This window comes from Cetobacterium sp. (genome assembly GCF_051658645.1).
In the GTDB taxonomy this organism is placed as follows: domain Bacteria; phylum Fusobacteriota; class Fusobacteriia; order Fusobacteriales; family Fusobacteriaceae; genus Cetobacterium_A.
Window position 1 is genome coordinate 1 of sequence record NZ_JBOFMZ010000069.1, and the last position, 46,072, is coordinate 46,072.

The 46,072-nt window shown below is 27.4% G+C and carries 47 protein-coding genes, 1 tRNA gene and 1 riboswitch; of the genes, 17 read left to right on the forward strand and 31 right to left on the reverse strand.

What is annotated here, in order from left to right; all coding sequences use genetic code 11:
• Positions 1-157: 157 nt before the first annotated feature.
• Positions 158-736 carry a DsbA family oxidoreductase gene (locus ACRCZX_RS08790; RefSeq protein WP_438582557.1) on the forward strand — a complete coding sequence of 193 codons (579 nt, stop codon included), beginning with the start codon at positions 158-160 and terminating at the stop codon, positions 734-736.
• A gap of 50 nt (positions 737-786) precedes the next feature.
• Here the strand turns inward: ACRCZX_RS08790 and ilvA are convergent, their stop codons facing one another.
• The 11 genes from ilvA to hpt form a co-directional block, all read right to left on the reverse strand.
• Positions 787-1,995, reverse strand: a complete 1,209-nt coding sequence (gene ilvA, locus ACRCZX_RS08795) for a threonine ammonia-lyase (RefSeq protein ID WP_438582558.1) — start codon at positions 1,993-1,995, stop codon at positions 787-789.
• A gap of 81 nt (positions 1,996-2,076) precedes the next feature.
• A complete protein-coding gene (locus ACRCZX_RS08800; RefSeq protein ID WP_438582559.1) occupies positions 2,077-2,991 on the reverse strand; it encodes a DMT family transporter in 915 nt (304 codons plus the stop codon).
• Positions 2,992-2,999: 8 nt separating this feature from the next.
• Positions 3,000-7,280 (reverse strand): PolC-type DNA polymerase III, encoded by a 4,281-nt coding sequence (locus ACRCZX_RS08805; protein ID WP_438582601.1) that lies wholly within the window; start codon positions 7,278-7,280, stop codon positions 3,000-3,002.
• A gap of 48 nt (positions 7,281-7,328) precedes the next feature.
• The gene (locus ACRCZX_RS08810; protein WP_438582560.1) at positions 7,329-7,892 is read right to left on the reverse strand and encodes an RNA methyltransferase; all 564 of its coding nucleotides are present in this window, start codon (positions 7,890-7,892) and stop codon (positions 7,329-7,331) included.
• Positions 7,893-7,900: 8 nt separating this feature from the next.
• Positions 7,901-8,419: a gamma carbonic anhydrase family protein gene (locus ACRCZX_RS08815; protein WP_438582561.1), complete on the reverse strand. Its 519-nt coding sequence runs from the start codon at positions 8,417-8,419 to the stop codon at positions 7,901-7,903.
• The gene (gene trmD / locus ACRCZX_RS08820) at positions 8,420-9,136 is read right to left on the reverse strand and encodes a tRNA (guanosine(37)-N1)-methyltransferase TrmD (protein WP_438582562.1); all 717 of its coding nucleotides are present in this window, start codon (positions 9,134-9,136) and stop codon (positions 8,420-8,422) included. It lies immediately after the preceding gene.
• A 10-nt stretch (positions 9,137-9,146) separates the two neighbouring features.
• Positions 9,147-9,662 carry a ribosome maturation factor RimM gene (rimM, locus tag ACRCZX_RS08825; RefSeq protein WP_438582563.1) on the reverse strand — a complete coding sequence of 172 codons (516 nt, stop codon included), beginning with the start codon at positions 9,660-9,662 and terminating at the stop codon, positions 9,147-9,149.
• 24 nt (positions 9,663-9,686) lie between these two features.
• Positions 9,687-9,926: a KH domain-containing protein gene (locus ACRCZX_RS08830; RefSeq protein WP_438582564.1), complete on the reverse strand. Its 240-nt coding sequence runs from the start codon at positions 9,924-9,926 to the stop codon at positions 9,687-9,689.
• A gap of 32 nt (positions 9,927-9,958) precedes the next feature.
• Positions 9,959-10,198, reverse strand: a complete 240-nt coding sequence (locus ACRCZX_RS08835; RefSeq protein ID WP_438582565.1) for a DUF4911 domain-containing protein — start codon at positions 10,196-10,198, stop codon at positions 9,959-9,961.
• Positions 10,199-10,279: 81 nt separating this feature from the next.
• Positions 10,280-11,071, reverse strand: a complete 792-nt coding sequence (gene rsmA, locus ACRCZX_RS08840) for a 16S rRNA (adenine(1518)-N(6)/adenine(1519)-N(6))-dimethyltransferase RsmA (protein ID WP_438582566.1) — start codon at positions 11,069-11,071, stop codon at positions 10,280-10,282.
• A 20-nt stretch (positions 11,072-11,091) separates the two neighbouring features.
• A complete protein-coding gene (hpt, locus tag ACRCZX_RS08845) occupies positions 11,092-11,616 on the reverse strand; it encodes a hypoxanthine phosphoribosyltransferase (RefSeq protein ID WP_438582567.1) in 525 nt (174 codons plus the stop codon).
• Between the two features lie 161 nt (positions 11,617-11,777).
• Here hpt and ACRCZX_RS08850 point away from each other — a divergent pair, with 161 nt between their 5' ends.
• From ACRCZX_RS08850 to ACRCZX_RS08870, 5 genes are read left to right on the forward strand one after another with little or no spacing between them, the layout of a single operon-like run.
• On the forward strand, positions 11,778-12,479 hold the full coding sequence (locus ACRCZX_RS08850; protein ID WP_438582568.1) for a PASTA domain-containing protein: 702 nt from the start codon (positions 11,778-11,780) through the stop codon (positions 12,477-12,479).
• Positions 12,480-12,514: 35 nt separating this feature from the next.
• Positions 12,515-13,381, forward strand: a complete 867-nt coding sequence (rsgA, locus tag ACRCZX_RS08855) for a ribosome small subunit-dependent GTPase A (RefSeq protein ID WP_438582602.1) — start codon at positions 12,515-12,517, stop codon at positions 13,379-13,381.
• Positions 13,382-13,421: 40 nt separating this feature from the next.
• Positions 13,422-14,063, forward strand: coding sequence for a ribulose-phosphate 3-epimerase (rpe, locus tag ACRCZX_RS08860; RefSeq protein ID WP_438582603.1), 642 nt, complete (start codon positions 13,422-13,424; stop codon positions 14,061-14,063).
• 4 nt (positions 14,064-14,067) lie between these two features.
• Positions 14,068-14,742, forward strand: a complete 675-nt coding sequence (locus ACRCZX_RS08865; RefSeq protein WP_438582569.1) for a MarR family winged helix-turn-helix transcriptional regulator — start codon at positions 14,068-14,070, stop codon at positions 14,740-14,742.
• A complete protein-coding gene (locus ACRCZX_RS08870) occupies positions 14,742-16,370 on the forward strand; it encodes an Rqc2 family fibronectin-binding protein (protein WP_438582570.1) in 1,629 nt (542 codons plus the stop codon). Before ACRCZX_RS08865 ends, ACRCZX_RS08870 begins: the two co-directional genes overlap by 1 nt.
• A gap of 317 nt (positions 16,371-16,687) precedes the next feature.
• On the opposite strand, the gene ACRCZX_RS08875 is transcribed toward ACRCZX_RS08870, so the two are convergent.
• From ACRCZX_RS08875 to ACRCZX_RS08905, 7 genes are all read right to left on the reverse strand, one after another.
• Positions 16,688-16,763 (reverse strand) — tRNA-Met (locus ACRCZX_RS08875).
• A gap of 68 nt (positions 16,764-16,831) precedes the next feature.
• Positions 16,832-17,413: a CDP-alcohol phosphatidyltransferase family protein gene (locus ACRCZX_RS08880; RefSeq protein ID WP_438582571.1), complete on the reverse strand. Its 582-nt coding sequence runs from the start codon at positions 17,411-17,413 to the stop codon at positions 16,832-16,834.
• Positions 17,394-18,395 carry an ABC transporter ATP-binding protein gene (locus tag ACRCZX_RS08885; protein WP_438582572.1) on the reverse strand — a complete coding sequence of 334 codons (1,002 nt, stop codon included), beginning with the start codon at positions 18,393-18,395 and terminating at the stop codon, positions 17,394-17,396. Before ACRCZX_RS08885 ends, ACRCZX_RS08880 begins: the two co-directional genes overlap by 20 nt.
• Positions 18,370-19,149 carry an ABC transporter permease gene (locus tag ACRCZX_RS08890; RefSeq protein ID WP_438582573.1) on the reverse strand — a complete coding sequence of 260 codons (780 nt, stop codon included), beginning with the start codon at positions 19,147-19,149 and terminating at the stop codon, positions 18,370-18,372. Before ACRCZX_RS08890 ends, ACRCZX_RS08885 begins: the two co-directional genes overlap by 26 nt.
• Positions 19,143-20,024: an ABC transporter permease gene (locus ACRCZX_RS08895; protein ID WP_438582574.1), complete on the reverse strand. Its 882-nt coding sequence runs from the start codon at positions 20,022-20,024 to the stop codon at positions 19,143-19,145. The genes ACRCZX_RS08890 and ACRCZX_RS08895 overlap by 7 nt, the downstream gene beginning before the upstream one ends.
• Complete coding sequence (locus tag ACRCZX_RS08900; RefSeq protein WP_438582575.1) at positions 20,011-21,174, reverse strand: ABC transporter substrate-binding protein; 1,164 nt, start codon at positions 21,172-21,174, stop codon at positions 20,011-20,013. Before ACRCZX_RS08900 ends, ACRCZX_RS08895 begins: the two co-directional genes overlap by 14 nt.
• Before the next feature lie 17 nt (positions 21,175-21,191).
• Positions 21,192-21,857: a TVP38/TMEM64 family protein gene (locus tag ACRCZX_RS08905; RefSeq protein ID WP_438582576.1), complete on the reverse strand. Its 666-nt coding sequence runs from the start codon at positions 21,855-21,857 to the stop codon at positions 21,192-21,194.
• Between the two features lie 183 nt (positions 21,858-22,040).
• Between ACRCZX_RS08905 and ACRCZX_RS08910 the strand changes: the two genes are divergently transcribed.
• The gene (locus ACRCZX_RS08910) at positions 22,041-22,673 is read left to right on the forward strand and encodes a murein L,D-transpeptidase catalytic domain family protein (RefSeq protein ID WP_438582577.1); all 633 of its coding nucleotides are present in this window, start codon (positions 22,041-22,043) and stop codon (positions 22,671-22,673) included.
• Between the two features lie 29 nt (positions 22,674-22,702).
• On the opposite strand, the gene pepV is transcribed toward ACRCZX_RS08910, so the two are convergent.
• The 5 genes from pepV to ACRCZX_RS08935 are packed head-to-tail and all read right to left on the reverse strand — an operon-like array spanning position 22,703 to position 27,837.
• Positions 22,703-24,094 (reverse strand): dipeptidase PepV, encoded by a 1,392-nt coding sequence (pepV, locus tag ACRCZX_RS08915; RefSeq protein ID WP_438582578.1) that lies wholly within the window; start codon positions 24,092-24,094, stop codon positions 22,703-22,705.
• A gap of 16 nt (positions 24,095-24,110) precedes the next feature.
• Positions 24,111-24,965 (reverse strand): MlaA family lipoprotein, encoded by an 855-nt coding sequence (locus ACRCZX_RS08920; protein ID WP_438582579.1) that lies wholly within the window; start codon positions 24,963-24,965, stop codon positions 24,111-24,113.
• The gene (locus ACRCZX_RS08925; RefSeq protein ID WP_438582580.1) at positions 24,955-26,235 is read right to left on the reverse strand and encodes a serine/threonine protein kinase; all 1,281 of its coding nucleotides are present in this window, start codon (positions 26,233-26,235) and stop codon (positions 24,955-24,957) included. The genes ACRCZX_RS08920 and ACRCZX_RS08925 overlap by 11 nt, the downstream gene beginning before the upstream one ends.
• 17 nt (positions 26,236-26,252) lie before the next feature.
• A complete protein-coding gene (locus ACRCZX_RS08930; protein WP_438582581.1) occupies positions 26,253-27,047 on the reverse strand; it encodes a Cof-type HAD-IIB family hydrolase in 795 nt (264 codons plus the stop codon).
• A 25-nt stretch (positions 27,048-27,072) separates the two neighbouring features.
• Positions 27,073-27,837 carry a TrmH family RNA methyltransferase gene (locus tag ACRCZX_RS08935; protein ID WP_438582582.1) on the reverse strand — a complete coding sequence of 255 codons (765 nt, stop codon included), beginning with the start codon at positions 27,835-27,837 and terminating at the stop codon, positions 27,073-27,075.
• 163 nt (positions 27,838-28,000) lie between these two features.
• Between ACRCZX_RS08935 and ACRCZX_RS08940 the strand changes: the two genes are divergently transcribed.
• The 3 genes from ACRCZX_RS08940 (at position 28,001) to ACRCZX_RS08950 (ending at position 31,216) form a co-directional block, all read left to right on the forward strand.
• Positions 28,001-29,029, forward strand: coding sequence for an extracellular solute-binding protein (locus ACRCZX_RS08940; RefSeq protein WP_438582583.1), 1,029 nt, complete (start codon positions 28,001-28,003; stop codon positions 29,027-29,029).
• A 101-nt stretch (positions 29,030-29,130) separates the two neighbouring features.
• Positions 29,131-30,225: a DNA polymerase III subunit beta gene (locus tag ACRCZX_RS08945; protein ID WP_438582584.1), complete on the forward strand. Its 1,095-nt coding sequence runs from the start codon at positions 29,131-29,133 to the stop codon at positions 30,223-30,225.
• 25 nt (positions 30,226-30,250) lie between these two features.
• Positions 30,251-31,216, forward strand: coding sequence for a magnesium transporter CorA family protein (locus ACRCZX_RS08950; RefSeq protein ID WP_438582585.1), 966 nt, complete (start codon positions 30,251-30,253; stop codon positions 31,214-31,216).
• A 42-nt stretch (positions 31,217-31,258) separates the two neighbouring features.
• On the opposite strand, the gene ACRCZX_RS08955 is transcribed toward ACRCZX_RS08950, so the two are convergent.
• Positions 31,259-31,534 carry an HU family DNA-binding protein gene (locus ACRCZX_RS08955; RefSeq protein ID WP_438582586.1) on the reverse strand — a complete coding sequence of 92 codons (276 nt, stop codon included), beginning with the start codon at positions 31,532-31,534 and terminating at the stop codon, positions 31,259-31,261.
• A gap of 155 nt (positions 31,535-31,689) precedes the next feature.
• Here ACRCZX_RS08955 and ACRCZX_RS08960 point away from each other — a divergent pair, with 155 nt between their 5' ends.
• From ACRCZX_RS08960 to ACRCZX_RS08980, 5 genes are all read left to right on the forward strand, one after another.
• On the forward strand, positions 31,690-32,520 hold the full coding sequence (locus ACRCZX_RS08960; protein WP_438582587.1) for an N-acetylmuramoyl-L-alanine amidase: 831 nt from the start codon (positions 31,690-31,692) through the stop codon (positions 32,518-32,520).
• A gap of 60 nt (positions 32,521-32,580) precedes the next feature.
• A riboswitch (FMN riboswitch) is annotated at positions 32,581-32,708 on the forward strand.
• A gap of 91 nt (positions 32,709-32,799) precedes the next feature.
• Positions 32,800-33,273: a 6,7-dimethyl-8-ribityllumazine synthase gene (gene ribH / locus ACRCZX_RS08965; protein ID WP_438582588.1), complete on the forward strand. Its 474-nt coding sequence runs from the start codon at positions 32,800-32,802 to the stop codon at positions 33,271-33,273.
• Positions 33,274-33,290: 17 nt separating this feature from the next.
• Positions 33,291-34,373, forward strand: coding sequence for a bifunctional diaminohydroxyphosphoribosylaminopyrimidine deaminase/5-amino-6-(5-phosphoribosylamino)uracil reductase RibD (gene ribD, locus ACRCZX_RS08970; protein WP_438582589.1), 1,083 nt, complete (start codon positions 33,291-33,293; stop codon positions 34,371-34,373).
• A complete protein-coding gene (locus tag ACRCZX_RS08975; protein WP_438582590.1) occupies positions 34,358-35,014 on the forward strand; it encodes a riboflavin synthase in 657 nt (218 codons plus the stop codon). The genes ribD and ACRCZX_RS08975 overlap by 16 nt, the downstream gene beginning before the upstream one ends.
• 18 nt (positions 35,015-35,032) lie before the next feature.
• A complete protein-coding gene (locus ACRCZX_RS08980; protein WP_438582591.1) occupies positions 35,033-36,232 on the forward strand; it encodes a bifunctional 3,4-dihydroxy-2-butanone-4-phosphate synthase/GTP cyclohydrolase II in 1,200 nt (399 codons plus the stop codon).
• 28 nt (positions 36,233-36,260) lie between these two features.
• Here ACRCZX_RS08980 and ACRCZX_RS08985 read toward each other — a convergent pair whose 3' ends face one another.
• The 4 genes from ACRCZX_RS08985 to ACRCZX_RS09000 are packed head-to-tail and all read right to left on the reverse strand — an operon-like array spanning position 36,261 to position 39,159.
• Complete coding sequence (locus tag ACRCZX_RS08985; RefSeq protein WP_438582592.1) at positions 36,261-36,524, reverse strand: hypothetical protein; 264 nt, start codon at positions 36,522-36,524, stop codon at positions 36,261-36,263.
• Between the two features lie 5 nt (positions 36,525-36,529).
• Entirely contained in the window at positions 36,530-37,558 is a 1,029-nt protein-coding gene (locus ACRCZX_RS08990; RefSeq protein ID WP_438582593.1) for an alpha/beta hydrolase, read from the reverse strand.
• A 15-nt stretch (positions 37,559-37,573) separates the two neighbouring features.
• Positions 37,574-38,962, reverse strand: a complete 1,389-nt coding sequence (gene asnS, locus ACRCZX_RS08995; RefSeq protein ID WP_438582594.1) for an asparagine--tRNA ligase — start codon at positions 38,960-38,962, stop codon at positions 37,574-37,576.
• 11 nt (positions 38,963-38,973) lie between these two features.
• On the reverse strand, positions 38,974-39,159 hold the full coding sequence (locus tag ACRCZX_RS09000; protein WP_438582595.1) for a DUF896 domain-containing protein: 186 nt from the start codon (positions 39,157-39,159) through the stop codon (positions 38,974-38,976).
• Between the two features lie 176 nt (positions 39,160-39,335).
• Here ACRCZX_RS09000 and aroA point away from each other — a divergent pair, with 176 nt between their 5' ends.
• Entirely contained in the window at positions 39,336-40,619 is a 1,284-nt protein-coding gene (gene aroA / locus ACRCZX_RS09005; protein ID WP_438582596.1) for a 3-phosphoshikimate 1-carboxyvinyltransferase, read from the forward strand.
• A 2-nt stretch (positions 40,620-40,621) separates the two neighbouring features.
• Complete coding sequence (locus ACRCZX_RS09010; protein WP_438582597.1) at positions 40,622-42,904, forward strand: patatin-like phospholipase family protein; 2,283 nt, start codon at positions 40,622-40,624, stop codon at positions 42,902-42,904.
• Positions 42,905-42,918: 14 nt separating this feature from the next.
• Here the strand turns inward: ACRCZX_RS09010 and ACRCZX_RS09015 are convergent, their stop codons facing one another.
• The 3 genes from ACRCZX_RS09015 to ACRCZX_RS09025 form a co-directional block, all read right to left on the reverse strand.
• Complete coding sequence (locus tag ACRCZX_RS09015; RefSeq protein WP_438582598.1) at positions 42,919-43,764, reverse strand: YjjW family glycine radical enzyme activase; 846 nt, start codon at positions 43,762-43,764, stop codon at positions 42,919-42,921.
• Positions 43,765-43,768: 4 nt separating this feature from the next.
• Positions 43,769-45,256: a YjjI family glycine radical enzyme gene (locus ACRCZX_RS09020; RefSeq protein WP_438582599.1), complete on the reverse strand. Its 1,488-nt coding sequence runs from the start codon at positions 45,254-45,256 to the stop codon at positions 43,769-43,771.
• 62 nt (positions 45,257-45,318) lie between these two features.
• Complete coding sequence (locus tag ACRCZX_RS09025; RefSeq protein ID WP_438582600.1) at positions 45,319-45,912, reverse strand: sigma-70 family RNA polymerase sigma factor; 594 nt, start codon at positions 45,910-45,912, stop codon at positions 45,319-45,321.
• Positions 45,913-46,072: the final 160 nt, after the last annotated feature.

Sequence of the window (46,072 nt, forward strand, 5' to 3'; positions counted from 1 at the left end):
CAACGAGGACAAGAGATATTATTAATATACATAGTTAAAAACTGCTCCTTTCTTGGGGGGAATATTGGTTGTTTGAATAACTATTATACCTCAAAGGATTAGAGTAGTTTCAATAATTTTTAAGTTAACAGAAACAATATTTTAATTAGGAGGTTTTATGAAAATTAGAATTATTTTAGATTTTATATGCCCATATTGCTTTGTAGGAGAAAAACTTTTAGAAAAAGCTTTAAAAAATTCAAATTCAAAAGTTGAATTTGAATTTTTACCATACGAATTATGTCCAGAACCAAATCCTCAAACTATTGTCAATGAAAATAATAAAACTTATTTTTTAGAAACTGTTGGTAAATGGGCTGCTAATGAAGATATTCTTATTACTTTTCCAACTATCAATCCTAAACCACGAACAGCTCTTGCTTTTGAAGGCTTATATATTGCAGAAAAATATAATAAAGGTATTGAATATATTAGAGCTGTTTTAGATAACTATTGGATTATGAATAAAAATATTGGTGATATAGATGTTCTTGCTCAAATTGCACAATCTCTCTCTATTCCCTTTGAAGAGTTTCATGATTCTCTTTTATCGAGATCATTTAAAGAAAAACATATAAAATTAAATCTTGAAGTTTCAGAATATAATTTTGATGTAGTTCCAACATTTTATATAAATGAAAAACAACTAGATAACTTTCCTCGAACTTCAAAAGAATGGGAAGCAATTTTAAAATAAAATAGAGAAGCTATCATTTTTACATGATAGCTTCTCTATTTTTAATCTCATTAATATAACTTATAACCCATTGAAGTTAATTTTTCTTTTACTTTTTCTTGATGCTCTTTATCAAAGCACTCTAAAACAAAACTTGCTTCTTGAGATGTAATTCCTAATTTAGTACTATACATCGTTTGATTAAGACTTAAAATATTAGCATTCATTTCACAAATTGCTGCAACAACTTTTATCATTTCTCCAACTTTATCAGAAAGTTCTAATGAAAAAGCATATCTCCTTCCATCTAATAAAAGAGCTTTATTTAGAACTCTTTCCATTAAATTTATATCAATATTTCCTCCTGATATAATTGCACATATTTTTTTGTTTTTATAATTTATCTTACCTGCTAAAATAGCTGCTACAGGAGTTGCACCAGCACCTTCTGCTACAACTTTACTTTTTTCTATAAGAAATAATATTGCTTTTGCTATCTCATCTTCTGTTACTGTAACTATTTCATCAACACACTCTTGAACTACTTTAAATGTTTCACATCCAGCTTTTCTAACCGCTATTCCATCTGCTATAGTTGGTTTTGTAGATATTTCACAAACACCTTTTAAGGCGATCGCTTCTGTCATTGACGCAGCATGAGCTGCTTCAATACCTATAATTCTAACTTCTGGTTTTAATGATTTTATTGCTTTTGATATTCCACCAATAATCCCGCCACCACCAATAGGTACTAATACAATATCCACATCTGGAATATCTTCTAGAATTTCTAAGCCAATTGTACCTTGACCAGCCATTACAAATTTATCATCAAATGGATGTAAAAATGTAGCTCCTGTTTCTTTCTGAATCTCTAAAGCTTTTCTATAAGCGTCATCATACACTTCTCCTTCTAAAATAACTTCTGCTCCATAAGATTTTGTTGCAGCTATTTTAGATAAAGGAGCGGTTGATGGCATAACTATAGTTGCTTTAATACCTTGTGCTGCTGCTCCTAACGCTACTCCTTGAGCATGATTTCCCGCCGATGATGCTATAACTCCTGCTGCTCTTTCTTCTGGTGAAAGATTTGCAATTTTATTCAAAGCTCCCCTTAATTTAAAAGATCCTGTTTTTTGTAAATTTTCCAATTTAAAAAAAACTGTGTTTCCACCTAACTCTCCAAGAGTCGTACACTCTACTATAGGAGTTCTTTTTAATGAATCCTTGATAGTTTCATTTGCTTTTTGTATATCTTCTAAGGTTAAATCACAAATCATATTTATTACCCTCCAAATCATTATTATACAACTTTTGATAAGTTCATTATATATTTTTAGTACTTTTTTTTCAAGGTTTTTTTAACTTTTCTGAATCTTAGTTATTTTATATATTGTAATCAATAGTACTCCTGCACTAACAAATTGAATTGGTGATAAAATTTTCTTATTAAATAGATAATCAAAAACTATAGATGAAATTGGAAAACATAACTCACATATTGTTGCAATATTCGCTTTTATATATCTTAATCCAATATAATACAGTAAAAGAGCTCCACTCCCTGTAGTAAGTGCAATAATTAAGAATATCATCCATTGATCTGGTGTTGTTTTAAAAAACCACCCTAAATTCCCATTAGCAATTACTATCAATCCTGTTATAATTGATGTAAAAAGATACCTTGTATACATTGCTGTTCTAAATGAAGAGTTTGCTAAAATTTTTTTACCAAACACTGTTGAACTACCAAATGAAAAAGCTGCTAATATAGAATACAAACTAGCTATTCCTATTTTATCTCCAGATTGAAAATGTGGAAGTGTAAATTCAAATGTTAGTAAATACCCACTTACTAGAGCTAGTAATGCCCACTGTAAAAAATTCTTACCAATTCTTTCTCCTAATAAAATTCTAGCTAAAACTATTGCAAATACTGGCTGTAATTTTTGAAGTAATGTCACTACAGTTAAATTATTAAAATTTACTAAAAATAAAGCTTTAACAATTGATAATGTTCCTAAAGCTCCTCCAAACAAAGCAATTAAAAAATAAAATAAAACATCCTCTTTACTCAGTTTCTTGATGTTTTTCAATTCTTTTTTTCCAAATAAGATACTCATTCCTATCAATGGAAGTAAGTGAAGAATAAAAACTACATATGCTACGTCTAATTTAAATAATCTTGGAGTTAAGACAATTCCATCAAATCCCCACATTGTAGCTGCTAAACAAATTAATCCAGCTCCCAAATGTTGCTTTTTTATATTAAACATTTTTCCTCCTAGAAAAATAAAGTTGTCTGATTTGTTTCACTTAAAGCTTCAATACAATTAAACTCTTTCAATTTATCAATTGTTGTTTGAGATGTTTTTGTTCTTCTCTTCAAGTCTTCATAAGAGATAAATCTTCCAAGCTCTCTTTCTCTTAGAATATTATCTATTACAGATGAACCTAAGCCATTTAAAGCCATTAAAGGAACTCTTATTTTTCCATCTTCAATTATAAACCTATTTCCATGAGATTTATATATATCTAAATTTAAAAACTCAAACCCTCTTGCATGCATTTCTACAATTATTTCACATACAGCTAGCTGTGCTTTCTTTTTAACATCTAACTTAGGTTCTTTATTTAATTCTTGAATTTTTTCTCTTACAGTTCCCAAATCTTTCATCATTTCAAAATCAAAATCTTCAACTTTTCTACTTAAATAAGCCGCATAAAATGCTAATGGATAATGAACCTTAAAGTATGCTATTCTCATTGCCATCATAACGTATGCTACAGCATGTCCTTTAGGAAACATATACTTTATTCTTCTACAAGATTCTATATACCACTCTGGAACTCCGTGTTCTTTCATCAAATCTGAATACTCTTTCCATTGACCTACATTTTTACTTGGTTGTCCTTTTCTTACAAACTCCATTATTTTAAAGGCAGTTCCCTTTTCAACACCTTGATCTATTAAGAAGTTCATAATATCATCTCTAACAGAGATTATTTGAGACAGTGTAGCTTTCCCTTCTCTTACAAACTCTTGGGCATTGTTTAACCAAACATCCGTACCATGTGAAAGACCTGATATTCTTACTAATTCTGCAAAAGTTGTTGGCATTGTATCTAATAACATTTGTCTAACAAATCCTGTTCCGAATTCAGGAACACCATAAGTTCCAATTACTGAACCTATCTGTTCTTTTGTTACACCAAGCGATTCTGTTCCTGAGAATATCTTTAATGTTTTTGGATCTGCTAATGGTATATCATAAACATTTACTCCAGTATATTCTTGAAGCATTTTTATTGTAGTAGGATCATCGTGCCCTAGGATATCCAATTTTACAAGTTGCTCATCCATTACATGATAATCATAGTGCGTTGTTGTAGAATCACTATTTTGATCGTTTGCTGGTCTTTGAACTGGACAAAACTCATATATCGAATTACCTTCAGGAACAACTATCATTCCTCCTGGATGTTGACCAGTAGTTTTTTTAGCTCCTTCACACTTTTGAGCCATTCTCATAACCTCAGCTCTTCCAGAAATTATATCATGATCTTCAAAAAATTTTCTAACGTAACCCTCAGCATTTTTTTCTGCTAACGTTGAAATTGTTCCTGCTTTGAATACATTACTTTTTCCAAATAATTCTTCACAGTATCTGTGGATTTCAGATTGATATTCGCCAGAGAAATTTAAATCTATATCAGGAACCTTATCTCCATCAAATCCCATAAAAACTTCAAATGGTATTGAGTGGCCATCTTTTTTCATCTTTTTTCCACATTTTGGACAATCTTTATCAGGTAAGTCAACTCCTGCTCCTTCTCTTTCTATAAACTCTGAATATTTACAATTAGAATCTGTACACAAATAATGAGGATAAAGAGCATTTACTTCTGTAATCTCCATCATGTAAGCAACTATAGAAGAACCAACAGAACCTCTTGAACCAACTAAGTATCCATTATCTAAAGATTTTTTTACTAGTTTCTGAGCTGATAAATATAGTACAGAGAATCCATTTCCTATAATAGCCTTTAGCTCTCTTTCTATTCTTGTCTCTACATTTTGTGGCAAAGGATTTCCATATAGCTCATAGGCCTTAGCATAAGTCATATCTCTAACTATGTTTTCAGCATTATCTATTTTTGGTGGATAAAATCCACTTGGTATAGGTTGTATTTTTTCAATTTTATTATTAATTTCATTTGTTGCTTCTACTACAATTTCCCTAGCTATATCTTCACCTAAATAGCTAAATTCATGGAGTAATTCATCGGTTGTTCTAAAGTAAAAACCATTATCTACTCTATATTGATTAGGTCTAAATACACTACCACTTCCGTAAAGCAAAATTGATCTTATTTTATAATCCTCTTTTTCTAAATAATGAACATTTGACGAAGCTGTTACAATTTTTCCTGATTCTTTTGCTAAGTCATACATATAACTATTCATCTTTTCAACGTCTTTAAACGACGCTATAGAACCAGTTTCATCACTCTCTAAAAACTCTGAAAAAGCAATTCTAGGTTGTAACTCTACATAATCATAGAACTCCATACATCTTTTAACTTTTGGTAAATCATTTCTAAAGTATGCTTCTGATAACTCTCCACTATTTGCAAAATGAACTGATGTAGGAGCTCCTAAAATCAATCCTTCTCTATTTTTACTTAAAACTGTTTTTAATATTCTAGGTTTTTTATTTCCAAAGTAATCTATATGAGCTTCTGAAATAAGTTTATACAAATTCTTTAATCCTACTAAATCTTTTACTAAGACCATTACATTTCTTATATCTTGCTTTCTAAAATTCAATGGAAAAGCTCCAGTCATATTGAGTTGATTTTTTATTCCAATCTCTAAGTATCTTTCTAAAAATATTGCAAACATTCCTGCTGTTGCTTGTGAATCATCTACGGCTCTATGATGGTTTTCTAAAGCAACTTTTAAAAATTTAGTCATTGGTTTTAATCCATAACCTTTTTGATTTGGATACAAGTCTCTTGCCATTTGTAAAGTATCAATTACTGTGGGATTATAATCTATTCCCATATATTTCTTTACATCTCTCTTTAAAAATCCCATATCAAATGGTGCATTATGAGCTACTAAAGTAGCATCTCCTAAAAATTCCATAAATTTAGGTAAAACTTCATCAATAGCTGGCATATTTTGAACTAATACATCATCTATTCCTGTAATTTCTTGAATCTTTTTAGGAATTGCTTTCCCAGGATTTATAAGTTGAGAATATCTATCTACAATTCTTCTACCTTGAAGTTTTATAGCACCTATTTCTATAATTTCATTTTTATGAGAATTAAGTCCCAAAGTTTCTAAGTCGAAAACAACATATGTTTCTTCATCAATTAAAACATCTTTTGGATTCTGTACTATTGATTGGGTATCATCAACCATATACATTTCACAACCAAAAATAATTTTTATATCCTTACCTTTAGCAGCTTTATAAGCAAATGGAAATGCGTGTACGACACCATAATCTGTAATTGCAACTGCTTTATGACCATAATCTAGGGCTCTTCCTACTATACCTTTAACATCTTCAACTCCACACATCTCACTCATTTTTGTATGAGTATGTAGTTCTATCCTTTTTTCTTCTGATAAATCTTGCTTTTTTGCTTTTTGTTTATCTAATTTATTTAAAATGTTAACCATGATTATCTCTTCGTTATTTTCAAAAGTATCTATTTGTTTTTTACCACTTATTTTTATATAATCCCCTACTTTAACATCAAAATCTTCTGGACTATTTAAAAATATCTTGGCTGTTATAGAATCCTCTCCATCTGTAATTCTTAAAATCTGTAAGATTTTTCCAGTTCTTAACTCTCTTCCATCTGTTGCAAAAAGTTCTCCTTCTATTACAGCTATCTCGTTCTCTATTAAATCTTTGAACTCTGATATTGCCATACTTGGACTTTTTATATCTTTCTTTTTACTGAATCCACCTCTACCTAGTGGAACAGCCGATTTAATTTCAACTCGAGGTGTGTTAGCTTTAGCTTGATTATCTTTTTCAGCTTTTTGTTCGCTTAAAGTTATTATTTTATTTTCAATTTCATCATCAATTGATTTTAATTCACTATTAAAATCTCCAGAAATAAATTTTACTTTAAAACCTTTTATTCCATAGTTTTCTAAAAGTGTTTCTATTTTTATATCTAAATTTGAACTATAAAGAGTTTCAACTGCCATTTCATTTTTAAGCTCTATATTTACACTTTTATCTTTTATAGATATTCTGTATAAATATAAAAATGATTTTGAAATAGCATTTGTTTTCTTCAATTTATCAATAACTCTCTCTACTATTTCTAAAAAGTTCTCTTTAGTTATCTCTCTTGACATATATTCTATTTTAAAATCAATATCTAATTCACTTCCAAATTTTTTCTTTAAATTTTCATAAGCCTTATCAAGTCCTTTTAAATCATCAGGAGTAGAAACAACGCAAATCAAATCCATTTTCTTATTTCTTTCACTGAAAATAATTTCGGTTACTTCAATATTTTCTATTCCCATCTCTTTAAATATATTTCTTTGAGGTCTTATTCTAATTTCTCTTCTCAATTATTTTTCACCTAATAATCTATCTAATATGATAGAAACCGCTGATCTAACTGACAAGTGATTATAGTCTGCAGCTCCTCTTATTGGCTCTAATATATAATCTGACATATCCATTACTTCGTCTATTAGTCCCCAACCTGTTCCAAATAATATTAGATATGGTTGATCGTCATCTAACATCTTTTTAGATAATTCTTTATAGCTTATTGAGTTTGAAAATATTTTTGCTGATGTTGTTATTATTAAAGGTTTTTTTCCTTCTCTTTCTTCTATTTTAGATATACTTTCTTTTATTGAATCATATACTCTTGTTCTTCCAAAAGCTTCTTCTCTATCTCTATTGTATCCTGCTCCAAGCCCATCTTGCCAATAACCTATAATTCTTTGAGTTAATTGCTTTTGAGCATCTACAGATACTATTATATGATATTGATTTACATCATATGTTCTACAAGTTCTTGATATATCATGAATATCGAAGTTAGTTACTGATGTACAAACAACATCTCCTCTTTTATTATATACTGGTGAGTGAACTAGTCCTAAATATATTGCTTTTCTCATTCTTTTACCTACCCTATTCTCTCTAATTTTTTATAAGTATTTATTTTCTCTAAATATACATTATTTGCATACTCTAAGTAATCTATATTTTTTTCAGAAAGTTTTTTTATAACCTTAGCTGGAGAACCTACAATCAAATCTCCTTCTTCAGCTTCTAATTTATCAGTTACTAAACTTCCTGCTCCAACAATACAATTTTTAGGTATTTTTGTTCCATTTAATAAAATTGATCCCATCCCAATTATAACATTTTCTCCTATTTCACATCCATGAATTATACAATTATGTCCTATTGTTACGTTTTTTCCTATTATCACTGGAAAAGGTGTATCACCGTGAACTGTTGTATTATCTTGAATATTTGAGTTGTTTCCAACTATTATTTTACTCATATCAGCTCTTAAAACTGCTGAAAACCAAATACTTACATTCTCTCCAGTTTCTACATCTCCTATAATTGTAGCTGTTTCTACAATTAAATTATTCTCACCAATCTTTGGAACTAAATCTCCTAATTTATATATCATTTAGTTTTGCTCCTCTTTAATCTCTTTTAATATTTTTTTTTCTAGCTTTGAAAATTCACGATCTTTTAACAACTCTGGCCTTCTCTCTAAAGTTCTTTTAATACTTTGTTTTAATCTCCACTCATGTATATTCTTATGATGACCAGACATTAAAACATCTGGTACTTTTAATCCTTCAAATTCTGCTGGTCTTGTATAGTGCGGATAATCTAAAAGTCCATTATAAAAAGAATCATTTTCATAAGATTCTTTTTTTATAACTCCAGGAATCAAACGAATTATTGAGTCTGAAATTACCATTGCTGGTAATTCTCCACCAGTCAATACAAAATCACCTAAAGATATTTCTAAATCAACTTTACTATCAATAACTCTTTCATCTATTCCTTCGTAATGTCCTGCTATTATCGTTATCTCTTGCTCTTGCGCTAACTCACAAGCTAGCTTTTGGCTCAATTTAACTCCCTGTGGAGATGTATAGATAACTTTACCTTTATTTTCATTTAAAGCTTTTAAAAGAGGCTCTGGTTTCATAACCATTCCTGCTCCACCACCAAAAGGGATATCATCACACTGTTTATGTTTTCCTTCGGCGAAATCTCTTATGTTAACTATATTAATTTCAACTTGTTCTCTCTCCACAGCTCTTCTTACAATACTATGATCTTTAAAAGAGTTAAAAAATTCTGGAAATAATGTTAATATATTTATCTTCACAATTCTCTCCTTAACTTCTCTTTTTTTCTCTCATTCCGTCTATTAAAGAAACTAGCATTTCTCTTTTACTAAAATCTATCTTTTTTATAAAAACTTCTGCATCTGGAATCATAGTTTCAAATTCATCATCTTCAATTACATATATATCATGTGCTGCTGTTTCATATATATCTACTATTTCACCAATACTTTCTCCATCTTCTGTTATAACATTCATTCCGATTATATCGTTTCCTAAAAACTCATCTTCTTCAATTCCCAATATATCTCTTCTTACTTTTATCGTTCCATTTTGAATTGAACCAGCATCTGTTTTATTTATTAACTCTTCAAATTCTACAATCCATTTTTTATCTACCATTTTAGATACTTTCTTTACAGTTAATATTTTAACATCACCTGTTGGTAATTCAACCATTACTTTATTTCCATTTAAAGGCTCTAAATCATCAAAATTTGATGTTACTTTTATAGCTCCTTTTAAATGATGCGTTCCTGAAACTCTTCCAACTGATAACAAATCCATTTTTCTCTCCTTTAAAACCTTTTATTAATCTACAAACTCAACATTTACATTTAATCTATCTTTAACTCCTGCAGCTTGCATAACTCCTCTTACAGAATTAGCTGTTAGTCCATTTTTACCAATAACTCTTCCCATCTCTCCCTGTGCTACACTTACTTTAAAAGTAATTGTATCATCTATTAAATCATAAGTTATTCTTATTGCAGATTTTGTTATCACTAATTCTCCGATTATATAATTAATTAAGCTTTCTAATTTTTCCATTATTAATCCTCCTAGTTTCACTATTGTATTTTTTAAAGCTCTCCAGACCAAGGTCCTTCTGAAACAATTTCAGCTTTAACCCATTTTTTATTTAAATCTTCAACAATCATTCTTACATCATCTTTAAAATCTGTAGTTGAAACAATTGTTAAGTCTCCCGCAGTTGCATCTTTTGTTCTTACTATTCCTACGCCTTCATAAGCTTCCATTATTTTGTTAATAAAATCTATATCCTCACGTTTTGTTTTTATTTTAAATTCATAACTATCCATTTTTACTCCTTTTTAAGCTAAAAGGAGGCTTTCAAAAATTAGGTAGCCCCTCTTTTATCAACGCCTCACTTATTAAAAGTTTTATTCTTCTTCGAATATCTCAGCTAAATCTATAAACTGTTCTATTGTTAAATTCTCTGCTCTTTCTGTTTCGGCTATATTTAACTTCGCCAGTTTTTCTCTAATAAAATCTTTTGAATATCCTAAAGTACAGATATTATTGATAATATTTTTTCTTTTATTTGATAAAGCAGCTTTTACATATTTAAAGAAAAGTTCTTCTGAAATCTTATCTTCATACCTTCTATCTCCATAGAATTTTATTGACATAAAAGCTGAATCTACTTTTGGAGCTGGTGTAAAGAATGCTTTTGGTATTGTGAATAAGTATTCTGCTTCACCATAATATTCTACAGCTAACGTTAAAACACTTCTTTCTCTACCAGATTTTGCACAAACTCTTTCAGCTACTTCTTTTTGTACCATTATGAACATTTCACTTATTCTATCTCTATGTTCTATAATCTTATTTATAATTGGTGATGTTATATAATAAGGTATATTTGCAACAACTCTTCCTTTTTCTATAACATCTTTTAAATCCACAGTTAAAACATCTTGCATTATCAAGTTAAATTTTGGGTTTTCAGAATACTTTTTTGTAAGTATTTTTTCTAAATCTGTATCTATTTCTATGCAAGTAACTTGTTTTGCTTTTTCTAACAACAATGCTGTTAAAGCTCCCTCTCCAGGTCCAATCTCAATTATATGTTCGTCTTCTTTAACATTTGAAACTTCTATTATTTTATTCAAAACATCGTTTTGATCAGTTAAGAAATTTTGTCCAAACTTCTTCTTATGTTTAAAGGACATTTACCCTCCTTTGATTTCTTTTATTTTCTAACTACTTTTCCAATATAAGGAAGATTTCTATGTAACTCATCATAATCTAGTCCATATCCAACAACAAATTCATCTGGAATTTCAAAACCGATGTATTCTCCAACCATATCAACTTTTCTTCTGCTTGGTTTGTCTAATAATGAACAAACTTTTAAACTGTTTGGTTGCTTTGTCATTAAGAATTTTTTTACAGATTGTAAAGTTAAACCTGTATCAATTATATCCTCTATTATTAAAACATCTTTACCAGTTAAATCTGCATCAACATCTTTTAATATTTTTACTACACCTGTACTATCAGTTCCACCATGGTAGCTAGATACTTTCATGAAATCCATAGCTAAATCCATTTCAACACTCTTTAATAGATCTGCCATAAACATGATTGATCCCTTAAGTAAGCCTACACAAATAAGATTTTTTCCAGAGTAATCTTTTTGAATATCTTTCGCAACTTCTCTTATTCTCTTTTGTAAATCTTCTTCAGAAATCATTTTCTCTATAATGTAATCCATTTTTTCCTCCTAAATTTTAAATAATAGTTTACAAAATATTCTATCATTTAACCTACTATTTATCAAGTAATTATTGATATTTTAGTGCCACTATGATATTATTTTATAAGTATTTATAGTATTTTATTATTTAATTTTATAATACTACCTTAGGAGGAAAAATGAAAAAATATTTAGCAATTTTGCTATCGTTCATACTTATTATTTTTATTTGTTTTTTTAGTTTAAACATATTCTTAAAAACATCTTTTAATAAAAGTTTCTATTCTCTACCAAATTTAGTAGGAATGACTTTAGAACAGATAAACAAAATAGAATCTATTGATAAAGTTAGTATAGTTGTTGCAGGAAGCGATTTTTCTGAATTACCAACTGGAACTATTTTTAGACAAAATCCTTCTCCTAATAAAATTGTAAAACAGGGTAGAACTTTAAGAGTTTGGTTGAGTAAAGGAAAAGATGATTATACAATGCCTGATTTTACAAATAAAAACCTAATTGAAGTTTCAGCTAAATTACAAAAAGATGGTATAAAAATCAAAAAAGTTTCATATACCACTTCAAATTTACCTTACAACACAGTTCTAGCCAGTACTCCGTCTGTAAGACAAACTACTCAAAAAAACAAAGGTGTTTCTCTTCTTTTAAGTAATTCTAACTCTGTTGCTAGTATTGAAGTTCCAGATACAATTGGTTTTACTTTTGAAGAAGCAACATACGAATTAATCTCAAAAGGACTTATCGTTGGAGAAGTAAAAGAAAAAGTAGTTCCTGATTTAGAAAAAGGAATTGTTATAGAAACTACAAATATTGGTGAAACTGTTCCTCTTGGAACTATTATTAATATGATTGTTAGTTATTAATCAAAGGAGTGTGAATTATTATCGAAGGAATCGTTATCAATAAAATCCAAGGATTTTATAACATTGAAAGTAATGGAAAAGAATATCTTTGCAAGCTAAGAGGTTTGTTAAAAAGATCTGACAAAAGAGAAAATTGTACTGTTGGAGATTACGTTATCTTTGATGAAGACGGATTTATTACGGAAGTTAAAACTAGAAAAAATCTTTTAAGAAGACCTATGGTTGCAAATCTAGATTTTGGTGTTATTCAATTTTCTGCAAAAGACCCTATTATTGATTATGAAAAAATTAATATTTTAGTATTAAATAGTTTATACAATCAAATTAAGCCTGTTTTAATCGTAAATAAAGTTGACTTATTAGATAAAATCGAATTTAATGAGATCAAAAGAAAGTTGCTTTACCTTGATAAAATAGATATACCTGTTTTCTATATATCTACATTTGATAATACAGGTATACCTGAATTAACAGAGTTTTTAAAAGATCGAGTTACAGCTTTTGGTGGTCCTTCTGGAGTTGGAAAATCTAGTATTTTAAATCTATTACAAGATTCTAGAGAATTGAAAACTGGAGAAACTAGTAAAAGATTAAGAGCTGGTAAACATACAACTAGAGATAGTAGACTTCTTACTCTTCCAACTGGTGGATTTGTTATAGATACTCCTGGATTCTCATCTGTTGATTTACCACCCACTGAAAGTCCTCAAGAACTAATTGATCTTTTTCATGAATTTCATTTAGCAAAAGGATGTAAATTTAATGATTGTGTACATATTAACGAACCACAATGTGGTGTTAAAGAAGCTGTCGAAGATGGAATTATTCCAAGAGAAAGATATGATTTCTTTAAACGTTGTTATGAAAAATCTAAAAATGAAATTTGGAATAAATACAAATAAAAAATAATTCTGAAATAAGATAAAGGATGTGAATTTTATGATACAAAAAACAATTAAAATAGCCCCATCTATACTTTCAGCTGATTTTAGCAAACTTGGTGAAGAAATTATTGCTATTGATAAAGCTGGTGCTGATTATATTCATATTGATGTTATGGACGGTATGTTTGTACCTAACATTACTTTTGGAGCACCTGTAATAAAAGCCATTAGAAATAAAACTAATTTAATTTTCGATGTACATCTTATGATTGAATCACCAGAAAGATATATCGAAGATTTTGTTAAGGCTGGTGCTGATATTGTCGTTGTTCATGCTGAAGCTACAAAACATCTACACAGAACTATACAGCTTATTAAGTCTTTTGGAGTTAAAGCTGGTGTTTCTTTAAACCCAGCTACTCCTGTCGAAGCTATCAAGTATATTATTGATGATTTAGATATGGTTTTAGTTATGTCTGTAAATCCAGGATTTGGAGGACAAAGTTTTATTGAAAATTCTGTTAAAAAAATATCAGAAATTCGTAATCTAAATAATTCTGTAGATATTCAAGTTGATGGTGGAATTACAGATAAAACTATCAGTAAATGCATCGAAGCTGGGGCAAATATTTTTGTTGCTGGTTCGTACGTTTTCTCTGGTGACTATAAACAGAGAATAAATTCTTTAAAGGAGAGGTAAAAATATGAATAATATAAATAAAGTAAACGATGTTTTAGAACATTTCTATAAGCTTTTCTACGAAACAGAGGATCTTGCATTAAAAAGAGGAATTAAATGTATTACTCACACTGAACTTCATATAATTGAAGCCGTTGGAAAAGAATCTCTTAGCATGAATGAATTATCTGATAGACTTGGAATTACAATGGGAACAGCTACAGTTGCTATTACAAAATTAAGAGAAAAAGGATTTATTGATAGAGTACGTTCTGATGCTGATAGAAGAAAAGTTTATGTTTCTCTTTCTAAAAAAGGTATTGAAGCTTTAAACTACCATAATACTTATCATAAAAATATAATTTCAACTATCACAGAAAACATACCTGAAACAGATTTAGATCATTTTACTAAAACTTTTGAATTAATTTTAAAAAATTTAAAAAGTAAAACAGAATTTTTCAAACCACACTCTGTTACAGAATTCGCTTTGGGAAGTATTGTTTCTATAAACGAAGTTAAAGGTACTCCTATTGTACAAGACTACTTTTCTAACAATGGTATCGAGCACTACTCTATTGTTAAAATTGTAGCTTCTGAAGATAAAGATAAAGTGGCTTTAGAAAAAGAGGATGGTTCTGTATTAAAAGTTAATCTTTTAGATGCAAAAAATCTTATTGCTATTAAGGTGGAAAGTTAATGTTATATCTTGATGGTATCTCTTTAAATAAAATTAAAGATGAGCTACAAAATTCTTTAAAAGGAAAAAGTGTTAATAAAGTAGTTCAAAATAGCTCTTTAGCTATAACACTAAGTTTTGGAAAACAGAGATTCATCCTCTCTTGTTTCCCATCACTTTCATTATGCTATTTATCAGATACCAAAGAGGATAACTTGCTAGAAGAAAATAGTACATTTTCTTTAAATCTAAAAAAACATATTGTAGGCTCTAATCTACTTTCTATAAAACAAACTGATTTAGATAGAGTTTTAATTTTTAATTTTTCTAAATTAAATGAACTCGGAGAGATTAAAATATATAATCTGTATTTTGAAATGATGGGAAAGCACTCTAATCTTATATTAACTGATAATGATAACAAGGTTTTAGATTCTATAAAGCGTTTTTCTATCGAGGAAAATCCAAATAGAATTCTTTTTCCTGGAATTGAATACTCAGCTCCATTTTTAGAAAAAAAACTTATTCCAACAAAAATCACAAAATCTCAGTTTGATTCTTTTAAAGAAAATTCAAACTTATTAAAAAATGTCGAAGGAATTGGAAAAACTCTTTCTAATTCTCTTGAATCTTTTGAAGATTTAGTGACTATACTCAACGATAAAATAGCTCCTAAAATATTTTTCAATGAACACGATGAAATAATTTTAGCAACCGTTTTAAATATTGAGCCTAAAGTTTATTCTAGTGTTAAATCTTTTGAATCTTTTCAAGAGTTAATAAATTTCTATTTAACTAATCAAAATTTATCAAATACATTCAAACTGTTAAAAGATAAATTATGTGCTTGTATAAAAAAAGAAATCAAAAAATCTCAAAAAGTAATTTTATCTATAAACAAAGATTTAGAAGATAAAAAAGATTTTGATAGATATAGACAATTAGGTGACATTTTAGCAGCATCTCTTTATTCTATAAAGAAAGGTCTGCAAGAAGTTGAGTTATATGACTTTTATAATGATAACATGTGTAAAATAACTTTAGATCCATTAGTTACCCCACAAATTAATTTAGAAAAAATATATAAAAAATACAATAAATTAAAAAAGGGTATGGAATTTAACGCTAAAAGATTTATTGAAATCTCTGAAAATTTAAAATATTTTTTAGGAATCGAAAATTTTATTTTAAGTAGTGATTCAAAAGAAAATTTAAAGCTTATTGAAGAAGAACTTTTAAGCGGAGGTTATCTAAAAATTCCATCTAAATCTAAAGGTAAAAAATCTAATAAGAAAATTGTTACTAAAACTTTTAACTTCGGTGAAATTACTATTGATAATATTTTAGTTCGTTTTGGTAGAAACAATCTTGAAAATGATGCCTTAACAACTAAATATTCAAATAGAGAAGATATTTGGTTCCACTGTAAAGATATGCCTGGAACACATGCTGTTGTTAACTATTCTGAAAATTTAACAGAGCAAAACATTTACAATATAGCTGTCTTTTGTGGTCAACAGTCTAAACTTTCAAAAGGAACTAAATTAACAGTTGATTATACTGCTATAAAATATTTAAAGAAACCTAAATCAGCTCGACCTGGATTTGTAACTTACAAAGTATTCAAATCTATTGTTGTTATAATTTAATATAAAATAGAGACCCTATAGAATGGACGAGTAAAAAAGCGAGTCTATCTTATAGGGGCTTTTTTTTGTAAAATAAAATTTACAAAACCCAAATTGAACAGTTATCTAAAAATAAATACGTCATTAGAGGCAATAACACATTCTAACGAGTTTAAAATATCTTTCATTGCAGAATATGAAAGATTAAATTTCATAAAACTTGTGAAACTTTACATGAGGTGTTCTTTTTATATTTCAAGACTAATAACTTAAGCAAATATTCAAAATTACAAAAAATAAAAAAACCGCCTAATTAAAGACGGTTTGAAATTTCATTTTGGTGGCGGGAGCCGGATTCGAACCAACGACCTTCGGATTATGAGCCCGACGAGCTGCCAACTGCTCTATCCCGCGACAACTTACTTAACTTCTATATAATACCACGAATACAGTATCCTGTCAACTATTTATTTATTTTTTTATCATAATATTTTTTTTGCTTCTGAAAATCTTTGGAAAGCTGTGAATAAAACCATGATTGTAAATATATTTATTGCAATACTCGCTTTTTCTCTAAGTAAAATTATCAAGCTTAACATTATAAATCCCTCTGTTCTTTCCGCTAATCCAGCTTGATAATAAAATGTCTTTTCACCTTTGTTTTCTGCTAAAGGACCTGTTGTTAAAAACACAGTCATAGATATGATTATACTAATAGCCAATAAAAGCAATACAAAACTAAATTCAGAATACCTATAAGCTACTCCTATTATAACTGAACCCTCTACTATTCTATCAAATGTTATATCCATAACTGTTCCAAAGAGTGACGAGGTTTTTGTTTCTCTAGCTATAGTTCCATCTACAGCATCTAAATATCCTGAGAACCATAATGCTAGAACTCCTAATATATTAAAATCTAACGCTGTTAATAAACCACTCAACACTCCTATAAGCATAGCTATAACTGTTACAAAATTTGCTGTTAAATTAACTTTCATAGCTAAACATGCTCCAAATTTTATAAAAGGCTGTATATATTTTCTACAGTGTGTATCTAACATTTTCATCTCCTTTTATCAATATCATATCTTTTTTATTATACTCTAAATATACTGTATCTCCTACTTTGTATTCAAAGTTACCCTCTTGAACAAAAACTATATTTTCATTTTCAAGAGAAACAATTACAGAGTATTCACCCATTTTGAAATTAATTTCTTTTATTTCTGCTTTCAATTCTGAATTAGCTACAACTTTTAAACTTTTACCTCTTAAAGCAACAAAATTATAATTTTCCACTTCACAATTAAATATTTTTTTAAATTTTTCTTTACAGAAAATATTCTCTATAGCTAAAAGTTGAGCTGTATAAACATTTTCTGGATTATAATATAATTTTTCTGGTGTACCATAATCCAAAAGTTCACCTTTAAACATAACTCCTATTTTATCACAAAGATAAAAAGCTTCTTCTCTATCATGAGTTACAAATACAATTGTAATTTTTAATTTTTTATGTAATTTTTTTAATAATTTTTGCATCTTTTCTCTTAAATTAAAATCTAAAGCAGAGAAGGGTTCATCCATCAATAAAAGTTTTGGCTTAGTAACAATAGCTCTAGCTATTGAAACTCTCTGTTTTTCTCCACCACTTAATTCGTTTGGAAATCTTTTCTCTTTACCTGATAACTCCATATCTAGAATTGCTAAACTTACTCTTTTTTCAATTTCTTTTTTATCCACTTTTTTTATTTTTAATCCAAAAGCTATATTTTCCGAAACATTTAAGTGTGGAAGTAATAAATCTTTTTGAAAAACCATTCCTATCTCTCCATCTTTTATAATCTTGTTTGGTGGTTTCCTATCTATCATAATCTCTCCTGAGTACTCTTTGTCCAATCCAGCTATTAAACTTAAAACAGTTGATTTCCCTGAACCTGACCTTCCTAGAATCCCTATAAATTCTCCTTTGTTTATAAAAATATCTATATTTTTCAAAGAAAAGTCTTGAAAATTTTTAGACACTTTTTTTAATTCTATCATTTTTTTCTCTCTTTCTATATATTCTCTTAATAATTTTACCTACTATCATCACTAAAAAATATGTAAATCCAACATATATAACACTATAAACAGTACCATTACCGATAGCTCCATCTGATAAATATGGCATTATTATAACAGGTAATGTCATCACTTGTCCCCCTCCTATTATAAAAGTTACTAGATACTGAGCTAGAGAAACTATTATAACAAGAGACATTCCAACTAAAAAAGATGGATATATTATAGGAAGTGTTATTTTAGTAAATCTCTGAATTTGGTTTGCTCCCAATACTTTTCCTAAATTGGTATAATCTTTATTTAGAGTTAAGTATCCTGCTCTCATACTTCCAATATAATAAGGCATTGTTGTTATACTATGAACTACAGCTACGCCTAAAACAGTTTCAATTAATCCCAACTTTATAAATACAAATTGTAATCCCATAGTACTTACCATTGCTGGTATTATTAGTGGTAAAATTATTAATATTTCTACTAATATTTTTCCATTAAATTTTTCTCTCGCCATAAATGAAGCAACTGGAGTTCCTATTATAAAATTGATTATCATTGTTAATAAAACAACTAAAAATGTTGTCCACAAACTAATATATGTTGATTCAGACTTTAGTATATATATCCACATTTTACAATTTAAACTTTTTAAGAAAATTCCAAAAAATGGTAATAAAAATAGCAGTGATATAAAAAAATAAAAAAATCCTATAAAAAAATTTTTCAAAATCACCATGCTCTTTCTCCAAATTTAGTAAATCTTTTTAAAACAAAGCACATTATTCCGCCAAAAAACAAACTTATTACTGATATTAATATATTCATAACCATTATTTTTCCTCTTAAATCTAAACTTTCTTTTGTATAATTATCAAATACCATCACTGACAAAACTCTAGGATAAGTAATTCCTAATATATAAGGTGTTTCAAAAGATGCGAAAAGATAAGTTAAAACTATAAAAAAACTGACACTCAACGTTGGAAATACTAAGGGTAACACTATCTTTCTAAAGAAATCTACATCTGTTAGATTGTATATTATTCCTAATGACTCCCATTTTTTATTTGCTTTAAAAACTATTGGTAAACTCATCATTGTCATAAAAGGTAATGCTTTCCAAACATAAGTTATAATAATACCTATTCCATTATAATCGTTTGTTAAAATTGGGAAGTCATCTATAGTTCTAATAATATTCATTTTTAAAAGTAAATTATTCAGTATTCCTCTTTTCATAAATACTAACAATACTCCATAAGCACTTATTAAATAAGGTATAAAAACTGGAATTTCTATTATTTTTTGAAAATTTTCACTATAAAAATATCTTTTTCTTTTACTTAAAAATACTAAAAAAAGTAAAGCGATTGTTAAAATAAAAGATATCAGTGCTGCTATACTATTTATTTTAATTGTATAAACTAAACTTTCATAAAATTCTTTTGAATTTAAAACGTCTTTATAATAATCTAAAGTAAAATATGAATCTGTTAATATTCTATTATATCCTAAAGATGTCATCAATACATAATATAACCCATACAAAAAGAAACAAATCATATATAATAAAAATGGCACTATATATATCAACTTTTTAAATTTTCCCAACTTTTTCTTTCCACCCTTCTTCAATTATTCTAAGCTTATTTGAATTTAATTCCAATATCCTTTTTTCTTGTAACTCTTTTAAAGATGGAATTTTATCATTCTCAGCTTCATTTAATAATTTTGTTGCTATTTCAGAAGGTAATTTTTCTATATCCAAAATAGTAAAATCGCCCCAATTTTTAGAGGTTTGTTTTAACAGCTGTATTTCTGGTGACGTCAATTGATTTATCACTTTCAATGCATTCTCTTTATTAGCAGAATTTTTTGGTATTGCTAAATAATGGTTGTTAAACATTGTCCCTTTATTTAACAAGAAGCTTTTAGATGTTTCAGAGTATTCTTTCGAAGCTATTTTTGAATTTACTTTATTCACTGTATAGCCCATCGTTATATCAACCTCTCCAACAGAATAAAGCAAATCTAACTTTCCTTCTGACTCTGGATATGTTTCTCCTTTTCTCCATAAATATGGTTTCATTTCATTAAAATACTTCCAAACGATATCCAAATTTTCTTTCAACTCTTCATCTTTCATACTCTCAATATTTTCATACCCTAATATATCTATAGAGATATTTCTAACAAATGCACTTCCTGTAAAATTTGAAACATTTGGATATGTAAATTTTCCTGGATTAAATTTTACATATTCTAGTAAAGTTCTTGAATCTACAAAAGGAACTACTCCATTTTTTGTATCATAAATAAAATTAAATTGTGCTTCACCAAAAGGTATCTCTAAACCATTTATCTCTTCTCCAAAGTCTTTTATTAAAGAACTTTCTTTCAATATATCTTTATTTGAAATTCTAGATAAAATATCTTCTTCTAATACAGATGAATCTTTTAAGAGTTTAAAGTTTTCTCCATTTATCCAAATTATATCTATTATTCCATTTTTTTTACCTGCTTGCTTTTCTATGATTAATTTATTTACAACATCTTTTATATCAACTATAGGTATTCTTTTTAATTTTATATTTTCAGTTTGAAGTATCTTTGGAGTTACAACATTATCTATAAACAAATTAACCTCTTTTGAACCACCCCACATATATAGAGTTACATTATTGTTTTCTTGTTTTCCACAACCTGTAAATAAACATAACCCAAATATTAAAATTAAACTTTGCTTTAATAAACCTTTCATTTTTTACTCCTTTATTTTTACTTATTTTCTTTTTTTGCTACAATTTTTGTTAAAACTATTAATAAGAAAAATATCATTGATGCTATTATTGAGATTTTTATAGCAGTTTTTATATTTCCTGAAGCAACAGCTCCTGCTAATAAAACAAATACTGACGTTCCTGGTAATATAAATAAAGTTGATAATAACGAATATTTTATAAAATTAATTGATGTTAAACCATAGACATAGTTTTGAATTCCAAATGGAAATACTGGTAGTAATCTTGTTGTTGCTAATATAAACCAACCTTCATTTTTTACTCCTTCGTTAATTTTTTTAAAAATTTCTGTATTTCCAAATTTTTTTTCAATTGGACTTTTCAAAAGATATCTTGCTATCAAAAATGATAAAGATAAACCTAAACAAGCACCAATAACTGTGTATATAATTCCTATTATTGGCCCAAATATAATTCCACCTGCTAAAGTTAAAGGTAAAGTTGATACACAAGTTATTGTTATTACTGCATAAAGTCCTATGTAAGAAATAGGACCCCATACTCCTAAACTTTTTATTAATTCTTCTAGATTTTTTCTATCTTTTAAATATTCTAAAACATTTGATTCTTTTAACCCAAATAAAATCATTAGTAAAAATAATAATAATATTACTCTTTTTATTATCTTTTTATTATTTAACATTTTTTTCTCCCAGTTCAACTTTTACTTTTCCTGATTTTGCTGCATGTGACCATTCAATCCCATTTTTTATTAATATTCAAACTATCAATTATTTTAACTTTATTTATTTTTTATGTCAACTTATTATAAAGTTTTTGATATAATATATAATATAATATAATCTTGTTTTCTAGGAGTGATTTCATGAAGCAAAAAATTTCAACTTTATTTTTGATTCTTTATATTACTACTTTAAGCTCTACTTCTTCTCTTTATAAAAAATTAGAATTAAAAGACAAAATGACTTATGATGTTTTTAAAAACGCTATAAAAGGGACTTCTAAAATCAAAGGTAAAAAAAATGATTTTTTAACAATCATCGATTTTACAAAACCATCTACAGAACGACGCTTTTCTGTTATTGATTTAAAGAAAAAACAACTTCGATATTATACATATGTTTCTCATGGAAAAAATAGCGGTAAACTAAGTGCGACTAGATTTTCAAATACTCCAAATTCTTTCCAAAGTTCTTTGGGCTTTTTTACAACTGATGTAAAACCATACATTGGAGACTTTGGATACTCTCTTAGATTAAATGGTTTAGAAAATCGTTTTAATTCCAATGCTTATGATAGAACTATTGTTATTCACGGTGCTGAATATGCCTCAAAAAAATATATTGAACAAATGGGATTTTTAGGACGTACTTTAGGATGCCCTGCTATTCCGACTGAAATTTCTAAAGAAGTTATAAATCTTATTTCAAATAACTCTATTGTTTTCATCGCTGGAAATGATACCAAATATTTAAAAGAAAGTCGTTTTATTAATTAGAAAAGAGAGCCACTCACGTAGCTCCCTTTTTATTTTGCTAAATCATATATAGCTTGAACATATATTTTTAACCAAATATCTAATTTTTCAATTTCTAAATATTCATTTTTTTGATGCATGTTATCCTCTTGATCTTTTAATAAAGCTCCAAATGCTACTGCATTTTTTACTGCTCTAGCATAAGTTCCACCGCCAATAGAAACAGGTTCTGCATCTATATCTCCTGTTATTTCTTTATATATATTCATTAGTGTTTTTACTAAAAAACTATCTTTCGGAACATAAAGAGGAGCTTTCTCTGATCTTATAGATAAAGTTAAACCCGTATTTTTTGCTCTTTTATCAATTTCTTCTATTACTTGTTCTTTTGTAAAAGTTACAGGGTATCTAATGTCAAATCCAAACATTATTTTATTATTTTGACATTCTATTTTTCCAATATTTAATGTTAATTCTCCTGAAGGTTCATCTTCAAAATTAATTCCTAGACTTTTTCCAGAAAATTCCATTTTTATATATTGATTGAAAAATTGTACCATATTTTTCAATTCTAAATCTTCAATATTTAATGTTGATAAAAAATGGAACAAAGCTGTAATTGCATTATAACCATTTGATGGTCTTGCTCCGTGAGATGCTTTTCCTAAAGATAACAACTCTAATTTTTCATTTTTCTCTGATAATGATATTTTAAATTCTTTTTCTGAATTAAATTTATCTAATTTTAATAAAACTTCATCTTTTATTGATAATGAAAATATACCTAATGCTGAATCTGGAACAGAATTAAATGCAACTCCACCATTTATTGAAAAATTTAAATTCTCTGAACATTCTTTACTAATCATAAGATGTAGAATTCCTTTTTCTGCATACGTCACAGGAAATGATGAATCTGGAGTAAATGACATTGCAGGTTGTGGCATATTTAGTTTCCCAAAGTAATGATTCATACATCCCCATCCTGTTTCTTCATTCGCTCCTACAATCACTCTAACCTTTTTACTTAGCTTTACTCCAGAATCTTTTATCGCTTTTAGCGCATATAGAGCCGCTATTGTAGGTCCTTTGTCATCCAAGACTCCTCTTCCATACATTTTACCATCAACAATTCTAGCTTCATAAGGAGGGTAATCCCAACCTTTCCCCTCTGGCACAACATCAACATGTCCTAAAATACCTATCATCTCTTCATCTGATCCTGTACCAAAATCTATGTGCCCTGCATAATTATCAAAATTTGTAACTTCGAACCCTAATCTTCTTCCTAAATCAAGCATATTTTCCAATGCTTTTGCTGGTCCCTCTCCAAAAGGCATTCCTTTTAAGGGTTCTTCTTGAACACTTTTAATTCTAACCGAATCTTGAATAGATTTTACAACCTCGTTTTTATAATCTAGTACTAACTCTTGTAAATTCATTATTCGTCCTCTCCTATCACTTTATTTCTGTTAATGTTTCTCTATACTTTGTATAAAAATATCTTACATATTCATATTCAAATGGACTTCCTGTTCCATAATATCTAAAATTCTTATTAGCTTTTCTTATATCAACTGCATTCAATGTTGTTACACTCGGATGGGTTATATCTAAACCTATTGGCATATTGTAAGGATTTGCTTCTGAAATTGCAACTATTCCAACTGCTTTTCCTGTTGCATCTCTTAAGTTTGATGGTCCAAAACCTGGCAATACTAAATACGGACCATTACCTATTCCATATTTAGCTAATGTTAATCCAAAATCTTCATAATTTTTAGGTAATTCTAAAACTGTTGCAACATCAAAAACTCCAAAAATTCCAAACGTTGAATTAATTCCAAATCTTGCTAATGTTATTGTAGCTTTTTTTGCTTCAAATTGTAAAACTGAATTCAAAAAAGTATTTATCTCTCCTAAATTTGAAAAGAAATTTGATACACCTTTTTGAACTAAATTAGGAGTTAGATATTCATAAGTATTAACCGCTGGTATCAATACATATTTATCCAAATAATAATTAAAATAATAAATACGTCTATTTAAGGGTTCTAAAGGATCAGAAACTTCTATAAATTTTGTTCCATCAACTTCTTTATATAATACAACATTATTTTCTAAATTAAAAGGTTGATATATAATTTCTTTCCCATTTGAAAGAGCTGAATAACTTTTTTTATCAATATGTATTTTTTTTTCTAAATTATTTTCATTATTTTTTGTAATTACTTTTTTTGAAGATGAATTTATAGAAGAGCAGCTTATAAAAAACATACAACTTAAAGATATTAAAATACTTTTAAATTTCATTATTAAGTACCCCCTTTTCTAAAAATTCTAACATTTTTTTTACATTTGTTTCATAAAACATATTTCCACAATGTCCTCCATAAGGATATATTAAAGATTTTTCTTTAAATACGTCTTGTATAAAACTTTTGTCTTTTTCTGCTAAAATAAAATCATCCTCATTTGTTACAACTGCTATTTTATTTTCTTTTTCTAAATAACTTCTTATTATTCTCAAATCACCATACTTAATCATATCATTAAATTTCAAATCTCCACCTAAAATTTTCAAATAATAAGGATATGCTAGTTTGTTAAGATAATCACTAAAATTAGCAAAATTTATATCTTTAAAATATGGATACATACTTCCAAATTTTCGAGGTGTTTCTCTTGAATAAATATTTGTTCCATTAATTTGGTCTACAACATAATTTAAATCAATTGCTGTTAGATTGAAAGCTAGTCCTATCAAGCGTTGCATTTCTTTATTTGAAAGTTCTTCTTTTTCAAAAATAGAATATATACTCTCCTCTGTTATTTGTAAATCACTTGGTGAAATATTTTTTTTAACCACCTTCATTACTTCATCTATAATTTTAACTATTTCAGCTTTATCTTTTATATTTCTAGTTAACATTTCATCCAAAATTTTAGCTGAATAATATAAATTTATTGATGGATTAACCATAAAAACTCTTTTGAAATTAAAATCTTTTCCTACTGAGTCTAGGTATGATAAAACTGCTGAATGAGTTGCACCCATACTATATCCCATTAAATATATATCACTTATTTCTAGATTCTCCTCAATCTTCACTTTATCTAGCATATCACCCATAGCATTATATAAATCTAATCCATCTTGAATTAGAACTCCTGGAACTCTACTATTTGATGCATTTAAAATAAAGTTTGAATTAAAAACCGATGTTACTGTCAAAACATGATAACCAGCATTGTAAAATATTTTTTGAAAATTTTGTGTTCTCGTTGAATTATAAGCTGATCCAGTTCCAGATAAAACATATATCAATGGTGCTCGACCTTTTTGTTTGCTTAAAGAAAATTTAAACTCTTTGTCATACCACATATTTTTAGGAATGTTAGCACTCTTTAACATTGGAATTTGAAATTCTTTTATTGGTACTGTTTTTGGAATTCCATCTATCATTATTTTAGAACTTCCAACTATAGTTGCTACATATGGATTTTTTATTGGAAATTTATATTCTGCAAAAATATTTACTGTTAAAAGCAACATACATAAACTCTTCAAATATTTTTTCACTTTTAAAACCTCCCTTATTACTGCGGATAATTTAAAACAATTCTTTTTAACTCTTCTAAAACTCCATTTTCATTATTACTTTTAGCTATAAAATTAGAGATTTTTTTTACTTCTTCATGAGCATTTTCCATCGCAAAGCTATATCTTCCTTTTTTTAGCATTTCATAATCATTTAAATAATCACCAAAAATCATTGTCTCTTCATAATCAATCCCAAGTTTTTTTTGAAGAACTTCTAAAGCGATTCCTTTATTTGACTCTAAATGACTAACATCTAACCAAATATCTCCTGAAACAACCACTTGACAATCTACTTCATTTTTCAAATATGGATAAACATTTTCTTCTGTTCCTGTTAAGTCACAAAAAGCAATTTTTATAATTTCATCGTCTTTTATATCTAAAAGATTATCTACATATTGCTTTTCTTCATAATATTTTTCTACTTCTTTTTTAAATTCTGAATCCTCAGATTCAATATATGCTGATTTTTTCCCACACAACACAATGTTCGTTGAAGGTATTTTTCTTCCTATTTCAATATATTTTTTTATTGTTTCTTCTGAAAGCACTCTTGAATAGATCTCTTTTTCATTTTTTATTACATAGCTTCCATTTTCTGCTATAAATATTATTTTTTCTTTAATTCTATCAAAGTTTTTTCTTAAATTTTGATATTGTCTTCCACTGGCAACAACAAATTTTATTCCTTTTTCTTCCATTTCAGAATAGATATCCCAAAATTCACCTGAAAATTCTTTTTTATCATTTAAAAATGTTCCATCCATATCTGTAACAACTAATTTAACCATATAAATTTAGCCCCCCGTGATTTTTTTATTTTTTTTCTAATTTGTTTCTAACATCATAAAGAATTATACCCGTAGCCATTGCTACATTTAAAGATTCTGCACTTCCATATATTGGAATTATAACTTTTTCATCACTATTTTTTATAATTTCTCTTGAAACTCCATCTCCTTCATTTCCAAAAATAAAAGCATTCTTTTCAGTTAATTCCATTTCTGTATAAGGTATTGAATTTGTTTCTAAAGCAGTTACTATAATCTTGTATGCTTTTTCTTTTAAAAATTGAATCACTTCATTTTCTTCTATATAATAGATATTTATACTTAAAATTGATCCCATACTACTTCTAACTGTTTTATCATTATAGCAATCTACACTGCCTTTAGTTAATATAATTTCTTTGAATCCCGCTGCATCTGCAACTCTGATTATTGTTCCTAAGTTTCCTGGATCTGCAACTCTATTTAAAACTATTATATTATTTTCTAGATTTTTTAATTCTTTGATTTTAGAAGCATAACAAATAATAACACCCTGTGAATTTTCTTGTGAACTCAACTCTTTAAACAATTTTTCAGTTAAGATTATTTTTCTACAATTATGTTTTTGAGCAATATTTATAATTTCTTCTGAAATTCCTTCTTTAAATATAATTAATTTTGGATTTTCTTCAAATTCTAAAAATTTTCTACCTTCAGCTAAAAATTGTTGTTCCAAATCTCTATATTTTTTTACTTTTAATTTTTTAATAAATTTATATAGTTCATTATCTTTACTTGTTATTATATCCATATATTACCACTCCTGATTTTCATATCTTTTATTTTAGATTATACATTAATTTCTTTTGATTTTCTACCTAAATAATCTCTATTCTTGAATTACTCTTGACTATACTTAAAAAATATAATACAATTTTTAGGTTCTATATTTTATATTTTTCAAGGAGGTTTAAATGAAAAAAATATTAACTTTACTATCTTTGATTTTTCTCTTATTCTCTTGTGGTAAAGAAAAACAAAAAAATGAAAAAATTCTTTATCTTTATGGGTGGGCTGATTATATTCCTGCTAAAATTTATGAAGATTTCCAAAAAGAAACTGGTATTAAAGTAGTTGAAGATATTTATTCTTCAAATGAAGAAATGTTTGCTAAAATTAAAGCTGGTGGAACTGGTTATGATATATTAACTCCCTCAACTGATTATGCTGAAATTTTGATGAATGATGGAATGATTGAAAAATTAGATAAAACAAAATTACCATCATTAAAAAATATTGATCCTATGGTATTTGAAAAATTACAATATTTTGACGCTAATAATGACTATGTATTTCCATTTGCAATGGGAGCAACAACTATTGCTGTAAATACTAAGTATGTTAAAGATTTCCCTAAAGATTTTTCAATATACGACAATTCTGCTTATAAAGGCAAAATGACTCTACTTGATGATATGAGAGAGGTTATGACTTCTGCTCTAGGTACATTAGGACATTCACAGACAACAGAAGATGAAGCTTCTATTGCTGCGGCAGCTAATTTAGTTAAAGGATGGAAAAAAAATATTGCTAAATTTGATTCTGAATCTTTCGGAAAAGGTTTTGCTAATGAAGATTTTTGGGTTGTTCATTGTTATCCTGACAATGTTTTAAATGAATTAACAGAAGAGCAGTTAAAAACTACAGAATTTATTATTCCAGAAAAAGGTGGTACATCTTACATCGATTCATTTGTTATTCCTAAAACAGCCCCTAATAAAGAGGGTGCTTATAAATTCTTAGATTTTATACAAAGACCTGAAAATTATAAATTAATTGCTGAGCATTTAAGAATACCATCTATAAATGTTCCTGCAAGAGATTTAATCACTGAAAAGCCACTTTATTCTATCGAAGATTTATCTCACACTGAAATTTTAAGAGATATTAAAAACACATTAGATATACAAAGTAAATACTGGCAAGAGGTTCTTATAGATTAATTTTAAAAGTCCAACTAAAAAAAAGTTGGACTTTTTTATTTCTTGTAAGGCTCTTATTTATAGTGTATAATTTTAAAAAAGACTAATTTTAGGAGGCACCTATGAACTTTAACATTGAAAGAAATAACTTAATTGAAATTTTTTCTGAGTTTATTAATATTTTAAAAGACAATCCAATTAAGCCTATTATTTCTGGTTTAAAAATACATTCTGAAGAAGGAACTGTTACTTTTTCTGGTACAAATCTAGATATTAACTATATAAAGACAATAAGTTGTGAAACTATTGAAAATGGTACTGTTATATTTAAGCCAAATTTAGCTCTCGAATACATCAAACTTTTAGATGATGAAAGTATTAATCTTTCTTCTAAAAACGATATCCTCTCTATTCATTTAGCTGAATTTGTATTACTTTATAATGATAATTTTCCAGAAAATTTAAAACTTCCTGTAATTGATGAAATTGCAAAAATATCTTCTGAAGAACTTTATAAAAGTTTTGAAAAAACAAAATTTTCCGTTGCTCCTTCAACAGAAAATTTAGCTGTTAATTGTATTAGAACTCTTTTTAGAAAAGATCGTATATCTTTTGTTTCTACAGATTCATACAGATTAACATATTTAAAAACTGATAATGCTGCTTTTTTAGAAAAAGATTTTTCTATACCTCTAGAATCTATTAACATCTTATGCAAATTAATTAAAGATTTAAACAAAGATATTCTTATTGGAAGCAGTGGAGAAAATCTTATATTTTTATGGGAAAATACTTACTTTTTAACTAAAATTACTAATTTACCTTTCCCAAATTTTGATGCTATTCTTTGTGGGAATGATTTTAGTAAAGAAATGGAATTCAATTATTATGACTTTAAAAGTTCTTTAAAAAAAGCTTTAACTGTTGCAAGAACTAGTACTGAAGCTAAAAATGGAGCTATTTTAGAATTTAAAAGCAATAAACTATCTATTTCAGCTTCTTCTGGAAAAGCTAAAATAAATCAAAAAGTAGATATGATTAAAATAGGAGATGATTTTAAATGTTCTCTTAATATAAAGTTTTTGTTTGAATTTATAGAAAATATAAACAAAAATGTTTTTATTAAAGGAAATTCATCTTCAGCAATGTTTGAAATAACTGAAAAAAATAACACTTCTTATAAATATATTTTAATGCCTTTGGCTTTAAGAGATTAAAAAAAAATTAAAGTTAGGTGAATCTATGATAAAAATTTATAAAAGTCACAACGATATTTTAGAAAAAAAACTTTTTTCAATTTCTGAAACTTTAGAGATTGAAAAACTTAAAGAAAAGAACACTTGGATACATCTTTCTAATCCAACAGAAGAAGAAATCAAAGTTGTTACTAACAGCTTTGAAATTCCAGAAGAACATATAAGAGCCGCACTTGATGAAGAGGAAAAAGCACGTTTAGAAATTGATGATGACCTTATTCTAGTTATTATTGATGTTCCTATTCACGATGAAAATAATCGTTGCTCTTTTACAACAGTACCTTTAGGAATAATTTTATTAAATAATCATATTATAACTGTTTCTACAGTTAAATTAGCTTTAATCGAAGAATTTGTTCAAGGAAGAATAAAGAGTTTCTTTACTTTTAAAAAGACTAGATTTATATTACAAATGCTTTTTAGAAATTCAACTTATTTCTTACTTTATCTTAAACAAATTGGAAGAATTAGTGATAATATTGAACGACAATTAAAAAACAACTTGAGAAATCAAGAACTAATGCTATTATTAGAATTGGAAAAAAGTTTAGTTTATTTCACAACTTCTTTAAAATCTAACGAGGCTGTTTTAGAAAGAATGATGAGAACTGAAATTGTCAAAAGATACCCTGACGATCTAGAGCTTCTGGAAGATGTTATCATTGAAACTAAACAAGCTATTGAAATGGCAAATATTTATTCTAGTATTTTAAGTAGTACTAGAGATGCTTTTTCTACAGTTATGTCTAACAACTTAAATATTGTTATGAAAAAGCTTACTTCAATTACAATTGTATTCGCTATTCCAACTGTTGTTTCTGGATTGTGGGGAATGAATGTTGGAGGAGTTCCTTTTGCAGGTGATACACATGGATTCTTATGGGTTGTTCTTGTAGCTATTGCATGTGGAATTTTATTAACTTGGATTTTATTCAAAAAAGAATTGTTTTAATAAAAAAAACCGAGAGAAATCTCGGTTTTTAAGTAATAAATATTAGTTCATTTTGTCTACTAAAGACTTTCCAGCTTTAAACTTTACAGTTTTTTTAGCTTCTATTTTAATTTCTTCTCCAGTTTTAGGATTTCTTCCTATTCTTTCTGGTCTTTCAACTACTTCAAATTTTCCCCATCCAATAAAGTTAATTTCTTCTCCAGCTTGTAAAGTTTCCTCTATCGTAACTAGAACTGAATCTAATTTTCTTTCTGCTTCAGCTTTTGAAGAGAATACACCTTTTTCAAATAATATTTTCGCAAACTCTTTTTTTGTCATTATATTTCCTCCTAAAATGCTTCTATTGTTATAATAAGTACAGTCATTTATATCATATAAACCAATTAATTTCAAATGTTTTTTAGGTTTTTTTGGATTTTTTTGTCATTTTGTTATATAATCAAAGTATACCAAAGTAAAGGAGGTTCTTTAAGATGATACAAAAATTATTATTTTTAATTTTCACCATTGTTTTATCTTCGTGCACATCACTTAAATACAGTGTTAATTCATCTAAATACAAATCAAAATCTTATAATGAAAGAGTTAGATTTGTAATATTACACTACACTGCCTTAAATGATGAACGTTCTATTACAGCTTTAACAAAAAATAATGTAAGTTCTCATTATTTAGTTACACAAAAAAGAGAAGATTCTGTTTACTCTTTAGTACCAGATACAAAAAGAGCTTGGCATGCTGGAATAAGTTCTTTTGATGGATACAAAAATTTAAATGACAATTCTATAGGGATTGAAATCTCAAATTTAGGATATTCAAGTGCTAACAAACAAAATTCCTCTAATTTAAAAGATGGTATTGTTGATACAACAATGTTTTATCCATATAATGATGCTCAAGTTTTTAAAATTGGAATGCTTCTTAAAGAACTTACTACAAAATATAAAATTAACCCTAAATATATTTTAGGTCACTCTGATATTTCTCCTACTAGAAAATTTGATCCAGGTCCTAAGTTTCCATGGAAATATCTTTATGATAAATATGGTGTTGGCGCTTGGTATAATCCAAAAGATTTCAATTTTTATTACTCACAAGATATTTTTGATTCAGCTTCTATTCTCGATTTAAAAAAAGAACTTCAGAATTATGGGTATGAAATTAATGATACTGATACTTGGGATTTAGAAAGTAAAAGAGTATTAGCAGCTTTTCAAATGCACTTTAGACCTCAAAGAGTTGATGGTATTTTTGATCTAGAAACTTTTGCTATCATAAAAGCTTTAAATAAAAAATATAAATAATTATGTTGACAAAAGAAGAAAGAATGCTTTATAATTCTATTAACAATATAAAATATGATAGATAAACTTCAGGGCAGGGTGAGCTTTCTTAGCAATTCCCGACCGGCGGTCATAGTCCGCGAAACCTTCGGGTTTGATTTGGTGAAATTCCAAAACCGACAGTATAGTCTGGATGAAAGAAGTGTTTTTTTTATGCACAATTTTTCTAAGTTATTGCTTTTTGGAGCCCGAAGTCTATCTTCGGTTTTTTTTTGCGAAAAAATTTGAGGAGGACTTAAAATGGTAAAAATTTATGAAGGTGATTTTGGTGGAGAAGATTTAAAAGTAGGTATTGTATGTGCTCGATTTAATGAATTTATTGTATCTAAACTTTTGGGTGGAGCTATTGACTGTTTAAAAAGACACTCTGTTGACGAGAAAAACATACATGTTTCTTGGACACCTGGTGCTTTTGAAATTCCACTTATTGCTAAAAAAATGGTAGAAACTAATAAGTTTGATGTTATTATCACTTTAGGAGCTGTTATTAAAGGATCTACTCCACATTTTGACTATGTTTGTTCAGAAGTATCAAAAGGTGTTGCATCTATCTCTTTAGAAACTGGTATTCCTGTTATATTTGGAGTTCTAACAGTAAACTCTATTGAAGAAGCAATAGAAAGATCTGGTACAAAAGCTGGAAACAAAGGATTTGATGCTGCTTTATCTGCTATAGAAACCTTTAATCTTATTAAAAATATTAAAAAGGTTTAATTATGGATACTTATTTTATGAATATTGCAATTAAAGAAGCTATGAAAGGAATTGGATTTGTTAATCCAAATCCTCTTGTAGGAGCTGTTCTTGTAAAAAATAATAAAATTTTAGCAAAGGGTTATCATAAAATTTATGGCGGTCCACATGCTGAAGTTAACGTTATAAAGAAGTCCAAAGAAACTGATGGAGCTACACTTTATATTACTTTAGAACCTTGCTCTCACTTTGGCAAAACTCCACCCTGCACAGATCTCATTATAAGTTCTAAAATAAAAAAATGTGTAATTGCTGTATTAGACCCTAATCCTATTGTAAGTGGTCGTGGAGTTAAAATATTAAAAGACGCTGGAATAGATGTCATTGTTGGTATTCTTGAAAAAGAAGCTCAATATTTAAATAAAATTTTTTTTAAATTTATAAAAGATAAAATACCTTATGTTTTTCTTAAAACAGCTATTACTTTAGATGGTAAAATAGCAACAAAAACTTTTTCATCTCAATGGATTACTAATACTTTAGCAAGAGAAAAAGTGGAAAAATACAGAAATTTGTTTTCTAGTATTCTTATCGGTGCAAATACTGTTGTTAAAGACAATCCATCCTTAAAATGCAAAGTTTTAGAAAACAATAACCCCTATAGATTAATTTTAGATAGAGATTTAATTTTAAATGAAACTTACAAAATTATTCAAAATAACTCAGATAAAAAAACTTTTATTATAACTCATGAAAATAATTATAATAAAAAAATATTTCAAGATTTAAAAATAAACTTTTATGTTAATTTTATAACTTTTTCAGATAATGAAAATTTAAAAGATATTTTAAAAAAAATTGGTTCTTATGATATTGACTCTATACTTGTTGAAGGAGGAAACAAAATTATCAGTTCATTTTTCAAAGAAAATTTATTCGATGGTGGTGAAATTATGATTGCACCCAAAATTCTAGGAGATAATTGTGCAATACCATTTTTGAGTGGTTTTTCTCCTTTAAATATAGATGATAGCATCAATTTGAAAAATATTAAAATACATCTTTACGATGATAATATTGGATTTGAGTTTCAAAAGGAGGAAGGATGTTTACTGGTTTAGTTGAAGAAATTGGAAAAATAGTTTCTATAGAAATCACTTCTGAAGGAGCTAAAATAGTTATAGCTTGTAATCTTGTTTTAAAGAATACTAATATTGGAGATAGTATCTGTACAAATGGCGTTTGCTTAACTGTTGTTCAAATTACTTCTAAAACCTTTACTGCAAATATTATGAATGAGTCTTTAAAAGTTTCTACATTCAAAAATTTAAAAAGTGGTCACTTAGTAAATTTAGAGAAATCCCTTACTTTAGAATCTTATTTAGGGGGGCATCTTGTTACAGGAGATGTCGATTGTTCTGGTAAAATTATAGATATAATTAATGATGGTTTTACTAAAAACTATATTATTTCAATTCCTAATGAGTTTATGAGATATATTGTCTATAAAGGAAGAATAACTCTAGACGGGGCTAGCTTAACTATAGCTTCTTTAACAGAAACAGATTTTACTGTTTGTTTAATTCCTCATACACAAAAATTTATAACTCTTGGTTCAAAAAATATTGGTGATTATATTAATATTGAAACAGACCTTATTGCAAAGCATCTTGAAAAATTGATTTTGAATAAAATTGAAACCAATATTGAATCAAAATCTATTATATCAAAAGAATTTTTAGCTCAAAATGGATTTTTATAATTAACTAAGGAGGATTTTATGTTTAATAAAATAGATGAAGCTATTGAAGATTTAAAAAAAGGAAAATTAATTGTCGTTGTAGATAATGAAAATAGAGAAAACGAAGGTGATTTAGTAGGTATTGGAGATATTATATCAAAAGAAAGTATTAACTTTATGATAAAGTATGGTCGTGGATTAGTTTGTGTTCCTATTGAAGAAAAAAGAGCCCAACAATTAAACTTACTTCCAATGACTCATAATAATACTGACTCATACGAAACTGCATTTACTATTTCAGTTGATTCTATTTCTAAAAGTACTACTGGAATTTCTGTTGAAGATCGGTATAACACAATAAAAGACTTGTCTTACATTGCTATTTCTGGAAATGACTTTAAAAAACCCGGGCATATATTTCCTCTTATAGCTAAAAAAGGTGGTGTTATTGAAAGACCTGGGCATACTGAAGCTTCTGTTGACTTAGCTAAAATAGCTGGTTTTAATGGCTGTGGTGTTATTTGTGAAATTATAAAAGATGATGGCGAAATGGCTAGAGTTCCTGATTTAATTAAATTTTGTAAAGAACACAATTTGAAAATGATTACTATTGAAAGTTTGATTCAATACCGTAAAACTCATGAATTTCAAACTACTCTTGTTTGCGAAGCGCCTTTACCTACAAAACATGGTTTATTCAATTTAGTTGGATTTTCAAATGAAATTGATTTTAAAGAACATGTTGCTTTAGTTTATGGAGATATTAAAGAAAAAGAAGGTGTTCTTGTTAGAGTGCATTCAGAATGTCTAACTGGAGATGCTTTTGGATCTTTAAAATGTGATTGTGGAAGTCAGCTTGATAAATCTCTTGAAAATATAGTTCAAAATGGTTCTGGAGTTCTTCTATATATGAGACAAGAAGGAAGAGGAATTGGATTGTTAAATAAAATTAAGGCTTATGACCTTCAAGCTAAAGGTAAAGATACTGTTGAAGCAAATATACTGCTTGGATTTGATCCTGATCTTCGTGATTTTGCTGTTGCTGCACAAATGATAAAACTTTTAAATATAAAAAGTATTAATTTGATGACTAACAATCCTAAAAAAATAAATGATTTAGAAAAATATGGTATTATTATCAACAATCGAATTCAAATTGAATTTGAAGCTAACTCTTGTAATTTTCAATATTTAAAAACAAAACGAGAAAAAATGAATCATCTTTTCAAAATAAATTAAAAAAGATTAAGACTCTAAATTTAGAGTCTTAATCTTTTAGATCTTCTAATATCATTAAATAATAATCTATATCATTTACATTTTTTTCTTTTTCTCTTTTAGAATAATTTCCACTAGAAATTTTAGTTTTTAAATTTTCAAATTGTTTTTTCAATTCAATTCTATCTTTTTCATTTATTGGATTTGAAACAAACTTATAAAATTTATTTTGATAAGTTTTATATTCTCCTCTAACTCCTAAAGAAAAACAGCCTGCAAATAAAAGCATACTAACAATTAGTATATACCTCATAATATCTACTTCCTTTTTTTCGTTTCATCTGTAAAAAACATTAAAAAATTATATATATCTTTTGAAATATATTCCCAAGTATGATATTCGTTTTCGTATATTTTACCTTTAAAATCTAAGTTATATTTTTTAGCTCTTCCTACAACATCTAGCCATTGTTGAAACATTAAATATGGCTTTTTATCTTCTGAACCAACACTTAAATAGAATTTTTTTCCTTCAAATCTTTCTGATCGAATTGTTTTTATAATACTATAGGGATCATTTCTTAAAATTTTATATCCCCAAGGACTAAAAACTTTTACAAAATGGGCTTTATTTACATCATTAAATAAAAATTTAGGAACATAAAGATATCTAAATATCCTCATCACTCTACGATTTATACTCATTCTTATTAAGCTTATAGCGCCTGAAAAACTAGCTATTATATCGTATGACTCAAGATTTTTTAACCCTATCTTTAAGGCACCATATCCTCCCATAGAAAATCCTGCGATTCCTTTTTTAGAACTAGGATATTCTTTTTCTATAAAATTTATCAAATCTTTTGAAAAAAATTCTTCGTATTGATGATTTCTATCTTTATAAAAATTACTATACCAACTTTCTCCTTTATAACCAGAGTTGGGGATGATAAAAACTATATCATCCACCTTTCCTAAATTTTTTAAAGTCAAATAATTTTCTCTTAATTTTGCACGATTAATCCAATCTTCAGCATTATCTCTTATTCCGTGAAGTAGTACTAGACATAAAGGATCTGATTTAAAAACTTTCGGTTTTAAAACTAATATCTCCATATCTTCATTTGTATAACTACTTTTAATTTTTTTCAGATCTAAAATTAATTCTTTTTCAAAGTCTTCTTCAGAAAATTCAGAATATTTAGTCTCCATTTCTGCTATCTTTTCAATCTCAGAAAATTTAAGAATTCTATTTAATTTTCTATTTAATTTAAAGTTGTAAGGATATGTTATTAAATAAAAAAGCAATGAAATCACAACTAGAAAAACCAGTATTTTTAGTATCATTCTTTATTCCTCAAATTAAAATTCAGCGTTATTTGGAGTTCTTGGGAATGGAACTACATCTCTTATGTTAGTTATTCCTGTTACATACATAAGCATTCTTTCAAATCCTAATCCGTAACCCGAATGAGGGAAACTTCCATATTTTCTTAAATCTAAGTAGAATCCGTAGTCATCTCCACTTAATCCTACTTCTGCCATTCTTTCTTCTAATAACTCTAAACTATCCTCTCTTTGAGATCCACCTATTATTTCTCCAATTCCTGGTGCTAATAAATCCATTGCTCTTACTGTTTTTCCATCCGCATTAAGCTTCATATAGAAAGATTTTATTTCCTTTGGATAATCTGTCACAAATACTGGTCTCTTGAAGTATTCTTCAGATAAGAATCTTTCATGCTCACTTTGTAAATCTATTCCCCAATTAACAGCATAGTCAAATTTCTTTCCTGATTTTATAAGTATATCCACTGCTTCTGTATATGTCACTTTTCCAAAATCATTATTTAAAACATTATTTAATTTATCAAATAATCCCTTTTCAATAAATTGATTAAAGAATTCCATCTCTTCTGGACATTCATCCATTACATACTTAATAATATATTTTACCATCGCTTCTGCCAATTCCATGTTTCCTTCTAAATCAGCAAAAGCTATTTCTGGTTCTACCATCCAAAACTCTGCTGCATGTCTTGAAGTATTTGATTGTTCGGCTCTAAAAGTAGGTCCAAAAGTATAAATATTTCTAAATGCTGAACAGTAAGTTTCTCCATTCAATTGACCACTAACTGTTAAGCTTGTTTCTTTTCCAAAGAAATCTTTTGAAAAATCTATTTTCCCATCTTCTGTTTTAGGAGTATCATTCAAATCCAAAGTTGTGACTCTAAACATCTCTCCAGCACCCTCACAATCTGAACCAGTTATGATTGGTGTATGAGTATAAACAAAGCCATTTTCTTGGAAGAACTTATGAATTGCATAAGCTAATACTGATCTAACTCTAAATACAGCTGAGAATGTATTTGTTCTTGGTCTTAAATGAGCAATCGTTCTTAAAAATTCAAAAGAATGTCTTTTATTTTGTAATGGATATTCTAAATCAGCTTTTTGAAAAACTTCTACTTCTGTAGCTTTAATTTCAAAATTTTGTCCAGAACCTTCTGATTCTACTAAAATTCCTTTTACAATTACAGATGATGATATTGATAATCTAGATATCTCATCAAAGTTTGCTAATGTTGTATCGAATACAACTTGCACTCCTTTAAAGAAACTTCCATCATTTATTTCTATAAATCCAAAGTTTTTTTGTGATCTTATCTTTCTTACCCAACCTGAAATTTCAATTTCTTGATTAATACATTTTCCTGTTTCTCTATAAAGAGTTTTAACTAATTGTTTCATTCTGTAGCCCCCTATATCATTTTTGATTCATCGATAATTTCAATGCTATCTAATTTTTGTTTTACTTGTGCTTTAAATTGATCTAAGTATAATCTTCTATACTTTTCCCTTTCAAGTTTTTCACTGTCAGTTAATTCTCTTTTTTTAGCTTGGTGTGAAAAGTAATTAACCATTTCTATAATATCTTTCATTTCCATATTTTTTTCCTCCAAACTACATATTAATATAGTTTTATTTAACTTTTCTGTAATTATACCGTTTATTTAAGATTTTGTCAATTTGCTTGTAATTCTAAAAAGATATTTTTAATGTATTATTTTTTTGGAAAAGTTGATATAATTTAATTAAAAAAATTAAAGGAGTTGAGTCTTTAATGAAATATTTTGAACCAAAGCCAAGAACAGGATTTAATATTAACATTGATATTCCTGGCTCTAAATCTATTACAAACAGAGCTCTTATTTTATCGGCTCTTTCAGGTAAAAATGTTATATTAAAAAATATACTTTTAAGTGATGATACAAAGTATATGATTGAAGCTTTAAGATCTCTTAATAACAATATTAATCTTGATTCATCTACTAATACTATTAAAATAAAAGGTAATAAAAACCCAACTTATGATAATTTAGAACTATATGTTGGAAATGCTGGTACCGCTATGAGATTTTTAAGTTCTTATTTGGCAACTGGAACTGGAACTGCTACTATTTATGGAAATGAACGTATGAATGAAAGACCTATTAAAGATCTGGTTGATTCTTTAAGACAATTAGGAATTAAAGTTGAATATCTTAAGAAAGATGGTTTCCCTCCTATTAGAATCACTTCTAAAGGAGTTTCTGCTCGATGTGTTGAAATTGATGGTAGCAAAAGTAGCCAGTATATCTCTTCTATTTTAATGGCCGCAGCTAGCTTTAACAATCCTCTTGAAATTAAGCTTAAAGGACGAGCTGTTTCAAGACCATATATTGATATGACTCTGGCTATGATGACAGATTTTAGTATTAATTTCTATGAAGAAAATAACAGTATATATATATATCCTCAAGAATATTCTTGTTCTGAATACTTAGTTGAAGGTGACATGTCATCAGCTTCATACTTTTTAGCAATGGCACTCATTTCTAATTCAACTGTTAAATTAAATAATTTTTTTAAAAATAGTATTCAAGGAGATTCTAAGTTTTTAAGTGTATTAAATAAGATAGGATTAATTACTGTTGAATCTACGGACACTTCTATAACTGTTAAAGGTATTCCAGTCTATAAAGGTATTCATTTAAGTATGAATGATATTCCCGATGTTGCACAAACACTAGCTGTTGTTGCTCTATTTGCAACTACTTCTACTAAAGTTTGGGATGTAGAAAATATGCGTATAAAAGAAACAGATAGAATTACTGCTTTAAAAAATGAGATTCTCAAATTAAATGGTAATTTTGAAGAATTTCAAGATGGTTTTTTGATATTACCTAAATCTTTATCATCTTATAAAGAATCCGTTTTAGAAACTTATGATGACCATAGAATGGCTATGTCTCTAAGTTTAGCTGGACTAAAAATTCCAAACATTAAGATTTCAAATCCAGAATGTGTTTCTAAAACTTTCCCAAACTTCTTTAATGAGTTTAACAAAATATATCTGGAGGAGTAGTTATGAAAAAAAAAATTATATCCTCATTTATCGTTTTTTTAATTTCTTTTTCAATAACTTTAAGTGAAAGTAACGAGGATATTGAAATAAAAAAAATGAAAGAACAAATAAAAAATCTACAAAAAGAAATTAAAATTCTTGAAATTAGAAAAATAAATAAGTTTAAAGAAAAAGAAACACAACCCAAAATAGGATTAGTTTTAAGTGGCGGTGGAGCTAAAGGTTTTGCACATATTGGTGTTTTAAAAGTTCTAGAAGAAAACAATATAAAGATTGACTATATAACTGGAACTAGCATGGGCGCACTTATTGGTGCTCTTTATTCTGCTGGATATACACCTGCTCAAATTGAAAAATTAGTATTAGATATTAATTGGCAAGATGCTTTTAATGATAGCCCTAATTTAACAGACATTTCAATTGATCAAAGATCTATTATAAAAAATTATAACTTGTCTTTAAAATATGATAACTCTTTAAATTTTGAATTACCTAAAGGCATAAAGAATACTCAAAAAATATATTTAACTCTTAAAAATCTTCTTTGGAATGTAGAGCAAACAAAAGATTTTAAAAAGTTACCTATTCCTTTAGAAATTATTGCTACTGATTTAAACACTGGTAAAGCTAAGGCTTTTAATAGTGGCGATTTAGCTCAAGTTCTTACGGCAAGCATTTCAATTCCTACTCTATTTGATCCTGTTATAATAGATGGAAATTACTATGTCGATGGATTATTATCTAGGAATTTTCCTGTTGAAGATGCTTTTAATTTAGGTGCCGATATTGTTATTGGAGTTGATGTAGGAAGTTCTTTACAAAAAAAAGATGAGTATGATATCCTTAGCGTAGCTGATCAAATTATTGCTATACAAAGTACTGGATCAACTAAAAAACAAAGAGATTTAACTACAATATTAATTGAACCAGATATATCCAAATATAAGACAACTGATTTCAATTATTTTAACGAAATTGAAGCTTTAGGAGAAGCTTCTGCTCGAAAACAATTAGATAAAATTATTGCTTTTGGACCTAAATTAAATAAAAGAAAAAGTTCTCTTCAATTTAAAAATAACTTTATCTTAGAAGATTTAGAAATTATAACTGAATCTAAAAATAGTAACCATAAAAATATAATAACTTCTATTTTTAAAGATTTTATAGGTAAAAATGTGAATCCAGACACTTTGGAAAGTCTTATGTTAAAAGTATATAGCCTTAATTTTGTTAACAAAATATATTATACTTTTAAAAATAATACACTTAAACTTAGTATTGAAGAAAATCCTACTAATATTGTTGGCCTAGGAGTCGACTATCAAACTGATTATGGTACAACTTTTTCTCTTGGAACAGATATCAGCTCTTTTGGTAAAATTGGTAGTTTATCTACTTTAGAAGCTAGTTTTGGAGATTATAATGGTTTTGATTTAAAAAACTTTTCATATTATGGTGTTTCTAATAAAATTGGAGTATTAAGTAGTATAAGTTTCAATGAAAATCCGTTCTATATATATCATAACAAAAATAAAATCGGTAGCTATAAAAGTAAAGTTACAAAATTTGAAACAGCTTTTGTAACTCAATATTCAAACTTATTTTTGTTTTCTTATGGTGCTTCAATCAATTATGCTAGTTTAAATTCTGATATTAAAAGTATATTTGATCCATCAGTTGAATATTCTAAAAGCTATGGTGATATTTTCTTTAATATTAATTGGGATAAAACTAATTCTATTTCTGTTCCTACAAAAGGATTTAAAGGTGAGATTTCACAAAGATGGGGCGGTAATTTAGGTAAAGATAATCTTAATTTTTTATCAACAAAATATATTTCAACTAATTACATTCCTATTACCGAGACTACAAGTTTAACAGCTAAACTTTTTGGGGGAAATGTTAGTGGTGAAGATATTCTTGCAGATAAATATATCAAACTTGGAGGTCTTTCAGATGATCTTCAACAAAATATTTTTTCTTTTAGTGGTTATTATTATCAAGAAAAATATCTATCTTCTCTTTTTGGAGTTAGTTTTGGTTTTCAGCAAAAAATAATTGAGAATCTTTATCTTACTGCTCATTGGGATGGTGCTACATATAAATTTGTAGATGAAGATTTTAATAGCAATCCTAAATCAATTCTTTGGAAAGATTACTCACAAGGTGCTAGCATTGGTCTAAACTATTTAAGTTTTGTAGGTCCTATCAAATTTAATCTATCTAAAGCCCAAGAATCACATGATTATCTTTTTCAATTTAGTTTTGGTTATAAATTTGATTAACAAAAAAAAACATCCTAAATTATTAGGGTGTTTTTTACTTTTAATTCTTGAGCTAATTTTTCTAATTTTTTTAATTCTTCATCTGACGGTGAAAATAGATTAGCTATCAAATTTTTTCTAACTCCAAAATTTCTATACTTTATGATCTTATATCTTATATCTGTTTTTTCTATTGTTTTAGAAACATTTTCTATTGTAACTTTATTATTTAACCTTTTTGAAACTACAACTGTTCTAACTTCATAAAGTTTTCCTATATCTTTTAAAAAATATAAATTATCTATAACATTATGAACATTTTTACCACATAATTTTAAATGCTCTTCTTCATTCCAAGCTTTAACATCTAGCATAAAAGCATCTGTATTTTTTATAAATTCTTCATACTTTTTATTTTTTAATTCTAAGCTTCCATTTGTATCTACAAAACATGTCAATTTTGGCCATCTTTTTTTTACCTCTATAAAAAGTTCTGTTATAAATTTATACTGAAGTGTACTTTCTCCTCCACTAACTGTTAAACCTTTTATAAAAGGTTTAACCTTCTCTATTTCTTTTAAAAGTTTTTCTAAACTGAATTCTATAACTTTTGGTGAAGCATCATATTTACAAATTTTTATACATTGATCACATTCACAGCATAGTGATTCATTCCATTTTACAATACCATCCTTTATATATAATGATTTTGTTGGACATTTTTCTATGCATTTAAAACAATTTTTACAATTATTTATAGTTTCTGGATTATGACAATATTCACAATTAAAATTACATCCTTGAAAAAATATTGCCATTCTATTTCCAGGTCCATCTACATTTGAAAATTTAATTATTTTATTAATTTTTGCTTTTAGCATCAAATTATTCACTTCTTAACTTTCTATCTAAAGCTTTAGCATTATCTCTTGCACCTTTTCCTAAAACAGTTGTATCTCTCAATACTTGCTCACCTTTATCTAATTTTTCCATTTCAGATTTTTTTACTAAATAACCAGTGACTCTAACTACATCACAACTATCACTGTATAGTGAGAAAAATCTTAGTTCTGTTTCAAAAGCTCCTTTTATTATATCTAAAATCGCTTCTGGATTACTCTTAAACGTGTCATCAAATACAAATATATCTCCTATACCACTTGGGCAATATTTATGAAATTTAGATGATTGAACTATTTGATCATATATTTCTGGTTCTTCTCCAACTGGAATTCTACACCCAGGACTTTCATTTCTATCTGTATCTATTCCAACTTGAGAATGTAACAAGTGAGTATTTCCAAAGAAACTTCCTGCATATTCACTTTTATGCTCTGCTACTATTCCATGCATACTTGAAACAATTTCTAATGCCAATTTATTTGCTACTTCTGAATATCCAAATCTATCTTTTTTCTCTATAGCACCTAATAAATTATTTACACACTCTGCAAGTCCTACAAATCCAAATAATCCTGTAAATTTATCTTTTTCTAAAAGACCTTCTTTTATTAAGAAACTGCTCTCATAAAATCCGCTTTCATCTATTATAAATCTAGATCTCTCATCTATGTAATCTAACATCTCTTTTGAAACGTTTGGTAAAACTTTTTCTAAGAAATCTTCTTTTGAAGTTGCTAATTTTGAAAGTGCACCTAATCTAACTCTAACTAGAGTATTTGCTCCCCCTCCAACTTTTAAACCATTATAACAACTAACAATTCCATATTCTCCTTTGAAATCATCTCTAAATATTTTATCGTTAGCAAAACTAGGCTTAGCTGTTACCAGTGCTGTTTGAATTGCTTCTACTGCTAATTTATCAGTTGTTTCTTCTGTATATTTTATTGTTAAGTTTGGTGTTGGTAACTCTAACTCTCTCATAATTTTTAAAATCAATAAACCTGCTTTTGTTTCTTTCGGTCCTATATTAGCGTGACAGAATGAATCTGTTATCGTTGAATCTATATGTTTTAAAAATAATTTTATTGCTAAATATGCTTCATTTTCATCTTTTATAAAAGGTTCTAGTAAATAATCAATATTTCCTAAATAAACAGGCATTGTAGTTATTGAAGGAACGTGTTTATAAAGTATTAATAAACTATGAATAGCTTCCCAAATATTTGTTGGTTTTTCTAAGTTTAAAAATTTACTTCCATTCTTTATAAATATATCATAATCTGGAACTATATATCTTGGTCTATAAGGAGCATTTCCTTCAAATAAATCACATATAATTCCTTCTTCTATATATTTTTTCAAAGCATCACTCTTATTTAAAACTTCAATACTTCCTTCTGCTAATCTAGCTAAAGTAACTACTTTCTGTTCAAAAGTTATTTTTTGACTCTTTATTGTTTCTAATATCATTAAGTTCTCCCTTTAACTAAAATATAAATTTCACATATTATATTCAATATATAGTACTTTTGTCAACTTTTATTATATCTTTTCAAGAAAACTATCACTTTTTTTTTAATTCTTTGAATTGAATTATCTATTGCTTTTGCTTCTTTATTTAATTCTTTTGCAATTTCTAAATAACTATATCCTTTCACCATATACAAAAAAACATCTTTTTCTAACCCACTTAAATTATCTTTTAGATATTTTTCCATAAGTTTTATAAGTTCTTTACTAATTAAAATCTGTTCAGGAGTACAATATTTTAAAGATGGATTACTGTATTTAATTGTCTCTTCAACTTCAGGATATCCATCTCCTATCATTGCATTATTTAAATTTTTATTTTTTAATGAATTATAATTTTTTACCGCAGTTATGATTTGTCTTTTTATACATAATGATGCAAATGTAGTAAAAGCTGTATTTCTATTTTCATCAAAAGATTTAATTGCTTTTATTAATCCAATCATTCCCTCTTGAACTAGATCCTCTCTATCAGCTCCTTTTAAAAACAATGTTTTATTTCTCATAAAAATAAGATTACTATACTCTATCACTATTTTTTCTATTGATTCTATATCTCCTTTTTTAGCTAATAAAACATCTTTATTTTTTATCATACTTCCCCCTTATTCTAAAAAAGTTTCTGTTAACTTAAAAATTATTGAAACTACTCCAATCCTTTGAGGTATAATAGTTATTCAAACAACCAATATTCCCCCCAAGAAAGGAGCAGTTTTTAACTATGTATATTAATAATATCTCTTGTCCTCGTTGTTT

What these genes read in the sequence shown, in the direction of transcription:
- ACRCZX_RS09000 (WP_438582595.1), bottom strand. Translation starts at nt 39,159, where the DNA reads ATGGAAATGAAAGATATTATAGAAATGGTTAATTACTTTTCACACCAA.
- ACRCZX_RS08885 (WP_438582572.1), bottom strand. Translation starts at nt 18,395, where the DNA reads ATGATAGAATTAAAAAAAGTGTCTAAAAATTTTCAAGACTTTTCTTTG.
- ACRCZX_RS08805 (WP_438582601.1), bottom strand. Translation starts at nt 7,280, where the DNA reads ATGGGAATAGAAAATATTGAAGTAACCGAAATTATTTTCAGTGAAAGA.
- rsmA (WP_438582566.1), bottom strand. Translation starts at nt 11,071, where the DNA reads ATGTCCTTTAAACATAAGAAGAAGTTTGGACAAAATTTCTTAACTGAT.
- ACRCZX_RS08905 (WP_438582576.1), bottom strand. Translation starts at nt 21,857, where the DNA reads ATGTTAAATAATAAAAAGATAATAAAAAGAGTAATATTATTATTATTT.
- ACRCZX_RS08990 (WP_438582593.1), bottom strand. Translation starts at nt 37,558, where the DNA reads ATGATACTAAAAATACTGGTTTTTCTAGTTGTGATTTCATTGCTTTTT.
- ACRCZX_RS08835 (WP_438582565.1), bottom strand. Translation starts at nt 10,198, where the DNA reads ATGGATAGTTATGAATTTAAAATAAAAACAAAACGTGAGGATATAGAT.
- ACRCZX_RS08935 (WP_438582582.1), bottom strand. Translation starts at nt 27,837, where the DNA reads ATGGATATAATAACAAGTAAAGATAATGAACTATATAAATTTATTAAA.
- ACRCZX_RS08920 (WP_438582579.1), bottom strand. Translation starts at nt 24,965, where the DNA reads ATGAAATTTAAAAGTATTTTAATATCTTTAAGTTGTATGTTTTTTATA.
- ACRCZX_RS08900 (WP_438582575.1), bottom strand. Translation starts at nt 21,174, where the DNA reads ATGAAAGGTTTATTAAAGCAAAGTTTAATTTTAATATTTGGGTTATGT.
- ACRCZX_RS08850 (WP_438582568.1), top strand. Translation starts at nt 11,778, where the DNA reads ATGAAAAAATATTTAGCAATTTTGCTATCGTTCATACTTATTATTTTT.
- ACRCZX_RS08890 (WP_438582573.1), bottom strand. Translation starts at nt 19,149, where the DNA reads ATGGTGATTTTGAAAAATTTTTTTATAGGATTTTTTTATTTTTTTATA.
- ACRCZX_RS08945 (WP_438582584.1), top strand. Translation starts at nt 29,131, where the DNA reads ATGAACTTTAACATTGAAAGAAATAACTTAATTGAAATTTTTTCTGAG.
- ACRCZX_RS08950 (WP_438582585.1), top strand. Translation starts at nt 30,251, where the DNA reads ATGATAAAAATTTATAAAAGTCACAACGATATTTTAGAAAAAAAACTT.
- ACRCZX_RS09020 (WP_438582599.1), bottom strand. Translation starts at nt 45,256, where the DNA reads ATGATATTAGAAACAATAAAGAGTCAAAAAATAACTTTTGAACAGAAA.
- ilvA (WP_438582558.1), bottom strand. Translation starts at nt 1,995, where the DNA reads ATGATTTGTGATTTAACCTTAGAAGATATACAAAAAGCAAATGAAACT.
- ACRCZX_RS08815 (WP_438582561.1), bottom strand. Translation starts at nt 8,419, where the DNA reads ATGATATATAAATTAGGAGATTTAGTTCCAAAGATTGGTGAGAATAAT.
- ACRCZX_RS08980 (WP_438582591.1), top strand. Translation starts at nt 35,033, where the DNA reads ATGTTTAATAAAATAGATGAAGCTATTGAAGATTTAAAAAAAGGAAAA.
- ACRCZX_RS08865 (WP_438582569.1), top strand. Translation starts at nt 14,068, where the DNA reads ATGAATAATATAAATAAAGTAAACGATGTTTTAGAACATTTCTATAAG.
- ACRCZX_RS08955 (WP_438582586.1), bottom strand. Translation starts at nt 31,534, where the DNA reads ATGACAAAAAAAGAGTTTGCGAAAATATTATTTGAAAAAGGTGTATTC.
- ACRCZX_RS08975 (WP_438582590.1), top strand. Translation starts at nt 34,358, where the DNA reads ATGTTTACTGGTTTAGTTGAAGAAATTGGAAAAATAGTTTCTATAGAA.
- ACRCZX_RS09025 (WP_438582600.1), bottom strand. Translation starts at nt 45,912, where the DNA reads ATGATAAAAAATAAAGATGTTTTATTAGCTAAAAAAGGAGATATAGAA.
- rimM (WP_438582563.1), bottom strand. Translation starts at nt 9,662, where the DNA reads ATGGATTTGTTATCAGTTGGAAGAGTTTCAGGAACGCATCATTTAAAA.
- ACRCZX_RS08930 (WP_438582581.1), bottom strand. Translation starts at nt 27,047, where the DNA reads ATGGTTAAATTAGTTGTTACAGATATGGATGGAACATTTTTAAATGAT.
- ACRCZX_RS08800 (WP_438582559.1), bottom strand. Translation starts at nt 2,991, where the DNA reads ATGTTTAATATAAAAAAGCAACATTTGGGAGCTGGATTAATTTGTTTA.
- ACRCZX_RS08910 (WP_438582577.1), top strand. Translation starts at nt 22,041, where the DNA reads ATGAAGCAAAAAATTTCAACTTTATTTTTGATTCTTTATATTACTACT.
- aroA (WP_438582596.1), top strand. Translation starts at nt 39,336, where the DNA reads ATGAAATATTTTGAACCAAAGCCAAGAACAGGATTTAATATTAACATT.
- ribH (WP_438582588.1), top strand. Translation starts at nt 32,800, where the DNA reads ATGGTAAAAATTTATGAAGGTGATTTTGGTGGAGAAGATTTAAAAGTA.
- ACRCZX_RS08880 (WP_438582571.1), bottom strand. Translation starts at nt 17,413, where the DNA reads ATGTTAGATACACACTGTAGAAAATATATACAGCCTTTTATAAAATTT.
- ACRCZX_RS08830 (WP_438582564.1), bottom strand. Translation starts at nt 9,926, where the DNA reads ATGGAAAAATTAGAAAGCTTAATTAATTATATAATCGGAGAATTAGTG.
- ribD (WP_438582589.1), top strand. Translation starts at nt 33,291, where the DNA reads ATGAATATTGCAATTAAAGAAGCTATGAAAGGAATTGGATTTGTTAAT.
- pepV (WP_438582578.1), bottom strand. Translation starts at nt 24,094, where the DNA reads ATGAATTTACAAGAGTTAGTACTAGATTATAAAAACGAGGTTGTAAAA.
- ACRCZX_RS08790 (WP_438582557.1), top strand. Translation starts at nt 158, where the DNA reads ATGAAAATTAGAATTATTTTAGATTTTATATGCCCATATTGCTTTGTA.
- ACRCZX_RS08870 (WP_438582570.1), top strand. Translation starts at nt 14,742, where the DNA reads ATGTTATATCTTGATGGTATCTCTTTAAATAAAATTAAAGATGAGCTA.
- ACRCZX_RS09015 (WP_438582598.1), bottom strand. Translation starts at nt 43,764, where the DNA reads ATGCTAAAAGCAAAAATTAATAAAATAATTAAATTTTCAAATGTAGAT.
- ACRCZX_RS08960 (WP_438582587.1), top strand. Translation starts at nt 31,690, where the DNA reads ATGATACAAAAATTATTATTTTTAATTTTCACCATTGTTTTATCTTCG.
- asnS (WP_438582594.1), bottom strand. Translation starts at nt 38,962, where the DNA reads ATGAAACAATTAGTTAAAACTCTTTATAGAGAAACAGGAAAATGTATT.
- ACRCZX_RS08940 (WP_438582583.1), top strand. Translation starts at nt 28,001, where the DNA reads ATGAAAAAAATATTAACTTTACTATCTTTGATTTTTCTCTTATTCTCT.
- ACRCZX_RS08810 (WP_438582560.1), bottom strand. Translation starts at nt 7,892, where the DNA reads ATGAGAAAAGCAATATATTTAGGACTAGTTCACTCACCAGTATATAAT.
- ACRCZX_RS09010 (WP_438582597.1), top strand. Translation starts at nt 40,622, where the DNA reads ATGAAAAAAAAAATTATATCCTCATTTATCGTTTTTTTAATTTCTTTT.
- ACRCZX_RS08985 (WP_438582592.1), bottom strand. Translation starts at nt 36,524, where the DNA reads ATGAGGTATATACTAATTGTTAGTATGCTTTTATTTGCAGGCTGTTTT.
- hpt (WP_438582567.1), bottom strand. Translation starts at nt 11,616, where the DNA reads ATGGATTACATTATAGAGAAAATGATTTCTGAAGAAGATTTACAAAAG.